Origin of the sequence: Streptomyces sp. NPDC014727, assembly GCF_043083485.1 — a bacterium.
Classification (GTDB): Bacteria; Actinomycetota; Actinomycetes; order Streptomycetales; family Streptomycetaceae; genus Streptomyces.
This window is the reverse complement of sequence record NZ_JBIBYR010000013.1, coordinates 55,980-113,650: the sequence shown is the minus strand read 5'-3', so window position 1 is coordinate 113,650 and position 57,671 is coordinate 55,980. Positions and strand designations below refer to the sequence as shown.

Genomic DNA, 57,671 nt, shown 5'->3' with positions numbered 1-57,671 from the left:
TCGAGGAACAGCAGGCCCACATCGCCCGTGGCCGAGCGGACATCGCCCGCGCCGCCTTCGACCGGGGCTGGTCGAGCTGGCGGGGCCGCGCCATCGAGCCACTCGTCCAGGAGGCGGTGTACCGGCTCAGCCCCGAGCTGCCGGGACTGAAGGGCGCCGGGCAGGTGGGAAGCTGGTGGAACCGCGACAACAGCCAGGAGTACGACATCGTCGTCCCCGCCACCTCGGGAAAGCGCACGCTCCTCCTCGGCTCGGTCAAGTGGCGCGAGACCAAGCGCTTCAGCGACAGTGAGCTCTCCCACCTCGCCGAGGCCCGGTTCGCCGTACCGGGCGCGTCGGCGGCCCCCCTGCTGGCGGTGTGCCCGGCAGGGGTCGAGAACGGCGTACGCCCGGACCTGACACTCACCCCGGCGGATCTGCTGGCCGCCTGGCGCACATGAGGTGTTCTTCTCGGAGATGTTGCTCCATGGTGCATGCAATGCCGCCCAATCCCACGCCCGTCACGCAGGTCGCGTTCCTCACGATCCCAGGATCGCCGCGAGGAACTCCCCTCGCTGACGGGCCGCCCTTCGCGCCTGCGAGTCCTGCCGACGAGTGACCGGCCCAGGGTGGCGAGTATGGGCAATTCCTGAACATCCGCCCACGGCAGAAGGCCAACGACCGGCAGCAACTCTCTGACCTCCCTGCATGCCGGACCAGCCATCGAGGGACACAAGAAGGGCGACGGCATCGCGCCCATCGGCCGGCCTCACCTGGCGACATGCAGCTTGGCATCCCGTCACAGCTCGGCAGGGATCGGGCTCCTTCCCTGTACCAGGACAACGGTCGACCTCGCCGCCGACTCCGACGCCACCTCTTGGTCCACAGTGGCCCCGGACGCATGGGCCAACCGTGCCTGCTCTCACTCGCACTCGGCCGCGAACTCGTACTGCAGCTCGTACAGATGGCCCGCCTTGACCATGACGGTCGCCTCGATGGGCCGCTGTTCGTCGCTGAAGACCACACGCAGCGTCCGGAGCACCGGCAATCCACCGGGCAGTCGCAGCGCCTGGCACTGCTCCTGCGTCGGAACCCGTGCGGAGACCCGGTCGACACTGAGCCGTGGCGGGTAGCCCAGTTCCGCAAGCAGGGTCGGCGTGCCGCCGGAGATCTTTCGACGTTCCGCCATCGCCGTGCCACGGACGATCTCCAGCGGGTAGTACGACGCGACGAGCTCGGCGGGTTCGTCGTCGACCATGAGGAGTTGTCGTCGCAGAAGTGCGGTGCTGTGCTCCGGGAGCCCGAGCGCCTCAGCGACTTCCGCGGGCAGCTCGCTCTCCATGACCTCAAGGAGTGTGCTGTGGGCGCGCGAGCCGTTCTTCGCGTTCTCCGTCAGCCAGCGGTACGGCTCGCCCGAACGCGCCGGAGCCATGTACGAGGCCGGGCGGACGGTTTGCTGCCGGTGTTCGCGGACCGTCACCGCAGCACCCGCCCTGCCGATCACCAGTTGTTCGTCCTTGAGTAGTTGCAGCGCCTTCTGCACGGTCGCGTTGGAGGCGCTGAACCGTTCCTTGAGATGCACGGTGGAGGGCAGACGGGCGCCGGGCGCGAGGTTCCCGCCCATGATCTGGTCCCTGAGGTCGGCCGCGATCCGCTCGTGCAGCGAACGGCGGTCGACGGCATCCGCTTCAGGTCTGAGCACAGTCATCGGATCCTGATCTCATACCGCAACTTCTGGCGCCGCGGCGGCATGGCCATGACGTCGACCTGAATGGGCCGGTCCGCGTCGTCCAGCGTGAGCCGGGTCAGTTGCAGTACGGGCTCCCCGGCCGCCAGTCGCAACTCTTCCCGCTCGTGGTCGGTCGCCGGCCTCGCGGTCACGTCCTCGCGCACGCGCACACCAACGTGGCCCAACTCCGCCAGGAGCCTGATCGCTCCGCCTGGAATCTTGGCCGTCCCGGCAAGACCGGTGCCGCCCGCGATGCCTACGGGGTAGTACGTGTCCGTCAACTCGCACGGCTCGCCGTCGAGATACATGATCCTACGCCTGGCCACGACGCTCTGCCCGGCGGGTGCCCCCAGCAACTCCGCGACCGGCCCCGGCGCCTCCACCTCGCCCGCCGCCACAATGCGCTGACTGCCCCGGTGCCCCTCTGCGGCGGCCTCCGCGGCCCACACGTCACCTCGGGTTCCGGAAGCTGCCGCGAGATACGGCACCGAGGTACTGACCCATTCACTGCCGCCCATGTCGATACTCCCTCCGCAGCCAACTCCCGTATCAGCCTGCCGCATCACACGGTAGGCGACTCGGCGCCTCCCCACAGAGTAAACCTTGCCGCTTTTCGCGAATAGCAGTACAGCCATCGCCACATTACGGCCCGCGAGCAAGGCGGTGAACCACCGTGTCCCTGTCGCAGCAACGACGCTTTCCCCGCAGGCGCACCTCCGTTGGTGCCTCACGCGACTTCGTCACCGGCGTCCTCGTCGAGTGGGAGCTCCGCCCTCTGATCGAGGACATAGAGCTGTGCGTCTCGGAACTCGCCACCAATGCCTTGCTGCACGGCGTGCCGCCCGGTCGCGAGTTCTGCGTCGGTCTCCACCGGGGCGAGGAACTGGTGCGGCTGGAAGTCCGCGACAGCGGGCCCGGTCAGCCCATGGTCCAGCACCCCGACGACGACGCCTGCTCAGGGCGCGGGTTACGCATCGTGAACGAGCTCGCCGACGACTTCGGGGTCGATGATCACGTCGTCGGCAAGACCGTGTGGCTGGTGTTCAAGACCGCGCCCGCGTCCGCCCTCCTCACGACCCCAGAATCGTCGTGAGGAACTCCCCCGTCCACGCGAGCAGTTCGCGGCCCACGACCGGCTTGCCGCCGATCCTGCCGGTGGTGGGGCGGGGGACCAGGATCTGGTGGGCGGCGGGCTTGATGACCGTCTTCGGGTAGAGGCGCTTGAGACGCAGCTCCTGCGATTCGCGCAGCTCGACCGGGGCGAACCGGATGTTCGAGCCCTGGAGCACGATCTCGCCGACGCCGCAGGCGCGGGCCAGCATGCGCAGGCCCGCGACCAGGAGCAGGTTCTCGACCGGTTCGGGGAGCTTGCCGTAGCGGTCGGTGAGCTCCTCGCGCACCGCCCTGATGTCGTCCTCCGTGTTGGCGGAGGCGATGGCGCGGTACGCCTGGAGGCGCAGCCGCTCGCCCGGGGCGTAGTCGTGCGGGACGTGTGCGTCGACCGGGAGCTCGATCTTGACCTCCAGCGGCGGCTCCTCCTCCACACCGCCTTCGAGGGAGGCCCGGTAGTCGGCCACCGCCTCGCCGACCATGCGGACGTACAGGTCGAAGCCGACGCCCGCGATGTGACCGGACTGTTCGCCGCCCAGGAGGTTTCCGGCACCGCGGATTTCGAGGTCCTTCATCGCCACGTACATGCCCGCGCCCATCTCGGTGTGCTGGGCGATCGTGGCGAGGCGCTCGTGGGCCGTCTCGGTGAGGGGCTTCTCCGGCGGGTAGAGGAAGTACGCGTAACCGCGCTCGCGGCCACGGCCCACCCGGCCGCGCAGCTGGTGGAGCTGGGAGAGGCCGAAGTTGTCGCCGCGTTCCACGATCAGGGTGTTGGCGTTGGAGATGTCGATGCCGGACTCGACGATCGTGGTGGAGACCAGGACGTCGAACTTCTTCTCCCAGAAGTCCACCACCACCTGTTCCAGGGCCTGTTCGGACATCTGACCGTGGGCGGTCGCGATCCTCGCCTCGGGGATGATCTCGCGCAGCCGGGCGGCGGCCCGGTCGATGGACTCGACGCGGTTGTGGATGTAGAACGCCTGGCCTTCGCGGAGCAGTTCACGGCGGATGGCCGCGCCGATCTGCTTCTCCTCGTACGGTCCGACGAAGGTGAGGACCGGGTGGCGCTCCTCGGGGGGCGTGGTGATCGTCGACATCTCGCGGATGCCCGTCACGGCCATTTCGAGCGTACGGGGGATCGGCGTCGCGGACATGGTGAGGACGTCCACGTTGGCGCGGAGCTTCTTCAGCTGCTCCTTGTGCTCGACGCCGAAGCGCTGTTCCTCGTCGACGATGACCAGGCCCAGGTCCTTGAACCTCGTCTCGGAGGAGAAGAGGCGGTGGGTGCCGATGACCAGGTCGACGGAGCCGTCACGCAGCCCTTCCAGGGTCGACTTGGACTCCGACTCGGACTGGAAGCGGCTCAGCGCCCGTACGTTGACGGGGAATTGGGAGTAGCGCTCGGTGAACGTGCCGTGGTGCTGCTGGACCAGGAGGGTCGTGGGGACGAGGACGGCTACCTGCTTGCCGTCCTGGACCGCCTTGAAGGCCGCCCGTACCGCGATCTCCGTCTTGCCGTAGCCGACGTCGCCGCAGATCAGCCGGTCCATCGGGACCGACTTCTCCATGTCCTCCTTGACCTCGGCGATGGTGGAGAGCTGGTCGGGCGTCTCCGCGTACGGGAAGGCGTCCTCCAGTTCGCGTTGCCAGGGGGTGTCGGGGCCGAAGACATGGCCGGGCGCCGCCATCCGGGCCGAGTACAGCTTGATCAGGTCGGCGGCGATCTCCTTGACGGCCTTCTTGGCGCGCGCCTTCGTCTTCGTCCAGTCGGCGCCGCCGAGCCGGTGCAGGGTGGGCGCCTCGCCGCCGACGTACTTCGTGACCTGTTCCAGCTGGTCGGTCGGAATGTAGAGGCGGTCGCCGGGCTGGCCCCGCTTGGCGGGGGCGTACTCGACGAGGAGGTACTCGCGGGTGGCGCCCTGCACCGTGCGCTGCACCATTTCGATGTAGCGGCCCACACCGTGCTGCTCGTGGACGATGTAGTCGCCGGTCTCCAGCGTCAGCGGGTCGATCGTCTTGCGCCGGCGGGCCGGCATCCGGCCCAGGTCCTTGGTGGCGGTGCGCTGACCCGTGAGGTCCGTCTCGGTCAGGACGGCGAGCTTGAGCGCCGGGTCGACGAAGCCCTGGTCGATGGCGCCGCAGGAGACGTGGACCAGGGACGGGGAGATCTCCGCCAGATCAGGGTCCAGGCGGGCCGCGATGCCCTCGCCGCCGAGCACCTCGACCGTGCGGGAGGCGAGCCCCTGGCCCTCGGTGACGTACACCGTGCGCCAGCCGTCGGCGAGCCTGCCCTTGGTGTCGGCGAACGCGCGGGCGGTGTCGCCGCGGTACGACTCCGGGGCGTGCATCGCGAGCTTGAGGGTGTCCTCGTCGAGCGCGTCGTCCGCGGCGAACGGGGAGACCGACCACCACATCATCCCCAGCTCGCGGGCCCGGTCACGGATGTCCGCGATGCCCCACAGGGAGGCCGCGCCGACGTCGATCGGGGCCTGGCCTCCGCCCGCGGTCGCGGCCCAGGAGGCATGGAGGAACTCCTGGCTGGTGGCGACGAGGTCGGCCGCCCTGGTGCGGACCCGCTCCGGGTCGCAGACCACCGCCATCGAGCCCTTCGGCAGTACGTCGAGCAGCAGCTCCATGTCGTCGACGAGGACCGGGGCGAGGGACTCCATGCCCTCCACCGCGATCCCCTCGGCGATCTTGCCGAGCAGTTCGCCCAGCTCCGGGTGGTTCTCGGCGAGGGCGGCGGCCCGCTCGCGCACCTCGTCGGTCAGCAGCAGCTCACGACAGGGCGGTGCCCACAGCCCGTGCTCGGCGATCTCCAGCGACCGCTGGTCGGCGATCTTGAAGTAGCGGATCTCCTCGACGTCGTCGCCCCAGAATTCCACCCGAAGGGGGTGCTCCTCGGTCGGCGGGAAGACGTCCAGGATGCCGCCGCGCACGGCGAATTCGCCGCGCTTCTCGACCAGTTCGACCCGGGAGTACGCGGCTGCCGCGAGCGCGTCGACCGTCTTGCCGAGGTCGGCGCTCTGCCCGATCCGCAGCGCCACGGGCTCCAGGTCGCCGAGCCCCTTGACCTGCGGCTGGAGCACGGAACGGACCGGTGCGACGACGACCTTGACCGGGCCGGTCTCCGGGTCGTCCTCCCTCGGGTGCGCCAGGCGCCGCAGCACGGCGAGGCGGCGGCCCACGGTGTCGGAGCGGGGCGAGAGGCGCTCGTGCGGCAGGGTCTCCCACGACGGGAACTCGGCGATCGTGTCCGGTGGCAGCAGGGTGCGCAGGGCCGCCGCCAGGTCCTCCGCCTCCCGGCCGGTCGCGGTGACGGCGAGCACGGTGCGCCCGGTCTCCCGGGCCAGCGCGGCCACGGCGAACGGCCGGGCGGCGGGCGGGCCGACGAGGTCGACATGCATCCGGTGGCCGTCGCCGGCGGCCTTCACCGCTTCGGAGAGTGCCGGGTCACGTACGACGACATCCAGCAGACCGTGCAGGCTCATGAAGGGCTTCCGTCCGGGTAACGAGGGCGAGGTCTGACAGCCGGCTGCTGCCAGGGGGCAACGCGAAGGACCCGACACGTCTCACGGGCCGGGGTGTTCCAAGCCTACGACTCCCCTGTGACAGCCGCGTGCGCAATCCTCCCGGGGCGGGGGGTGTGCGGCCTGATCACGGCGAGTGGCGAAGCGGGATGCCGTCGCCGGGCAGGGGCGGGAACCGGACACCGTGAAGGCGCGGAAACCCGACGCCGGGCAGCCGCCGGTCCCGTTCCGCTCGGTGCCGTCCGTCGTGCGTCCGGCACCGCTCGTCGCGGGCCACGCACCGTTCATCTCCGCATTCCACACAGTTGTGTCCGGGCTCCTCACAGAAATGATCCCAGCGTCTACGCTTTGGCCGAAGATTTCACAAACAGTTGCACGGGCAGTGAGTACGGCAGCCGTCGACCAGCACTCACGGGCGATCCCCGCAAGTGCGCGGCCGCGCATGGACCAGGCAGCGGGGGCACACGTGGGCGAGAACGAGATGTCCATATTCGGGATCTCGGAGGCCGAGGAAGAGGTCTATCGGCACTTCCTGCGCAATCCCGGCACCGCCACCGACGGTCTGCACCTTCGGCTGCGCACCGACCCCCGGGCCGCCCGCTCGTGCGTCGACCGGCTCCAGGAACTCGGGCTGCTCCATCCCGAGGGCCCCGACCTGCGTATCTTCCCGACCGATCCGGAGGTCGCGCTGGCCCGGCTGATCGACTTACGTCTGCACGCGCTCCACCAGGAGCTGCAGCGCGTCACCCGGTCCCGCCATGTCATCGACGGTCTACGCGCGGAGCAGGGTGCGCGAAGACCCCCTCCTCCGGGCATCGAGCAGCTGGAGGGGCTCGCCCAGATCCGCGACCGGATCGACGACCTTGCCTTCTTCGCCCGGGACGAGATCCTCTCCGTCGAGCCGTACACCAAGCTGTCGCCCGAGAACATCGCCCGCTCGCGCCCGCTGGACCTGCGATGTCTGCGGCGCGGCGTGCGGATCAGGAATGTCGTCGCACGGGCCGCGCTGCACGATCCGGCGACCGCCGCCTATCTGCGGGAGCTGGCCGGTCACGGGGCGGCGATCCGCGTGACGGCGCACACCGCGGAACGACTGCTGGTGTACGACCGCAGAGCCGCGCTCGTCCCGCTGGATCCGCGCGACACCTCGCGCGGCGCGCTGCTCGCCCATCGCAGCGGGCTGGTCTCCAACATCATCGCCCTCTTCGAGAAGATCTGGGACCAGGCCGACGATCTCTCCGAGGCGTTCGGCGAGGACACCGGGGCACCGGGCACCGGCCTGTCGGAGACCGAGCGGCGGGTGCTGGTGTCGATGTGCACCGTGGGCAAGGACGAGGCGGGCGCCCGGGAGCTCGGCGTCTCGGTGCGGACCTACCGGCGGTATGTCGCCGATCTGATGCAGAAGCTCGGCGCGGCGAGCCGCGCCCAGGCGGCGCTGCTGGCACGGGAGCGCGGCTGGATCTGAAAGGTGCGGGTCCCGGGCCGGTCCCGGGCCTCGCGCGCGGGCCCGGGACCGGCCCGCGTGCGGGTCCGGAGCCAGGTGAGGCGCCCGCGACCGCGCCGCCGCCGTGCCCTCATCGCTCCTCCGCCCAGCCCTCCAGTGCCCGGTCGGCGAGGGCACTGGAGAGGGCACGCCGAACCGTCTGCCGGTCGACGGCGGGGGCCAGGGCGATGCGCAGGGCGATCCGGTCCGGGCCCACGAACCTCGGCGTGCAGCTCCAGTGGGCGGGGAGCAGGCTCAGCAGACGTACGACGGTGGTCTCACCGGTCGGGGCGGCGGCGTCCCGGCGGACGGTGACCATGTCCACATGGTCCGGGGCGTGGACGGCCCCGCTGTCGGCGCCGGTCATGGCGTGCCTCCTTCCGGGGCCAGCACATGTCGGGCGGCCGACGCCATCGCCGCGATCCCGGCCGGCAGAGCGGTGCGGACGTCCGGCGCGAACTCCGGCGCGTGGTTGGGCGGTACGCGCGGTCCGCCGTCCCGGGCGGCGCGCCACTGCCGTACCCCGGTCACGCCGAGCAGCCAGTACACCGTCGCCACCCCGGGGGCGCCGAACCACGAGAAGTCCTCGGTGGCGGTGAGGGGGCCGCAGTCCGCCACCCGCTCCGGCCCGAACAGCGCCTCGTGCGCCCCGCGTACGGACGCGGTGGCGGCGGCGTCCGTCAGCAGGGCGGGCGAACGCGCGGTGACGGTGAAGTCCGGCGCCTTCTGGCAGCCGGAGGCCGCGCATTCGGCAGCGATGATCCGGCGCGCGGCAGCCGTCATCCGGTCGAGCACCGGCTCGGACAACGCCCGGAAGCACAGGGCGAGTTCGGCCGTCTCCGGGATCACGTTGCCGCGCTCCCCGGCCCGCAGCATGCCGACGCTCAGCACCGCCTGCTCGGCCGGTGCGGTCTCCCGCGAGACGACGGACTGGAGCCGCATGACGACGGCAGCCGCCGCGAGGACCGGGTCGATGGTGAGGTGCGGGGTGCCGGCGTGGCCGCCGCGCCCGTGCAGGGTGACGTCCACCGCCGCGCTGGCCGCCGTCAGCGGGGTCCGGAAGTCCGCGGCGTGCGCGAGGGTGCCGGCGGGGGCCGGTGAGGTGTGCTGGGCGAGGACCACGTCCGGGGTGCCGAACCGTTCGTACAGCCCGTCCGCGAGCATCTCGCGCGCCCCGGTCAGGGTCTCCTCGGCAGGCTGGCCCACCACCAGGACGGTGCCGCTCCATCCGGAGCGCGTCCGGGAGAGTTCGGCCACCGCTCCGGCGACCGCGGCGAGATGGAGGTCGTGTCCGCAGGCGTGCATCACTCCGGGCACGGTGCTGGCGTAGGCGAGACCGGTGCGCTCGGTGACCGGGAGGGCGTCCAGTTCGGTGCGGAGCATGACGGTCGGTCCGGTCCCGTTGCGCAGGACACCCACGAGCCCGTGGCCACCGCCGATCTTCCGGGTGACCGCGCAGCCGCTCGCCTCCAGCCGCGCGGCGAGCCGGTCGGCGGTGTCCCGCTCCGCCCCGGAGAGCTCCGGATGGGCATGGACGTCGAGGTAGAGCTCGATCGCGGAGCGCAGCACCTCCCGCGGCACGACCGGCGGCGAGGGCGGCGGCGAGGCCGAGGACGAGGCCGGATTCGGGGGCGGATTCGGGGGCGGGGGTTCGGGTGGGGCGGGGTTCTCCTTCACGTCATCTCACCTCGTTCCGCTGGGCGGGTTGGGTCCTCGTCCGTGAGCCTGCGCCGCCCCGGCTTCAGGAATTCGGCGTTCCGCTGTCATGGGGTGCCAGCGGTCTGACAGCGAAAGCGCGGCCGATCTGACAGCGGCCCCCGCTGCAATGGCATCAGCTCAGGGGAACAGCGCCGGACCCGCCGGCCGGTCCCCGTGACCCAAGGGAGAACACCATGGCCCCGAAGACCGAGCTCGCCACCCTCGCCGACGAGATCCTGGAGCTGGAGTCGGAGACCTTCGAGATCTCGGACTACTCGGACGCCGCGGAGGTCGTGCTCGCCGGCTCGACGTCCTGCTCCTCGACGTCGACCTGCTCCAGCACCACCAGCACCACCTCCTGCTGCGCCTGACCCGGTCGCACGGCACGCACGTCCACAAGCCCTCTTCGCGGAGCGCACGCGAAGGGGGCTTGCGGACGTCGTGCCCGCGCCGGTGAGGTCCGCACGGGTCACGTTCCCGCCGGTCGTCCCGGCACGGGTCACGTCCGCGCCGGTCGTCTCGGCCCCGGTCACGGGAAGGGGTGCGGAACGCGCTTGACCGCGGACTCCGGGAGGTCGTCGGCTCTCCGTCCCGCCGCCCGCAGCGCGGTCCGCAGCCTGGGCATCAGCAGGGCGCGCTGCCGTGCCCAGCCGAAGTCCAGCGGCAGGAAGCCGGGCACGAGGGTGGCGACGGTGTGCAGGCCCATCCGGCGCTGCTCGGGCGTGGTCTGGTCGACCACGACGACGTCGTGCCCGACGGCGGCGATCCGGTCGCGCAGCAGGTTCAGATCGTCCAGCAGGTCTCCGGTGCGGGGCCGGTGCGGCTCCCAGTCGCCGAAGACGTCCGCCGGAGGGCGTACGGCGACGGGGTCCAGGTACTCCTTCGCGTGCTCGGCCATCGCGGGCAGCCCGTAGAGCTGGGCGTGGTCCTTCAGCTGGCGCACACGGGAGAAGTCCTGTGCCATGGCGGTGAGTTCGCCGTGGCGCTCGGCGACCTGGTAGGGCAGGTGCGGAATGTAGGTGAGGACTTCGGACAGGGCCGACTCGATGGTGCTCTCCGGGTCGAATCCGGCGGCGGCGGCGAACGACAGCGTCCCGTACCCGCCGTCCCTGCGCACCGCGAGAGCCGTGACGACGGGGACGGCCAGGTCCATCCGGGTGTCGAAGGCATGGACGTCGTAGCCGTGCAGCGCGGCCCGGTCGGCCATCGTGCGGACGGCCGGGGAGCGGCACGACCCGAGGTCGATCGCGGTGAGGGGGGCCCGGCCGTACCAGGCCAGGAGGAAGGCGTCCCGCTCGATGATCTCAAGGAGCCCGAAGAGGATCGCCTCCTCCAGACTCCCGCCGGTGGCACAGCCGTTGGAGCATTCGAAGACGAAGTTGTCGGCCTCGACCCCGGCGCTGTAGTGGGCGAGCCGGGCAGGCACGAGGACGGGGCGGTCGTCGCGCAGGGAGTGCCCCCACACCCAGGGGATGGGCCGGTCGGGGTCGAACGGGGAGACCATGGGGTCGTTCGCGTAGGTCTCGGGGGCGTAGAGACCGCATGCGGCGGGGTCGAGGGCCCGGTCGGACAGCCGGTTGTAGGAGCCGACCACGGGAGAGGTGCCGCGTCTGCGCGTGGTGCCCGCGTACCGCTCCAGGCCCTCCAGGTGGGCGAGGGTGCGGCTGGTGTCGTAGCTGTTGGCCTGGCCGCTCCAGGTGACGTCGTTGAGGCCGGCGTAGCCGCGTACGAAATGGGTGCCCGCGACCGGTGCCGTGGTGGTGGACGTCGGGTTGATCCAGATGTCGGAGCCGAGGGTGCCGCACACCGGGTTGGCGAGCGCCGCGGTCGGCAGGGGGTAGGAGGCGAGGGAGCGCAGCCGGTAGCCGTCCGGGTCGGGTTTGCGGGCAGGACGCAGGACCATGCGGGCCGAGGCGGCGGTGTCCGGGACCTCCTGGACGCAGGAGGGGCAGAGGGGTTCGGGCAGGAGCGGGAACGTCGCGGTGGCGAGGGTCACCAGGTCGATCCGGGTGACCCGGGGCAGCTCGCGGTCGGCGGGGGTCGCGTCGGGGATGCCGTGGCCGCCACCGAGGACGGCGCGGTAGACGGCCCAGACGGCGTCGACCGCGTAGTAGGTGAGGACCGGCCAGTGGACGGCGCCGTGCGGTGCGCCGCCGAGTTCCAGTGCCTCGCGCTCCGAGCGGCTGCGCAGCCGCTGCCAGCGCATCGCCAGGCACTGTCCGCAGGCCGTGGTGCCCGGCTCGCCGCCCCAGGGCCCGATCAGCACGGCGCGTGAGGTGAGCTGGACACCGGCGGCGGGGCGGGCGTCCGCGTACGGGTCGGGGCGGCCGAAGCCGAGGGTGTCGGCCGCGCCCAGCGGGACGACGAGGGGGGCCGGCAGCGCCGACGGGTCGGGCAGCCGCGCGTGCCGGGCGGTCAGTTCGTCCTGGAGCGCGGCGCGGGCCGCTTCCAGCGGGCTCCCGGTGCGCCCGGGTGCGGCGGTGGGCGTCGTCATGACTTGTCGCTCCAGCGGAAGGTCCTGAGCGCGATCGCGCTCAGGACGAGGGCGAAGCCGGCGAGCACCGCGCAGGACAGGCCGATGTCCGAGGCGGGTCCGTCGCCGGTCAGGGCTCCGGAGATCCCGTCGTTGAGGTAGCGCAACGGCAGTACGCGGGAGAGGTTCTGCATCCAGGACGGCATGGCGTCCAGCGGGAAGAACGAACCGGACAGGAACGCCATGGGGATCATCAGGCAGTTGGCGACGGCGGCGACGGCCTCGGGGGTCTTCGCGTAACTGCCGACGATGACGCCCATCGCGAGGAACGCGGTGATGCCGATGACCAGCACCGGCAGGGCGAGCGGCCAGCGGCCGTCCAGCCGGAGCCCGAACGAGGGCAGCAGGGCGACGGAGACGAAGAGCACGGCCTGCACCGCACCGATGCCCAGCGCCAGGACGTACCGGGAGGCGAGGACGGCGGACACCGGTGTCGGGGTCATCCGGATGAGGCGCAGGATGTCGTCGCGCCGCCACTGCATGAGGACGAACCCGACACCGAACACGGCCGCGTTGCCGACGCCCCAGGACAGGACGCCGGGGGCGATGTAGTTGATGTACGGCTTGCCGCTCTCCTCGACCGTCTGCCCGTGGAAGATCAGTCCGAAGACCACCAGGAAGATGAGCGGGAAGGCGAAGGTGAAGAACAGGGTGGTCTTGTCGCGCGTGTAGGCCCGGTATCCGGCCTGGCTCAGCGCCGCGTATGCGCTCATCGGGGGTCTCCGTATCGCTGGGTGCGAGGGTGGTGGGGGGCCTGGGGGTGGCGGCGGGCCGGTCCGTCACGGCCGGGGGGCTCCGGTCCGTCACGGCCGGGGTGCTCCGGTCCGCGCCCCGGTGAGCGTCAGATACACGTCTTCGAGGCTCGCGGTGCGTGTCCGGACGCCCTGGAGACCGGCCAGGGCGTCGATCGCGGCCAGGACCCTGCCCGATTCGAGGGTCTCCAGGACGAGTGCGTCCGGCTCCTCGGTGACGGTGTCGACGCCTTCGATGGCCCGCGCCTGTTCGGGGGTCATGCGCCCCGCGGGGACCAGCAGCCGGGTGGTGGGGCCGGCCGCGGCGATCAGGCGGGCGGGGCTGTCGAGGGCGGCGACGGAGCCGTCGACCATGATGGCGACGCGGTCGCAGAGCGCCTCGGCCTCGTCGAGGTGGTGGGTGGTGTAGATGATCGTGCGGCCCGCGCCCTTGAGGTCGCGCAGCACCTGCCACAGATCGCGCCGCGCCTGCGGGTCGAGGGCCGCGGTCGGCTCGTCCAGGAAGATCAGCTCGGGTTCGTGGACGAGCGCGGAGGCGATGGCGAGCCGCTGGCGCTGGCCGCCGGAGAGGTCGTCCACGCGGGTGTCGCCCTGCTCGGTGAGGCCGACGGAGGCCAGTGCCCGTTCGGCCGCCGCACGGTCCACCCGGTAGAGCGCGGCCATGGTGCGCAGATGTTCACGGGCGGTGAGACGGACGAAGAACGCCGAGGTCTGGGTCTGTACGCCGAGCCTGGGCAGCAGGGACGTGTCGCGCGGCCAGGGGCTGGTGCCGAGGACGGTCACGGTCCCGGAGTCGGCCCTGCGCTGCCCCTCCATGATCTCCACGAGGGTGGTCTTGCCCGCCCCGTTGGGGCCGAGCAGCCCGAAGAACTCGCCGCGCGGCACGGTGAGGGACACCCCGTCGACGGCCCGCGTACCGCCGTACCGCTTGTGTACGTCGTCGAGGACGACGGCCGCCGGGAGGGGGCCGCCCTCCGGGCCGGCCTGGTTGCCCGGGGAGGTGGACGGGGCGGTGGGGCTCATGGACTTCTCCTTGTCCGCCGCCGGGGGCGGCTCGGACCTTCGGGGCGGCGGATCGGCACGCGGTGGGTGGTCAGACGGTGAGCAGATGGTGGGCGGCCGCCACGACGGCGGCGAGGATCAGTACGAGCACGAGCACCGAGCCCAGCCCGTAGCCGAGGTACGCGGTCCGGGCGCGGCGTGGGTAGTCGGCCGCCGCCGGGTCGCGGCGGGCGACCAGGCGCAGATACGTGCCGGTCGACGCGGCGAGTCCGGTGGCCCCGCACAACTGGCTCACGATCCGGTAGCCGTCGAGCGGCGGGAACGGGACCAGCATGGCGATCGCCTGTGCGCTGCCGAGGAGCAGCAGGGCGCCGAGCGCGTCGTGCGTGGCCGTGTCGAGCGGGGCGAACATCCACAGGGCGCAGAACGGGAGCAGGAACAGCAGGTTCATCACCGCGCCCGCCAGCGCGGTGTGGATGCGTTGCCAACGGGAGCCCAGATAGAGGTAGTTGCCGACCGTGCAGTACATGATGACCACGGGCAGCCGCCAGCGCAGACCGATTTCGGCCACCGTGCCGCCGTGGTGCCGGGCGACGACACCATGGGCGAGTTCATGCAGGGCGGTACTGAACCAGAGCAGCGTGGCGGCGCCCGTCAGCAGTACGGGATTGGTGAACAACTCCCGTGCGTCGACAAGGAGTTCACCCACGTGCAGGGCGACCACCACCTCCATCGCCACCACCAGCACGAGCAGGGGCACCAGCCACCCCGGAGCCAGCAGGAAGCCGACCGCCCGGTGCAGCCGGGCGGTGGTCGCGTCGGCGTCGGCGACCAGCCGGACACTGCCGCTCAGCACCCCGCGCGCGGGCTCGGCGGGCCGGGCGGGCAGGGTGGCGGGGGCAGCGGATCCCGCGGGTGCGGCCGGTCCGGCGGGGGTAGGGGCGTCGGCCCCGGCCAGCAGTCCACGGGTACCGAGCATCCGCAGGATCTGCTGCCAGCGGGCCCCGTCCAGTCGGCGCCCGTACTCGCGGGCGTACTCCTCACCGATCTCCCGCAGGCTACGCTCGCCGTCCATCCGGGCGATGAGGAAGTGCTCCTTGGGGCCGACTCGGAAGGAGCTTCCGCTGTCGGTGTCCTTGATCAGGTGCACCGTCGCGGCGCCGTCCAGCAGCGCGTCGCTGAGCAGGACCCGGGGCCGCAGCGCGGGCCGGTACTCGGCGAGGGCGTCGGCGGCGGCGCTCATCCCGGCTCCCGCAGGGCCCGGCCGAGCACGTGCGAGAGGTACGCCTCGTCCCTGATCGTCACGTGCAGCCGGTTGTTGGTCATATGCATGTACGGGGAGAGGAGCAGCGGCAGGGAGGCCGCCGGATCGGTGACCAGTTCGTCGCGCTCGCCGTCCCAGGAGCGGAACGTCAGATCGCCGTCGAGGGTCAGCGCGACGGCCCTGTCGCGGAGTTCGGCGCAGTGCTCGGCCCAGCCGGCGAGGAATCCGGGCAACCGCGCCGCGCCGTCCTCGTCCGCCACGGCGGCCCGGACCGCGGCGAAGCGGGCGGCCAGCCCGGCCGCCATCGAGGCGTAGTTGCGGTCGTACTCGTCGCTGCCGATGAACCCCGTGCCGGGGAAGGCGCGGTGCCAGAACTCGTAGTAGCTGTCGAGGTAGTCGGCGAGCTCCTGCCGGTCCGGCAGGAAGGCCGCGGACATCACCATCATCAGCTGGGCGGAAGTGCCGAGCAGCACGGTCCGCAGATGGAGGTTCTTCGTCCGAAAGGCGTCGATGACCAGGTCGCTGGAGCGCCTGAAATGCCATTCGGCGAGCTCGATCCCGGCCGGGCCGCCGTACTTGCCGTACTCGGGCTCGTAGCGCTCGTCGCTGCGCGAGTTGTTGGGGCGCAGGTTCATCCGGCCCTGGTCGTCCATGTAGTGGCCGCGTTCGGCGCCGGGGAACTCGATGTCGAACAGGGTGTTGTAGAAGTCGTTGAGGAACCCGGAGTCCACCTCGTACAGCGCGGGCCGTTCCGCCAGGAACGCGTCCACGGCCGCCTCGGTACGGCGTCGCACCTCGGACTCGGCGTCCGGGGACGAGGGCCGGATCCGCAGCCTCACATGAGGCCCCTCCAGCCAGTAGTTGATGAAGAAATAGCCGGCGAGCAGACCGTCCGCCTCCAGCTCCGCCACCAGCGGACGGATGCAATGGGTCAGCATGGGCCGGGGGTTGGCGGCATAGAAGATGTGGGTGGCCTGCCAGGCTCCGGCCCGGCGGGTCTGTGTGGCGGCCGGGGTGGGCGGGGCTGGACTCATGAGTGGTCCCTCCTTCGGGCGGGGGTGACGGTCTCCACCGCGAGCTCGGCGACATGGCGGCCCCGGCCGGAGAAGGTGTGCAGCCCGTCCTCGTCGGGCAGCATCTCCCGGAACACGACCCGGGCCCCGTCGCTCCTGATCAGTGCCTCGAACGCGGACAGGGAGAGCGGGCTGTCGAAGTCGACGTAGCTCGGCTTGCCGCCGGTCGCCCCGCGTGCGCCGCTGTCGGCGACGGTGGCGAAGACCCGGTCCGGCAGGCCGTGGGCGCGGCGGAACGCGTGCCAGCCCAGGAACCAGGCGTCCTCCCCGGCCCCCGGCCCCCGCAGCGGCAGCACGGTCGCGGGCGCGCTCCAGCTGCGCCGGCTGAGCACCACACTGCCGTGCCGGACCCTCGGCCTGCGAGTGACTCCGCCGTCCGAGGCGCCCTCGGGGACGCCGCCCCACACATTGAGCGGGGACATGGAGGTGGGCGAGAGGAGGAGCAGAGTGCGGGGCAGTTCGGGCAGCGCCAACGGGACGAGGTAGCCCAGATAGACGGGCACCACCTCCTTGCCCAGCCGGGTGGAGCGCAGGACGAGCCGGTCCGCGGCCCGGTCGTGGACGAGGTACAGGTCGTCCAGGTGGATGCGGTGGGAGGCGGGCAGGGTGCCGCGCTCGCCGGGGCAGACGATCTCGTACTCGGTGAGCCTGCCGTGCAGATTGAGATTGCTGGTGACGGGCCCGCCGGTGACCTCGGCGAGGACGGCGCCCTCGGGCACGAGACCGGCGGTGGCGGCGAGCAGTTGTTCGTCGAGGCCGTCGAAGAGATGTGTGAACCTGCTGAACGGGAAGGAGACACCCCCGTACGAACGGTTGAGGACGACCAGCGGGTCGGCGGGGCGGTCGACGATCTGCACATGGTGCGCGAGCGGACTGAACTCCGTCTCCAAGGAAGCCAGTTCACCGGCCACCTCGTCGAGGACGTCCGCGTCGACATGGATCTCGCCGCTGCCGTCGCCCGTCTTCTCCCAGGCCGACCACAGGGCGTGCATCCGTTCCACGAAGGCCTGCCGGGCCGTGTCGAGGGCCTTGAGCTGCGGCAGGGAGAGCCAGTTCTCCTCGGGTACGTAGTTCCCGTCCGGGTCGAACGCGGTGCGCTTCGCGGTGAACGACATGTACTGGTCGAAGAAGTCCTCGTGGAAGTCGTGCACGAGCTTCAGCAGATCGTCGCAGCGTCCGCCCTGCCCGTACCGGGCGAGGAAGAACCCCTTGAACGTGACGCGCTGCGGCAGGGTCAGGTCGAAGGCGGGCAGCACCCGCTCCACCGCGCCGAGCGGCCCGGCCGCCAGCCCCTCCCAGGCGGCTGCGGAGAGTTCGGCGCGCCGTCCGGCCGCCACGTCCTCGTACAGCAGGGTCTGCGGGATCCGCGCCCGGTCCATGCCGAGCTCCGTCACCTGGACGGCGCTCAGCTCGGCGCGCAACTCGGCCATCAGGGCGCGTCGTTCGGCCGGGCCCGCGTCCGCGAACCGTTCGACGCGGGAGGCGGGGGCGTCGAGCCGGGCGGCGAGCCGGTCCGCCCAGGGGCGGTCCAGTCCACGCAGCGAGTTCTGGAAGGCGCGCAGCGGATCGGTGTCGTGGACCTCGGTCCGCAGGCAGGGGACCTGCACCATCCCCAGGTCGAGGAGCGCCTGGAGGTAGTGCGCGCACTCGGCCTCCCCGGCGTCCTGGTCCTCGGCCAGCCAGTCGGCCAGTTCCCCGTAACGAAGGGTGCCGCGCTCCTCGAACAGGCCGAGGAGGCGCTCCAGGGTGCCGCTGCGGCGGAGGAAGAACAGCCGGTCCTTCACCGCGTCGAAGGTGACGGCGGTGTCCTCGTCGCCCTGCGTGGTCCAGCGGCGCACATAGCGGACCCGGTCGTCGTCGCGGCCCCAGCCGGAGGCCGGGGCGACCGGCAGATCGGCGCGGCGGACCGGGTCCGCGATCACGGCCTGGGCGAGCCTGCCGACGGCGACGACATTGAGCCGCAGCAGCCCGGCCCATTCCTCGTCGATCCGGACCGCGAGGCCCCGGTCCTCGGCGGACTCGTCGAAGGTCCCGAGGGCGACACCGGTGAACGTGGAGAACGGGCTGGTCTTGCAGGCCGTCCGGTAGAGGTACGAGAGCAGTGAGCGCTCGATCTTGCGCCGCTTCTTGTCCGGCACCGCCCGGGCGTCGCTCCTCGTGTACGCGTCGAGCTGCGCGTCCAGCGCCGGGGAGGCCAGCGGCAGCCCCTTGCGCAGCCGTTCCTCCCCCGCCAGCCGGCGCAGTGCCTCGCGGGCGAGCCCGGTCTCCTCGGCGAGCAGGGCGCGGCCCGCCGCCCGCTGCTCGTCCAGCCGGCGCCGGCCGGTCAGCCAGGCCGCCAGCGCCGTGCCGGTATCCGCGTCGAGTCCCCGTACCAGCGCCAGCGCGTGGTCGGCGGCCTCGGTCCCCGGCAGCCGGTTGTTGAAGACGTCGCGGCGCAGTCGCAGCAGCGCGCGGCGCAGCGCCTCGTCCTCGCTGCCGCCGATGAGACGGTGAAGCAGGTCGCCGAGCCGCTCGCCGTCGGCGCGCGACCGCTCGGTGGCGTGCAGGACCTCGTCGGCCCAGCGGCGGCTGCGCGGGCAGCGCAGCGCCCGTACGCTCTCGACCGGCAGCCCGGCGACCCGCAGCATGAAGCGGGGTCGGGTGACGGTGGCGGTGGATGGGTGGTCCGGCGTCATGGCGGGTGGTCTCCCCTTCTCGTTCCGGTGGTCGTCCAAGGTGGTCGCGCTCAGAGGCCGCCCGACAGGCGCTCAGGCGATCTCGTACCGGAAGTCGGCCGGGGCGGGCCGCTCGTTGCCGATCATCATGATCAGCAACGGCGCCTCCCCCGTCCCGGCGAGGGAGAGTTCCTCGATGTACGAGATGTTGTCGAAGCCGAGCGCCACCCCGCAGCCGATGCCCACGGCGGACGCGGCGGTGTAGGCGGTCTGCGCGATCGCCCCGACGGTGGCGTTGACCAGCCGGTATCCGCGGTCCCCGACGGCGTCGAGGACGGCTTCGGTGCGCACGGTGGGCACCAGGACCGCGCCCGCCTGCTCCAGGTTGTAGTTCGACAGGAAGTAGTTCTTCTGCAGGAACTCCCCCGGCCTGCCCGCCTTCACCAGCCGCAGAACGTGCGCGTCGGGGTCGTACTCGTACGCGCCGGGCTCGATCCCCTCGACATGGCCGACGAACGCGTAGAGCTTCGCCAGCCGCTGCCCTCCGGTGTCCCCGCCGATCCGCGAGCCGGCCACGGAGGCCGCCAGGCAGGCGGCCAGTTGCTCGGCTCCGATCGGGCGCTGTGCGTCGAAGCGGCCGAAGCTGCTGCGGCGGGCGCGCAGGGCGGTGCGTACGTCCGTGCCGAGCGGCGGGGCCGGCGGCAGCGCCACCTCCGGGCGGGCCGGATCGGCGGGGTGCGCGGCCGCGGGGGCGAGCACCGCCGGGTCGGGGCGGTCGGTGGCGCGGGCGGCGGTGACGTCCTGCATCCGCCGGAGCGCGTCGAAGGTGAGGACGGTGCGCGAACGCTCACGGTCCCGGTGGCGCACGGAGACCGGGGCGGCCAGGGGTGTACGGGCGGCGGCCCCGGCCCAGTTGAGCGGTACGACGGCGAAGACGCCCTCCGCCGCCGTGTCGACACCGAGCAGCCGGGCGAGCCGTTCCTCGTCGAACCAGAGCGCGGGCTGTACGGACAGTCCGCGCGCGCCGGCCCACATCCGCCAGGTCTGCACACACGCGCCGAGGTCCATGGACACGGCGTGGAAGGAGAAGTTGTTGTACTTGAAGGCGTTCTGCCAGTACTTGATGCCGAGGACCAGATACTGATCGGTGTCCGGCCCCGGAGCCCCGTCCCCGAGCGCCGCCCGCACCTCGCCGGAGACGTCCCCGGTCAGCAGCCGCTGCATCGCGTGGTGCCGCGTGGAGTAGTAGTGCACCCCCGGCGGTACGGGACCGCTCGGCCCGGACACCCAGTAGACGCTGACCGGGTAGAGCCCGCCGCCGGACGCCGAGCCCCGCGACCAGTTGGCGAGCGGGTAGTGCGGCAGGGCACCGAGGTCGGTGTTGGTCTGGATGCCCAGGCGGCGGCCGGTCAGCCCGTAGGAGTCGCGGAGCATCCCGGACAGCAGCGCGAGGTCGAACTCCCCGTCCCCGTAGGTCTCCTGGGCGAGCCCGCGGTCGAGCGCGGCGTCGGCCGGGTAGTCGCAGTCGGGCAGCGGGAGGCTGTCGACGCCGGGGTAGAACTTGGCCTTGCGCGGGCCGTCCGACCAGTTCGGCACGAAGTCGGCGGGGTCCATCGGGACCCGGCCGCGCTGAAGGATCGCGGCGGCGTATTCATGGGCGTACCCCATGGCGGGCTCCTCGGTCACGGGAAGGGGTGCGGGGCGGGGTTGAGGTCGGCGTCGGTGAGATCGCTCCCGCGCAGCCCTGCCTCGCGCAGGGCGGTGCGCAGCCGGTCCATGCCGAGGGCGCGCTGCCGGGTCCAGCCGAAGTCGATCGGCAGCAGTCCGGGCACGATCACGCCGACCGTGGTCAGACCCAGCTCACGCTGTTCCGGCATGGTCTGGTCGACGACGACCACGTCGAATCCGGCGGCGGTGACGGCGTCCACGCACCGGGTCAGGTCGGTGCGCAGATCGTCGGAGACGGGCAGCGCCGAGCCGTCCCCGTACAGCTGGTCGAAGGACCGCAGGGGCGGGCGCGGCGCTCCCGGTTCGCCGATCAGGAAGTGCGCGTGGCGGCCCATCTCCGGGACGCCGTAAGCCAGGGGGTGGTCGTGCAGCGCCTCGACCCGGTGGAAGTCGTCCGCCATGGCGCGCAGCCGCTCCTGGTCGCGTTCGGTGCGCCGGCGGAGGTTCACCGCGTCGGTGGCGATCTCGCAGAGCGCGCCGGCCAGGGCCGCCTCCGGGTCCAGTCCGGCACCCGCGCCGAAGCACATCAGGCCCAGGCCGCCGTCCCTCCGCACGGCGACCCCCGTGACGACCGGGACCGGGAAGGAGATCCGGGTGTCGAAGAAGCGGGCCTCGTAGCCGTACATCTCCAGCCGGTCGACCATCTGACGGGTGGCCGGGCGGCGGCTGGTGCGCGGGTCGATCTCCGGCAGGGACGCCTTCCCGTACCAGGCGAGCAGGAACGCGTCGCGCTCGACGACCTCCATCAGCCCGAAGTAGACGGCCTCTTCGAGGCAGCCTCCCGAGGCGCAGCCGTTGGAGCTCTCCTGGACGAAGCGGTTCTCCAGACCGGGGGCGTGGTAGTACGTGAGGACCTCGGGCACCAGAACCGTGCGCCGGTCGCGCAGGGACCACCCGTGGACCCAGGGGATCGCGCGGTCCGGGGTGAACGGGGTGACGCGCGGATTGGCCCGGTGGAAGGCGTCGGAGTACAGCCCGCACACCCGCGGGTCGAGCGCGTGCTCGCCACGGGCGCGCAGGGCGTTCAGGGAGTCCCGGGTCCGCACCGCCCTGGACCGGGAGCGCATGCCCGCGTACCGCTCAAGTCCTTCGAGCACACCGATCCGCATGCTCTCGGCGAAGGTGTCGGCGTGGCCGCCCCAGAAGGTCTCGCGCAGATACTCCCCCGAGCGCATGGAGAAGCAGCCGATGGTGGCGGAGGTGGAGGTGGAGGAGACGTCCTGGACGACGGACGGACCGAGCGAACCGCACACCGGGTTGGCGTACGGCTCGACGGGCAGCGCGTACTCCTCGATGTCCCGGACCCGGAAGCTGCCGGGCCGGTGCTTGGGCGCCGGGCGCAGGGTGAGCGTGGCCGCCCCGGCGGTGTCCGGCTCCCGCACCCCGCAGCGCGGGCACTCGGGGTCGGGGACGAGCGGGTAGTGGCGGACCGTCAGCGTCCGCAGGTCCACCAGGTGCACGGCGGGCAGGGCGCCGGTCTCCGGTCCCCTGCCGCCGAGCCGGGCGGCGACGACCCCCGCGAGCGCGTGCGCGGCGAACGGTGTGAGGTACGGGGACTCCCCGGCCGCCCGGGTGCCCGAGCCGAGCTCCAGCGCCTCGCGCAGCGCGACGGAACGCACCGCCTGCCAGCGCCGTTCGAGGCAGTGGGCGCAGATCCGCCGGCCGGTGCGTCCGGGCGGCGCGAAGGGGCCGACGACGACGTGCGGACCGTAGAACCGGACGGGCACGGCGGCCTCCACCACCGGGGTGCCGGTGACCGCCGCCCCGTCCGCGAAGGCGTCGCGCACGCCGAGCGGCGCCACGTCCAGCGGCGGCGGGGTGCCGTGGTGGGTCAGGGCCAGCGCCTCGTGCAGGAGCGCCGCGAGCGTGCGTGCGGACTCCGCCGCCGGGGCACGCTCGCCGCGGACGGGGGTCTCAACGGGCATCGGGTCCGCCCCCGCCGTCCACCGTGAGCAGCACCCGGGCGGTACTGATGCCGCCGGTGGCGAGATCGGCCGGGGTGGTGGGCACGTACAGCGCGTCGCGTCCGGCGAGCCGGAGCCGGTCGAGCACCCCGGTGAACGTGGCCGTGAGCCCGGCCGCCGTGACGGGGGCGCCGGTGACCGCGATGCTCCCGGCGGCGAGGTCCCTCACCAGCGGGTCGCCGAGGTCGACGTCCGCGTCCGGGTCCTCGGCGGCGAGTTGTGCCCGGCCGAGCAGATCCCGCAGCGCGGCGCAGGCCGCAGCCCGGCGCGAGAGCCCCGCGCCGACCGCCCAACGCCCCGGCGTCCGCTCCCCGTCGGGCTCCCGGGCCAGCACCACCTGGGCCGAGGTGCGCTCCTCCTCCCCCAGGTCCAGCAGCTCCACGGCGAGATCCAGGTTGGCCGCGGACTTCAGCAGGAACACCAGTTCCGGGTCGTCGCCGTCGGCGGAGACCGGGCTCACCACCGCCGCACCCCGGACCGCCCGCAGCAGTGCGTCGTGCGCCAGCGCCGACAACAGGCCGACCCCCGCGGCCTCCCGCGCGTCCGCACCCGCGCCCGCACCCGCGGCCGTGGCGAGATGGAGCCGGTCCCGGTTGTGCGCTCCGAAGGTGCGTACGGCCGCGGCCGGCACCCGGACCGGTTCCTTGCCGATCAGCGAGGTCGCGACGGTCCAGGCGTCCGGCAGGGCGCCGGTCCCGCCGCCGGTGGTCAGCGTGTCGGGGCCCAGGATCCGGTCGGCCGGCACCGCCGCGGCCCGGTCCAGGGGCACCACGTGCTCCACGTACGCCGCAGCGGCCGCGTACAGCGCCCGCATCCGCGCGCCCGCCAGATGGTGCACGTCGAAGGCGGCGATCCTGCGCCGCGCCCCGGTGCCGAGCGCCACCTCGACCCGGCTGAGCTTCAGCGGGGTCTGGGTCAGCCCCTCGTCGTCGTAGCGGGTGAAGATCCCGGTGTGCGGGCGCACCAGCGCCCCGCTGATCCGGTTCAGGTCCTCGACCATGGCCTCCGCGTCACGGGCGGTCTCCACGGTCGGGGTGACGGGCAGGGCCAGGCCCTCCGGCAGCGCGGGCGCCGGTTCGCGCGCGTCCAGGGCGGCGCAGCGACCGCAGCGGGGGTGCGGCCGCACCGGTTCGGACATCACGTCCAGCGAGGCCAGGTCCTGGACGAGGACCTGCCCCGCGGTCTCGGCGGGCAGCGCACCGGTGGTGAGGCGGAAGATCTCGTAGCCGAGGAGGTTGCCCACCATCGCGGCGACCGGGCCGGACAGTTCGTCCCCGGACACCGGGGTGGCACCCGCGGCCTCGCTCCAGAGCGCGGCGGCCTCCCCGGCCGACACATTGCCGCCCAGCCGCAGCAGGGCGCAGGACCAGCAGCCGGTGGCGGTCGCGGTGGAGAGCGGGCCGACGACGAGCCGCTCGCCGAACAGCCAGGCGGGGATCAGGGTCCGGCCCTCGGGCACGCCGGCGGCGAGCAGCCGGTGGGTGCGCGCCCCGGCCCCGGCCCCGGTCACCACGACGACGTCGTAGCCGTCGAGGGCCGCCCAGTCGGCCTCGGGACCGGCGGCGATCCGGTCCGCCCGTGCGGCGCCCCGGACCGCCTCGGCCGTGACCTCGCCGAACTCCGTGGTCGTGCCGATCCGCACGCACCCGTTCCGCAGCAGGCTCAGCGCGCACCACCGGGCGATCTCGTCGTCGCCGAGCACCGCGACGCGGGTGGCGCGGAAGCGGGCGAAGCGCTCCGGCGCACCGTCGGCGTAGTGGTCGACATAGGCGATCTGGGCCGCGAACCGCTGCGCCACGTCGTCCGGTACCGGCCCGGCCCCGGTGCCGGACTCGGGCACGTCGCGGGCGAACCCCCGCTCGTAGAGCGTCCTGACCAGCTCCGCCGCCATCGCCCGCTGCCCCGGACCGAAGCCCGCGCAGACGTCGGCGAGCCGGTGGTGGCCGGCCAGGTGCGGGACGACGAGGGAGGCGAAGCGGTAGGCGGTGCGTCCGGCCAGGTGGAACCCGCCGTCGGCGTTGTGGAAGAGCACCCCGCCGGGGGTCTCGGTGAACAGCACGTCCCGGCGGATGCGCGGCCGGGTCGCGGCGAGCGCCTCGAACGTCCCGGTCGCTGCGGTTTCGGCACTCTCGGCACTCTCGGCGCTCTCGGCCATGGGGTCACACCTTCTCTGTGCGGCGGATGCGTTCCTGGTCGGTTCTTCGTACGTAGGTGCGGAGCAGTTCGTGGATGCGGTACGGGCCCGGCGGGCCGTCCTCCAGCAGTCCGGCGTCGGCCAGCCGCTCCAGGGCCGCCTCGGTGACGGCCGGGACGTCCTCGGCCGTGAAGGCGGCCCCGGGTGCTGCCGCGACCCGCAGGAACGCCTCGGACAGCCGCGGGTCGAGCCGGTTCAGCGCGCCGTCCAGGAGGGCCGTCACGGACAGGCCCGGGGAGTCGGTGAGGGTGAGCCGGGCGAGCGGGTCCTGGCCCAGCCAGCCGACGGCATCGCCGAGCCGTAGTGCCGGGCGGGTCAGCAGGCGGGCCGTCAGGATGCGCAGGGCGAGCGGGAAGTGCCCGCACAGCGCCGTGAGCCGGTGCGCGGCGTCCGGCTCCGCCTCGACCCGTTCGGCGCCGAGTACGGACAGCAGCAGCGCGTACGACTCCGCCCCGGTGAACGCGGAGAGCCGGTGCACCCACCCGCCGTGCGTGGCGACGAGCCCGGCGAGCCCCATCCGGCTGGTGACGATCACGGCTCCCCGCGCCTGTGCGACGAGGGGCAGCAGCGGGCGCACCTGGTCGGCGTCGCGCACGTCGTCGAGCACGAACAGGGTCCGCCCGTCCGCCTGTCCGGGGCGCAGGGCCGCCGAGACCTCCGCCGCGACCTCGGCGGCGCCACGGGGTTCGCCGTCCGGCCGGGTCGTACGGATGAGCAGCCGGCCCCCCGGGAAACCGTCCCTGACCAGGTGCGCGACGTGATGGGCGAGTGCCGATTTACCGATGCCCGGTGCCCCCGACACCAGCACGGTGAGCGGGTGCCGGCCGTCCTCGCCGGATGCGGCGGGGGCGGTGAGACGGGCCACCATGGCGGCGGTCTCGGCGGCCCGCCCGGTGAAGTTCACCACCGCGGGGACCTCCGGCGCCACGGGTGGCGCGCCCGCCCCCGGCACGGCTGTGACGGCGGACGCTCCGGCGGCCACGGCCACGGGCGGGGCCCAGGGCACCGCCGCCCGCCCCGTCGGCGCCGGGGCGGAGCCGTCGGCCACGACCAACTCGCCTTCGACGACCCGCGTGAGGGCACCGGGCGGCCGCAGGGGACGGCTGTCCTCGGCCCCCGGGTCCTCGCCGCGCAGAATCGCGAGCTCCAACTGCTGGAGGGCGGGAGAGGGGTCGACGCCCAGTTCGTCCAGCAGGAACCCCTTGACCCTCCGGTACTCCGCGAGGGCCTGGGTCTGCCGTCCGGTCCGGTAGAGCGCCTCGATCAGCTGCTCGTGGAGCCGCTCATGACCCGGGTATACGCGCGTAGCCGTCCACAGTTCGACGAGAGCCTCCCCGTAGCGCCCCAGGCCCAGCAGCAGATCGCAGACCCGTTCCACACTGCGCAGCCGCTCCTCCGCGAGCCGCGGCACCTCGTCCCGGTGCAGCACGTCGGAACGCACATTGGCCAGCAGTGAGCCCTGCCAGAGGGACAGCGCGTCCTTGAGCGCGCACAGTTCGGCCTCCGGGTCCTCGGACATGGCCACCGCGCGGCGCACCTGGTCCCGGAAGCCGAGCAGATCCAGCGAGTGCGGTTCGGCGGTGATCCGGTAGCCGCCGGGCACCGCCTCGATGGAGGTCTCCGTCACCCCGTGTTTGGTGAACAGCCGGCGCAGCCGCAGTACGCAGGTCTGGAGGGCGGCCTTGGCGGTGGCCGGCTGTTCCTCCCCCCACACGGCCCGCTGGAGGTAGTCGGCGGACACCACGGCGTTGGCGTGCAGGAGAAGTGCGGCCAGCAGGATCGTCGGCTTCGACGGCTGGAGCACGACGGCCTCGGGACCGTCCGTGATGGTCAGCGGCCCTAGCAGCTGAAACCGCATCACGGCGGTCTAGTCCCAGCCGTTGACCAGCTTGCACACCTGAACGGGTGCGGCGGGCAGGGGGAGCCGGTCCAGTACCGTCTCCAGGTGCGTACAGGCCGTCTGATCGGCCTGTACGGGGCCGTGTTGCCCGGCCGGGGGACCGAAGGAGGCCGTCCCCGAAGCGGAGGCGGCACCGGCGGAGAGCGCGAGCGAGACCAGGGCGAGACCGGTGACGGCGGCAGTGCGTGCGGCGCCGGCCGGCCGGCGCGAGAGCGAAGAGCTGAACACGATTCCCCTTCGGCTGTTGCGTCCTGCCGGGGGTTCCCGGCAGGACGACGATGCCAGCGAGGAGGGCGCACGGGCGCGCCCGGACGTGTCAGCTTGCTGCACGGACCACGGCAGCTTCGTGCAAGCGGCCCCGGTCGCGGGAGGTCCCGGGGGACGCCCGGCACCGGGGCCGCACGCGTTCGGCCCCGGAGTGTTTGGAGGAACACCCCGGGGCCGGATCAGTCATCCTACGTGGACCGTGGCCGCGGCTATTCCGTGGCGATCGCGTTCAGCACGTTCATCCTGCCCGCCCGGAACGCCGGGACCAGGGCCGCGAACAGGCCGACGAAGGCCGAGGCGACGAAGACCGTGAGGATCGTCGGCCACGGGATCTCCAGGACGTTGAGCCCTTCCAGGGCCAGCAGCTTCTGGGCCGCCGTGCCCCAGCCCATGCCGAGGCCGAGGCCGAGCAGGGCGCCGAAGACCGCGATGACCACCGACTCCAGACGGATCATCCGGCGCAGCTGGCGGCGGGAGAGGCCGATGGCGCGCATCAGTCCGATCTCGCGGGTCCGCTCGACCACCGACAGCGCCAGGGTGTTCACCACTCCGAGCACCGCGACGATGATCGCGAGGGCCAGCAGGCCGTAGACGATGTTCAGCAGCTGGCCGATCTGGTCCTTCAGCTGCTCCTTGAAGTCGGCCTGGTTCTTCACCTCGTACTGCGGGTACTTGGCGAGGGCGTCCTTGAGGGCGGCGTACGCCTCCTTCTCCTTTCCGTCCTCGGCCTTCGCGAACATGATCATGTTCTTCGGCAGGGTGTCGGCGGGGACGTACCGCGCGGCGGTCGTGATGTCGGTGTACATCGCGCCCTTGTCGATGTTCACGTCGTCCGAGGTGATCGCCGCGACCTTCAGCCTGGCGGTCTCGCCGCCCTTGAACGCGATGGTGAGCCGGTCGCCGACCTTGACGTGGTGCTCGGTGGCGTACGTCTCGCCGACCGACATGGCGTCCTTGCCGTAGGCGTCGGCCAGCTTGCCGGAGACGGTCTCGCGGCGCACGTCGTCCCGGTACGTGGGGTCGACGGCGGCCAGGGCCTTGTCCTCGGTGCTGCCGTCGGGCGCGGTGATCTCGGCGCTGACGACCTTGTACGAGGTGAGGTGCTCGATGCCCGGCACGGCCTCCAGGGCCTTCTCGGCCTGCGGCACGATCAGCTGGAAGTTGCTGCCGGACGACTGGACGATGAAGTCCGCGCCCACCGACTTGTCGAGTTCCTCGGTGGCCGAGGCGACCATGGAGGAGCCGACGACCGAGAGGCAGGCCACCAGGGCCAGGCCGATCATCAGGGCGGCGCCGGTCGCTCCGGTGCGGCGCGGGTTGCGCAGGGCGTTGCGCTCCGCGAGCCGTCCGACGGGGCCGAACATCCGCAGCATGACGGCGCTCAGCACCCGGACCACGAAGCCGGCCAGCAGCGGGCCGATCACGATGAAGCCGATCAGGGTGAGGACCACGCCCGCACCGAGGAGGAGCGAGCCTTCGCTCGACTTGTCGGCGCGCGTCGCGGCGAGCAGCGCGGCGCCTCCGGCGAGGGTGAGGACGAGGCCGATCGCGGCCCGGACCCGGCCCGCGCGGCCGTCCGCCGGGGTTCCGGCGTCGCGCAGGGCGGCCATCGGGGAGATCTTCCCGGCGCGGCGGGCCGGGATATAGGCGGCGACGACGGTGACGAGGATGCCGAGAGCGAGGCCGACGACCGGGGTCGTCCAGGCGATCGTGAGGTCCTTGGTGGACAGTTCCATGCCCATGGCGCCCATGAGCTTCATCAGGCCGACGGCGAGGCCGATCCCGGCGCCGACGCCGAGGACGGAGCCGACGATGCCGAGGAACAGCGCCTCGATCAGTACGGACCGGTTGACCTGCTTGCGGCTGGAGCCGATGGCCCGCATCAGGCCGATCTCGCGGGTGCGCTGGGCGACCAGCATCGAGAAGGTGTTGACGATCAGGAAGATGCCGACGAGGAAGGCGATCCCGGCGAAGCCCAGCATCGCGTACTTCATGACGTCGAGGAAGGAGCCCATCGAGTCCCTGCTGGCGTCCGCGGCCTCCTTCTGGGTCTGGAGCTCGTACCCGGAGGTGTCGCCGAGCGCGGTGGCGACGTTCTTCTTCAACTCGGTGTGGGAGACACCGGACTGGGCGGACACGAAGACGACGCTGAACACGTCCGGCGCGCCGAGCAGCTTCGTCTGCGCGGTGGCGGTGTCGAAGTAGACGACGGCAGCACCGGGGTTGGTGACCTTGAACGTGACGATGCCGCTGATCTTCGCGTCGATGTCACCGTTGGGGGTGATGGTGCGCAGCGAGTCGCCGATCTTCAGATGGTGCTTGTCGGCGGTGTCGGCGTCGAGCATCGCCTCGGTCGGACCGCGCGGCACGCGACCGGAGGTGATCTCCATCGAACGCAGGTCGTTCTTCGTCCAGTTGCGCGCGATCGTCGGGGCGCCCGACGTCGAGCCGATGTTCTTGTCGCGGCTGTCGACGACGGTGACGGACGTGCTGACGGCCGCGCCCTCGGCGTCCTTCACCCCGGTGGCCCCGGCGGCCTTCTCGACGGTGGCGGCGGGCACGGTGACGGGCTTGCCGTTCTCCGGCAGCCGGTCGTTCTCGTCGGGGCCCTTGGGCCGGACGGTGACGTCGGCCGCCGTCGCGGCGAAGAGCTTGTCGAACGTGGTGTTCATGGTGTCGGTGAAGACGAGCGTGCCGCACACGAACGCCACCGACAGCAGGACCGCGACGGCGGAGAGCGCCATGCGTCCCTTGTGCGCGAAGAAGTTGCGCCTCGATGTCTTCCAGACGGTCATGAGGTCCGCCCGCGGGAGTCGAAGTCCTTCATGCGATCGAGGACCTGGTCGGCCGTCGGGCTGTGCATCTCGTCGACGATGCGCCCGTCGGCGAGGTAGAGCACCCGGTCCGCGTAGGAGGCGGCGACCGGGTCGTGGGTGACCATGACGATGGTCTGGCCCAGCTCGTCGACCGACCTGCGCAGGAAGCTCAGCACCTCGGCGCCGGCCCGCGAGTCCAGGTTCCCGGTGGGCTCGTCACCGAAGATGATCTCCGGCCGGGCGGCGAGCGCCCGGGCCACCGCGACGCGCTGCTGCTGGCCGCCGGAGAGCTCGGTGGGGCGGTGCTTGAGCCGCTCGGCGAGACCGACGGTCTCCACGACCTGCCGCAGCCAGGCCGCGTCGGGCTTACGGCCCGCGATGTCCATCGGCAGCGTGATGTTCTCCAGCGCGTCGAGAGTAGGGAGCAGGTTGAACGCCTGGAAGATGAAGCCGATCCGGTCCCGGCGCAGCTGGGTGAGCTTCTTGTCCTTGAGCCCGGTGATCTCGGTCTCGTCCAGGAAGATCTGACCGGAGGTCACGGTGTCCAGTCCGGCCAGGCAGTGCATCAGCGTCGACTTTCCGGAGCCGGACGGACCCATGATCGCCGTGAACTGACCGCGGGCGATGTCCACATCGACATGGTCGAGCGCGACGACACGGGTCTCCCCCGCCCCATAGGCCTTGACGACCTGCCGCGCCCGCGCAGCCACGGCCGTACTCCCACCCGTCACCCGACCACCGCCCCTCATCGAGGCGCCGCGCGCCGCACCTTCCCCTTCGCCCCCGTGCCCGGGAATGGTTACAGCCGTTGTCACGGTTTTTCTCCTATGTCCGTCAGTGTTCAGGATGTCGCGGTGTATGGATGAAGTCTGGTGTCCCGAGAGGGGCCGGCGCTCTGGTGCGCAGCGCAGTCTTCGGGTGGGGTTTCCCCCACCCCACGCCCTGTGGCCAGCCGCATTCGCGGCGGGAATCAGCCGTTTCTCGCGGTGTAGGAACACGATAAGGAGCGGGCCCGTGCCGCCACGTCCTCCGCCGGGAGGAAGCGCCCCTGGGCAAAAGTGGGGAGCGCCCCCTAGGGGTATCGACCCCCAGGTGGAGACGGGCCTCAGGGGCTGGACTCATGGGTGCACCCACCGAGGCCGTCGGGCCCGTCCCCCGGCAGCACCCTCCCTGCCGGGAGCCACGGGTGAGACAGTGTCACGAGAAAATACGTGCATGGGGAAGGAATCTTGGTGAGCGGCGCGGGCGGCAGTACCGAAGCGATGTCCGGGTCCGGGGTGGACCCGGCCCCGTCCCCCGCCGCACCGCGCGGACGCGGTCCGGTGGTCGCCGCCCTGATGCTCGGCATGGCCCTGGCGGCCATCGACGGCACCATCGTCTCCACCGCCGTCCCGCAGATCGTCGGCGATCTCGGCGGTTTCTCCGTCTTCTCATGGCTGTTCTCCGGCTATCTGCTGGCCGTGACGGTCACTCTGCCGGTGTACGGGAAGCTCTCCGACACCTTCGGCCGCAAGCCGGTCCTGATCGCCGGCATCGTTCTGTTCCTGTTCGGTTCGGTGCTCTGCGCCGCCGCCTGGAACATGGCCGCGCTGATCGCCTTCCGGGTCGTCCAGGGCCTGGGCGGCGGCGCCCTCCAGGGCACCGTGCAGACCATCGCCGCCGACCTCTATCCACTCAGGGAACGCCCGAAGATCCAGGCCAAGCTCTCGACCGTATGGGCCACGTCGGCGGTCGCGGGGCCGGTGATCGGCGGACTCTTCGCGGTGTACGCGGACTGGCGCTGGATCTTTCTGATCAATCTGCCGATCGGGGCCGTCGCGCTCTGGCTCGTCGTACGCCACCTGCACGAGCCGTCCCGCATCCGCCGGGCGGCCGGCGCGCCCCGCCCCCGTATCGACTGGGCGGGCGCCCTCGCCGTCTTCGCCACCGGCACGCTGCTGCTGACGGCGCTCGTCCAGGGCGGGGTCGCCTGGCCCTGGCTCTCCGCCCCGTCCCTCGGGCTGCTGGCCGGCAGCGTCGCGCTCGGCGCGCTGACGGTCGTCATCGAACGGCGGGCCGCCGAGCCGATCATTCCCGGCTGGGTCTGGCGGCGGCGGACCATCGCCTCGGTCAATCTCGCGCTGGGCGCGATGGGACTGCTGATGGTCGCCCCCACCGTCTTCCTGCCGACGTACGCCCAGTCGGTGCTCGGCCTCGGCCCCGTCGCCGCCGGTTTCGTCCTGTCCGTGATGACTCTGAGCTGGCCGGTCTCTGCGGCGTTCTCCAACCGCGTCTACAACCGCATCGGCTTCCGCCTCACCGCGATCATCGGCATGGGCTGCGCCCTGCTGATACTGCTCGCCTTCCCGCTGCTGCCGTATCCGGGCGAGCCCTGGCAGCCCGCCCTGATCATGCTGCTGCTCGGCGCGGCGCTCGGGCTGTTCCAGCTGCCGCTGATCGTCGGGGTCCAGTCGACGGTCGGCTGGGCCGAGCGGGGGACGACGACCGCGTCGGTGCTCTTCTGCCGACAGGTCGGCCAGAGCGTCGGTGCCGCGCTCTTCGGCGCCGTCGCCAACGGGGTCCTCACCTCCCGGCTGGCCGCCGCCCCGGTACCCGGACTGCCGGGCGACCTGGACGCGGTCTCGCGCGCCCTGGACGACCCGGGCAGCCTCTCGGCCGCCGCGACCGACCAGTTGCGGCGGGCCGTCGACGCCGCCGTCGACCATGTCTATCTGGGCGCCGCCGCGGCCGCGGCGCTCGCCCTGCTGGTGCTGGTCCTGCTGGCCCCGCGCCGCTTCCCGGTCCTCACCGAGGAGCCCGGCGGCGACACCCCCACGCCGTAGTGCGGGACCTCCTTTTCGTCGAAAGTTCACGCAACTGAGCCATTACCGTGGGCAGTTCCAGCCATACTCTCCTCAACTGCCGTACCCACGAGTAATGTTCGCGCTTCCTACAGCACACCCGCACTCCTGCCTTGCCGTCCGGACCAGGACCCGAGCCTTGCAAGGAGCAGCCCCCAGATGTCGTACGGAAACCCGCCCCCGCCCCCGTATCCCTCCCGGCCCGAACGGCTGCCGAAGCCGTCCCGGCGGCATCGGCCCCCGCCTCCGTACCACCCCGACTACCTGCTCCCCTGGCAGAGTTCGCAGCCCTCGCCGCCCGCGGAGGGACCGGACGCACCCGCCGCGCCCGCGTCCTGCGCCACCCGCCACGGCGATCTGCGCCGACTGCGCACCGCGTACCGGCTGCTGCGGCGCATCACGACGCTGACCGCACTCGGCTACTTCATCGCCTTCCTGCTGCTCTCCGGCTTCGCCAAGGACCTGATGGACCGGCCCGTGTTCGGCGGTCTCAACCTCGGCCTGGCGCTCGGCCTCTGCCAGCTCCCGGTGACGCTGCTCGCCGTCGTCCTGTACGAGCGGACCGCCCGGCAGACCGTCGATCCCCTCGCCGCCCGGATCCGAAGAGCGGGAGCGGCCCGGTGAACGGATTCGACAACTCCGCGCAGACCATGTCCCTGGTGGCCTTCCTCGCCGTGGCCACCGTGGCGCTGCTGCTCTGTGTGATGACCGGTCCGGACCGCGACGACCTCGACGAGTTCTACACCGGCTCCCGCTCGCGCTCCCCCCTGCGCAGCGGCCTCGCCCTGGCGGGCGACTACCTCTCCGCCGCCACGGTCCTCGGCACCACCGGCATCATCGCCCTCACCGGCTACGACGGGATGATCCTTGCCCTGAGCATCACCCTCTCGCTCGTGCTGCTGATGTTCCTGCTGGCCGAACCGCTGCGCAACGCGGGCGGGTTCACCATGGGCGACCTGCTCGAACGCCGTGCCCCCGGCCGCGCGGTCCGCATCGCCGCCTGCGCGGCCGCTCTCGCCGCACTGGTGCCGATGATGGTCGTCCAGCTCGCGAGCAGCGGCGATCTCCTCGCCTTCATCCTGGGGTTCGACAGCTCGGGATTCCGCACCGGCGCCATCATGGGGCTCGGCATGCTGATGATCGGCTACGCGGCGATCGGCGGCATGAAGGGCACCTCGCTGATCCAGGTCGTGAAGACCGTGGTCCTCTTCGTCGCCGCCCTCACCATCGCCGTACTGATCATGAACCGGTTCGGCTGGGACACCGGCGCCCTGCTCTCGGCCGCCCAGCAGGGCAGCGGGGCGGGGGGCGCCTATCTGCGCTCGGGGCTCCAGTTCAAGGGCAGCGGGCTCGACATGGTCAGCTCCGAACTGACCGTGGTGCTCGGCGCCGCCTGCCTGCCGCACGTCACCCTGCGCATGACGAACGCCCCGTCCACCCAGGCCGTCCGCCGCTCCCTGTCCTGGGCGGTCTGTGTGGTCGCCGGGATCTGTCTGCTGCTCGTCGTGATCGGCTTCGGCGCCGGCGCGCTCGTCGGGCATGACGGCATCACCGCCGCCGGGGCATCCGGGAACAGCTCGATCCTGCAGGTCAGCGGAGCCGTCGCGGGCGGCGGCCAGATGGGCGCGCTGATCGTCACGACGATGACGACGGCGATCTTCCTGACACTGCTCGCCTCGGTCGCCGGAATGATCCTGGCCTGTGCCAACGCCCTCGCCCACGACCTCTTCGCGCACGGCCTGCACGGAGTACGCCGCCAGAACAGGCAGCCGGTGGCGGGCCTGTCCGAGATGCGCACGGCACAGGTCTCGGCGGTCGCCGTCGGGCTGCTCGCCATCACGCTCGCCGTCGTGGCCAGGCACTGGAACGTGCAGGCGCTGGCGACCCTCTCCTTCTGCGTCGGCGCGTCGGCGCTCGCCCCGGCGCTCGTCTACAGCATGTTCTGGCGGCGCTTCACCCGTACCGGACTGCTCTGCACCCTGATCGTCGGCACCGTCACCGTCATGGTGCTGATCACGGGCACCAATCTGGTCTCGGGCTCCCCCTCCTCGGTCTTCCCCGACCACGACTTCAACTGGTTCCCGTTCACCACGACCGGGCTCGTCTCCATCCCGGCCGGATTCCTGGCGGGCTGGCTGGGAACCGTCCTGCCCCGCTACACGGCGGCCGAGGCCCGCCGCGGGTACGACAGGGAGGAGCCCCGCATCCTGGCGGGAGTGCCACCGGCACCCCGGCCCTGAACCACCCCGGGCCACAAGGCCCCGGTCCGTACCGGCGAGTCCTCAGTCCTCCGTCGGATCCGGAACCACCCGCCCGGTGAGCGCCGCGAGCGAGTTCCGCACATGCGCCATGTGCGCCCGCACCTCCTCGCGGCCCTCCTCGTGCTCCCGCAGAATCCGCTCCGTCTCCCGGACCACCCGCTCCTCGCGGACCCGCGCCGCCGCGATCAGCTCCGCGCCCCGCGCCTCGGCGTCCTCCTGGCCGTGCCGGGCCGCCTCCTCGGTCTCCGCCAGCGCCCGCCGCACCTCGGCCAGGCGGGCCTCCGCCCGCTCGATCTGCTCGTCGTGACGCGCCGCCTGCACGGCCTCGGCCTCGGCCAGCTCGCGTTCGGCCGTCTTCCACCGCTCGGTGTGCTCCTGCTCCTGGTGCGCGAGAACGCTCGCCGTACGGCGACGCGTCTCGGCCATCGCCGACTCCGCCTGCTCCCGGACCTCCGCGGCCTCCCGGCGGGCCTCGGCAACGGTCTCCTCGGCGGTGCCCCGGGCCGTGGCCAGCGTCTCCTCGGCGTACTTCCCGGCCGCCGTCCGCATCGCCTCGGAGTCCGCGCCCGCCGACGCGCGGAGCCCGCGGCCCGCGTCCTCCGCCGCGTCCCGCAGCGCCTGCGCATCCTCCTGGGCGGCGCCCCGGACGTCCTCGGCCTCGCTCTCGGCGAGCCCCAGGATCCGCTGGGCCCGCTCACCGAGCGATGCGTAGTTCTGCGGGGCGAGCGCGGCGACGGCCTCGCCGAGCCGCGCCGACTCGGCCGACAGCTCATCGACCAGCGCGGTCAGCCGGGACACCTGCTCCAGCGCCTCGTCCCGCTCCGCCGACAGATCGGCAGCTTTGTCGTCCACCTGCTCCGGGCGGTAGCCGCGCCCTCGCACCACGACGAAGCCGTGCGGGGACACCGGTGCAGAACTCATCCTTGAAGCCTCTTTCCGACTCTCCGATCACCAATACGTCAAGGATGCGGTAATTGGCACAGAAGTCGGAATCGATGAGCCGCGTTCCGGACGGAAGCGACAGGCATCACAGACCGTGCGAGGACGCCCGGCCCCGGTCGGGGTCCGGGCGCCCTCGCACGGCTGCCGGGTCAGATCAGCCCGTCCCACATCTGCTCAAGGAGTACGGACCACCAGCTCTCCGGCGACGCCAGCGCCGCCGCGTCCAGCGCCACCAGCTGGGCCTGGAAGTCGACCGTCCAACGGCCCGCCTGCTCCGGGTTGAGCCCGAAGCGCAGCCGCCACATCCGGCCGAGCAGCGCCATCGAGCGCTGGAACTCCGGCAGCCCGGTGTTCACGAACTGCGGCGCCACCGACTGGCCGTGCCCGCCCGCGGGGGAACCCGCCTCGACCGGCACGGCCACGATGTTCGCCGTGCCGTACTGGACACAGATCGCCCGACCGAAATCGGTCCCCATGACAAGGTACGACCCGGCGTCCGGGGCGGCCTGAACCTGCCGCTGCGCGGCGAGCTCGGCCAGCGTCGGCACCACCGGCCGGCCCGGCTGTGCCCAGAAGAACGGCCCGAAGTCGGCGGGCAGCCCCGCCCACACCAGGGTCTGTGCCACGGTCTCGGGCACACCCTGACGGGACACCGCGCGCTGGTCGAAGCGGAGGATGCCCTGCGGGCCGAAGCTCTGCAGCAGTTCCTGCGCGACGACCTCCGGCGGCACCTGCGGCGCGGCCGGCATCTGCGGCAGCGGCGCACGCACCGGCGCCGGGCGCGCCGGCCCGTCCGCCACCTGGTGCAGCTCGCCCTGATGCGTGAGCAGATGCTGCATGCCCTGCTGGCGGCTGGCGTGATCGGTGCCGTACGGGGCGACGCTGGTGATCCGCACCTGCGGCCAGGTCTCACGGATCATCCGCGCGCAGTAACCACCGGGCAGCTCGCACGACTCCAGCTCGGTATGCAGCTCGATGACCTGCTGCGGCGGCACGTTCATGGCCCGCAGCTCGTGCAGCATCTGCCACTCGGGATGCGGGGTGCCGGGCGCCGAGCGGCGGATCAGCTGCTGCTCACTGCCGTCGGGCGCGCGGTAGCGCAGCACGGCCTGATAGCCGGGGCCGACGGTCGGCTGACCGCTCGGCGCCTGCGGATAGCCGTACGCCGGAGGCGGCGGGCCGTGCGGATTCGGCGGCACGGGGCCGGGGCCGCCGCCCTGCGGCATTCCGGGCGGACCGGGCGGACCCGGAGGCTGCGGCGCACCAGGACCACCCATGCTCGGGTCGGCCAGCATCGTCGCAGCATGATGCACACCCCCACCCGACGGCGGAGGCGTCGAACCAGGAGGCACCGGCGGACCGGGCGGACCGGGAGGCTGCGGCGCACCAGGAACCCCTGGCGGCCCCGGAGGACCAGGAGGCTGCGGCGCACCAGGACCACCCATGCTCGGGTCGGCCAGCATCGTCGCAGCATGATGCACACCCCCACCCGACGGCGGAGGCATCGAACCAGGAGGCACCGGCGGACCGGGCGGACCCGGAGGCTGCGGCGCACCAGGAACCCCTGGCGGCCCCGGAGGACCAGGAGGCTGCGGCGCACCGGGCGGACCTTGCTGGGAGACGAGCCCGCCCGGCAGATACCCACCTGCCGGAGCGCCGGGCGCACCCGGTCCCGAGGGCGGCGGCACGGGAGCGCCGGGCCGGGCGCCCGGCACACCGGGGGCACCGGGCGGCGGCGGGGTCGTCGAACCGCCCCCGCGCGGACCGCGCGGCGGCACGGCGGCCTTGCTGGTGGTCGCGTCCGCGATGTCACCGGCGCCGGGAGCACCCGGGGCGCCCGGGGCGGGTCCTCCGGGAGCGGAGCCGTCGACACCCTGCGGTTCCAGGCCCGGGACGATCGCCGTCCTGGGCAGCCGGCTGCCGCCGGACATCAGAGCGGTCGGCGCGTCGGCGGGCACGACCGGCGGCGGGGTGCCGTCGTCGTCGGAGCCCGAGAGCGGCGGCGCGAACACCGTGGCGGGCAGCGGCACCGCACCGTCGTCGGAGCCCGCGTTGGTGTCGGTCCCGGCCCAGGGCGTGGCACCGGCGGGCACGCTCGGCGGGGATGCCGGAACGCCGTCGTTGGCAGTGGGCTCGTACTCTGCCTGCCCGCCCCGCGCCGCTGCGGGCACGGGCGCGGCAGGGGCGACGGGGGGCTGCGGGGCCGAAGGGGACGGAGCGGCCGGAGCGGGCGCGTCCCCGCCCCGGTCCGCTCGGTGGTCCGGGATGCCCAGCTTGTCGGCCGCCTCCTGGAGCCACTCCGGGGGGCTCAACAGGAAGGACGTCTGATTCAGATCGATGCGCTGCGGTGGCTCCGGAGCGGCCGGTGCCGCGCCCTGCGCGCCGTACTCCTCCTCGTAGCGCCGTATCACCTCGCCCACCGGCAGCCCCGGCCACAAAGAGGCCTCACCGCTGTCCCGGGCGATCACGAGCCGCTGCCGGCCGCCGTCCGAGACCGGGCCCTCGGCGCGGTCCTCGCCCCACGCCACGAAGCCCAGCTCGAACTCCCGCACCCGCACCTCACGGTGCTGGTACGCGGGCACATCGCCGTTGATCCACTCGTCCGCGCGCTCCTGCGCCTGCGCAAAGGTCACCATCGCGCTCACCCCTCCACCGGGACGGCCCGCGCGAAGCCGCCGTCCACCATCAGGTTCGCCACGGTCTCCAGCTCCGGCGGATTACCCGCCAGACGCTGCAGGAAGGCATCGAAGTCGCCGCCGCACGGCAGCAGCAGCCGGTCCACCCGCTGCTGCACGTTCCAGCCGTCCTGGTCCCTGGCGTCGTCGTACGCGCAGAACCAGACCGAGCCGACACCGTTGCCCTTCACCTTCACCGCGAGGATGCCGCCCTGGACGAAGGCGACGCCCAGGTAGTCCTTGGTGAGGTGGTCCCGCAGGCACTTGTTGACGTACACCAGATCGTTCACGGCGGCCTCCTCGCGCACCGTGAAGAACGGCTGGTCGACCAGGAGACCGAGCTCCGCGTCGAGCGCCGCGCCGACCGGGGCCGAGCCGCCCGCCGCCTTGAGGAAGGAGCGGTAGGCGCCGGGCAGCCGGTACCCGAGGTCCTCCTCGACGCCCAGGATCTGCTGCTCGCTCACCGCGACGGCCCCCTTGGGCAGCCGGAAGTGCGCGGGCCGCGTCTCCTGCAGCGGGCGGGTGCCGCGCTTGTTCTGGTCGACCGCGGTGGCGGCCAGGCCGCCGTGGTGCCGGAGCAGCGCCTTGACCTCGACCGGGATCAGTTCCATACGACGCCCACCGGGCGCGTGGTGCCAGGTCCAGCCGTGCGGGGTGGCGACCGCGGGGATCGTGTCCCACAATTCGTGGCCGGACGCCGCCAGCGCCGCGTTGGCCGAGACGTAGTCGGTCAGCCGCAGTTCATCCACACCGAAGCCCTGCGGGGGCTCGGCGATCTCGGCGGCGGCGCGCGCGTACGGCGCGAAATCCGGGCTGCCGTTCTCGTCCATGCGCACACCACCGGGGTGGCGGGACGCCCGGACCGGGTCCGGGAAATGCACGAGCTGCCCGGCGTAGGCCGCGTTCGGTGGCGCGGCTTGCTGCCCGAGCCGACCTGTCGTCATGGCGGTTGCCCCCTGCTGCGTCTGACTGGTGAGGACCGACCTGCCCAAGCGGCGGTCCGGGCACAGCCTATGCGGTGGCGCAAGAGCGGGTCTCGCCCCGGGCCCGCCGTCACGAACCGTCACAGGGGCGTGACGGACGAGCGACGCCGCTGCCACCGAAGGACGACACGGACGTGTGTATCCCCGCCCCAGCTTTCCGACCAGCCGGGACATTTGGCAGGCTGTCACCGCAACTCGGGGGCGTGCACATCGCGCAGCTACCGCTGCGGGCACGGGAGGGAAACGCACCATGCACACTTCACAACCAGTCACATCCGGGGACCCGCGCCTCAGCTGGAGCAGCACCGGGACCAGCCCCACGCCCCGCCTGCACCACCGCCGCGACGGCATCCTGCCCGCGGTGGCGGCAGCGCTGTCCGTACGTGGCGAGACACTCACCTGCACCGCGGGCAAGGGCGACCTGCCACCCGTACTGCACCCGCTGGTCCAGGACTTCCTCGACACCCTCACCAGCGGCCAGCGCGAACGCTTCACCGGCCGCTGCCCCGAGGCGATACTGCTGTCCCGGCAGCTCACCGCAGCCGACGCCGGCCGTTCCAAGCGGGCCCAGCGCAAGCCGCTGACCAACGGCGAGGCCCGCCGCGCCCTCAAGCACTCGCGACTCACCGCACGGCGCATCCGTGAGGACGGCGACCCGATGCACGGCACCTACGCACCGCCGTGCCGCTCCTGCGCGGCGATGCTCGCCCATTTCGGCGTACGTCCCGTCGACCTCACGACCACCGGGGCGGCGACCACCGCCGAGAAGGGCTGACCGCGCGCCGATGCACGACCGAACCGACCTACCCGAACAGGCGGGCCCCACGGGCCGCGACCGCCATTCCTCGACCCGCTTCCCCGTCGCCGTCGACGCCGCCCTGCGTGCCGCGGGCTGGCAACCCGGCCGCTGGGACATCCGGCAGGCCGAGGAGTGGGCCGACGCGCTGCGCTCGCACACGTCGCCCGCCGGCCACCAGCACGCGATCTTCCCCGCCGCCGTGGAGGCGTGGGCGGAATTCGGCGGGCTGCACATCACGGCGTCCGCGCCGGGCCGGCAGATCGCACCCGCCCCGGTGCGCATCGACCCGATGCGCGGACTGCACCTCGCCCGCACGCTCGGTGACCTCGGCCGGGCGCTGGAGACCGAGGTCAGCCCGCTGGGCGAGGAAGGGGACGGGCAGGCGGTCCTCGCCATCGACAACGAAGGACGCGTGTACAGCATCGACCACACCGGCGACTGGTACCTGGGCCCGGACATCGACCAGGCGCTGGCCACCCTGGTCGGCGGCATCCAGCCGGAACGCCTCGTCTCGGACTGACCGGCCCGAACCTCCGGCCCGCCGGCACATTCCGGCCCTCAGAGCCTGTCGGGCGGCCTTCGATCGGACAGCGGACGCGGTCTGGTGCGTGCGATTCCAAGGCGCCGGGATGTCCTTGAATGGGGTCTCCCCTGCTCCTTGAGAGCTTGGGGAAGGAGCTACCAGGGCATTTCGGCAACGCGGGAAGCGTGCGTGCCAGGGCGTGGCCGCCCGATCAGAGGCCGCCCGACAGGCTCTCAGACCGCCCCCGGGTCCGGCAGCACCGCCGACACCCGGAAACCCCCCGCGTCCGTCGGGCCGGAGACGAAGACACCGCCGAGCCCCAGCACCCGCTCCCGCATACCGACGAGCCCATTGCCCCCGCTCGGCAGCCCCGCGTCCGCCGTGGCCGCGTCCGACGGGCCGTTCTCCACCTGCATCGCGAATTCCGAACCGCGGTGCGCGAGCCGCACCCACGTCTTCGCGCCCGCCGCGTGCTTGTGCACGTTCGTCAGCGCCTCCTGCACCACCCGGTACGCGGTCTGCTCCACCTCGGGTGCGTAGGGGCGGGCCTCGCCGTCCACCGACAGCTCCACAGTCATGCCGGCCGCCCTGGACTCCCCGACCAGGGTCTCCACCTCATGCAGCCGGGGCCCGTCCTCCGCCGCCGCGGCAGCCGCGGCAGCGGCCGCCTTCCCGACCGAGGCGAGCGGCACCTGAGCCGACCGGGGCGTCACCGGATCCCCCGCCCGCAACACCCCCAGCATCTCGCGCAACTCGGTCAGCGCCTGGCGGCCCATGTCACCGACCAGCGCGGCATTCCGCACCGCCTTCGCCGGATCCTTCGGCGCAACGGCCTGAAGCGCGGCGGCATGCACGACCATCAGGCTGACCCGGTGGGCGACCACGTCGTGCATCTCCCGGGCGATCCTGGTGCGCTCCTCCGTACGCGCCCATTCGGCCCGCTCCTCGGCGCGGTCGGCGAGCAGCGACAGTTCCCGCTCCAACGAGTCCGCCCGCTCCCGCAGGCTCTCCATCAGCCGGCGCCGCGCCCCTATGTAGAGGCCGAACAGCACGGGCGGCGCGGTGAGCCCGAGGGACATGAAGAGGGACATCAGCGGCACGTACCAGTCGCCGGGCCCGAAATCGGCCTGCTCGGAGACGCTCTGCCGCAGCCGTACGTACGTGACGATGAACGTCCCCGCGAAGGACATCCCCATCAGCACCGTGGTGATTCTCCGCGGCACCTCGGAGGCGGCCAGCGTGTAGAGGCCGACCAGGCCCATCAGGAAGCCCATGTCGGCGGGCGTGGTCGCGATCGACACCAGCACCACGGCGATCGGCCAGCGCCGCCGCACCACCAGTACGGACCCCGCGAGCAGCCCGAACACCACGCCGATCGGCACCGGCAGCCCGGTGTTCCGGGCGAACTCCACCCCTTCGAGTGCGCACTCCGACGCCGACAGGAGCGCGAGCCCCACGTCCAGAGCGACGCCTCGCCGTCGATCCCACCACCAATAGCCGCGGGTCGTCGTACCCCCGGCTTCCCGGTATGCCCCCGTTGCGGTCATGGCGTCCAGCCTACGGGCGGGCGCACCTCGTTTTCGGGTGACCCGGACAGCACGCGCGTCCGTCGAACAGAGACGGAACAGCCAGGTATCGCTTGAAATAGTGATTCGAGCAGGCTTTCGCACCGGACGTCCGCATTCCGGACGACGCTCGGCACATGACGGAAATCACGCGCAAGTACGCCGACTTCGAAGGGCTGCGGGAGAAAGCCGTCGCCCTGCGCCGGGAGGGCCTCAGCCTCCGACAGATCCGGGACCGGCTACACATCCACAACAACGACATCCTGGGCCGCCTCGTCAGAGACGAACCCGCTCCCGAATGGACGAAACGACCTCGCGCCAAGGACGACCTGCGTGAACGGGCACGGAAGCTGCGACAGCAGGGCATGACCTACGACCAGATCCAGGTGGAGCTGGGCTGCTCGAAGAGCTCTATCTCACTGTGGGTGCGAGATCTGCCGAAACCGGAGCCGCGATACACGGACGAGGAACGCCGCGCACTCATGAACGCGGGCCTCTCGCGCCTGCGCGCCACCCAGGACGAAGAACGACGGGAGGCCAAGGCTCGCGCACGCGACGCGGTCGGCCAGTTGTCGGACCGGGAACTATTCCTCGCCGGAGTAACGCTCTACTGGCCCGAAGGCGCCAAAGACAAGACGTACAGCCGCCGAGAAAGCCTCCAGTTCATCAACAGCGACCCCAACGTGATCACGCTGTACCTGCACTGGCTCGAACTGCTTGGGGTCTCACGCGAGCGCATGCACTTTCGGGTCAGCATCCACGAATCGGGGGACGTCGCCAAGGCCGAGCGGTTCTGGGCCGAGCTAGCAGGCGTTCCCGCCTCCACATTCCAGAGGGCGACCCTGAAAAAGCACAACCCCAAGACCATCCGCAAGAACACCACCGAGGCGTACCACGGCTGTCTGGTCATCTACGTCACCAAGAGCGCCGGCCTCTACCGTCGCGTAGAAGGCGCTTGGTACGGCATAGTGTTGGGTGCTGGCCCAGCAACCTGACGCAATGTCCGGTTCGATCTGGTTCCATCCCCCATGGTGTAATCAGGCAGCACTACGGTTTTTGGTACCGTCTGTTCAGGTTCAAATCCTGATGGGGGAGCTTTCGTCCACGGGCCCCGACCGCACCGGTCGGGGCCCGCACTCGTGCCCGCCCATCGGCCCCCCGGTATCCTTCGGATGTCCCCCACCCGAAGCCGAAGGACATACCCGTGAGCGCCAACCGCCCGGCAGCCGTCGTCGTCCTCGCAGCGGGTGAGGGCACCCGCATGAAGTCGAAGACCCCCAAGGTCCTGCACGAGATCTCCGGACGCTCGCTCGTCGGACATGTCGTCGCCGCCTCCCGAGAACTGGACCCCGAGCACCTCGTCGTGGTCGTCGGCCACGAGAGCGAGCGGGTCAGCGCGCATCTCACCGCCGTCGACGACCGGCTGCGGACCGCCCACCAGGCCGAGCAGCGGGGCACCGGCAACGCCGTGCGCGTCGGTCTCGACGAGCTCGGCGGGGCCGTCGAGGGCACCGTGATCGTCGTCTGCGGCGACACCCCGCTGCTCTCCGGCGAGACCCTCACCGCGCTCGCCGCCACCCACACGGCCGACTCCAACGCCGTCACCGTGCTGACCGCCGAGGTCCCGGACTCCACCGGCTACGGCCGGATCGTCCGCGACCCGGCCACCGGCGCGGTCACCGAGATCGTCGAGCACAAGGACGCCACCGAGGCCCAGCGCGCGATCCGGGAGATCAACTCCGGGGTCTTCGCCTTCGACGGCCGGCTGCTCGCGGACGCCCTCGGCAAGGTCCGCACCGACAACAGCCAGGGCGAGGAGTACCTCACCGATGTGCTCTCGATCCTGCGCGAGGCCGGGCACCGGGTCGGCGCCTCGGTCGCCGGCGACCACCGCGAGATCCTCGGTATCAACAACCGGGTGCAGCTGGCCGAGGCGCGGCGGCTGCTGAACCAGCGGCTGCTGGAGCGCGCCATGCTGGCCGGTGTGACCGTCGTGGACCCCGCGTCCACGCTGATCGACGCCACCGTCACCTACGAGCGGGACGTGATCGTGCACCCGGGCACCCAGCTGCTCGGCACCACGCATCTGGCGGAGGACGCCGAGGTCGGTCCCCACACCCGGCTCACGGACACCGTCGTGGGCGCGGGCGCGCGTGTGAACAACACGGTCGCGGACCGGGCGGAGATCGGCGAGAGCGCGTCGGTGGGCCCGTACGCCTATCTGCGTCCCGGTACGAAGCTCGGGCCGAAGGCCAAGGCCGGTACGTATGTGGAGATGAAGAACGCCACGGTCGGCGAGGGCACCAAGGTCCCGCACCTGAGCTACGTGGGTGACGCGACGATCGGTGATCACACCAACATCGGTGCCGCCAGCGTCTTCGTGAACTACGACGGCGAGGCCAAGCACCACGCCACGATCGGCTCCCACTGCCGTACGGGAGCGGACAATATGTTTGTGGCGCCCGTCACGGTCGGGGACGGCGTGTACACCGCGGCCGGCTCGGTCATCACCAAGGACGTGCCGTCCGGTTCACTGGCCGTCGCCCGCGGCCAGCAAAGGAATATCGAGGGTTGGGTGGCCCGCAAGCGTCCGGGAAGCGCCGCCGCGCAGGCTGCTCAGGCCGCCGTTACGGAGTCCGACGGCGAAAGCTGACCGGAAACAGGTGCGCCGAGCACGGCGTACCGTGATAGATGCTCACCCCATTTCGGCTGGCTCGTCGCACATCGGGACACATGCGCGCGGCGCCAGGAACACGTCTGAGGAGACTGTGCTGTGACCGGGATCAAGACGACCGGCGAGAAGAAACTGATGCTCTTCTCCGGCCGCGCCCACCCCGAGCTGGCCGAGGAGGTTGCGCACCAACTGGGTGTCGGCCTCGTGCCGACGAAGGCCTTCGATTTCGCCAACGGTGAGATCTACGTCCGCTTCCAGGAGTCCGCCCGTGGCGCCGACTGCTTCCTGATCCAGAGCCACACTGCTCCGATCAACAAGTGGATCATGGAGCAGCTCATCATGCTGGACGCGCTGAAGCGCGCTTCGGCCCGTTCCATCACGGTGATCGTGCCGTTCTACGGCTATGCCCGCCAGGACAAGAAGCACCGTGGCCGTGAGCCGATCTCGGCCCGTCTGGTCGCGGATCTGATGAAGGCGGCGGGTGCCGACCGCATTCTCACCGTCGATCTGCACACCGACCAGATCCAGGGCTTCTTCGACGGCCCGGTCGACCACCTCTTCGCGCTGCCGATCCTCGCCGACTACGTCGGTGCCAAGGTCGACCGCACGAAGCTGACGATCGTCTCCCCGGACGCCGGTCGTGTGCGCGTGGCCGACCGCTGGTGCGACCGCCTGGACGCCCCGCTGGCGATCGTCCACAAGCGCCGTGACAAGGACGTCGCCAACCAGGTGACCGTCCACGAGGTCGTCGGCAACGTCAAGGGCCGGGTCTGTGTGCTGGTCGACGACATGATCGACACCGGTGGCACGATCTGCGCCGCCGCCGACGCCCTGTTCGCGCACGGTGCCGAGGACGTCATAGTGACGGCCACCCACGGTGTGCTCTCCGGTCCTGCCGCGGACCGTCTGAAGAACTCCAAGGTCAGCGAGTTCGTCTTCACGGACACCCTGCCGACCCCGGGCGAGCTGGAGCTCGACAAGATCACGGTGCTCTCGATCGCCCCGACGATCGCCCGCGCGGTGCGCGAGGTCTTCGAGGACGGGTCGGTCACCAGCCTCTTCGAGGAGCAGTAGGAACAGCGCTGCCGTAGATCCACTTTGGGTGCGGCCTCCCCGCCGGGTAGACTCAGCGAGTTGCTCGGCGAGGGAGGCCGTACTCATGTGTACGGCGGTCCGTTATCGACGCGCTCTTCGTAGCAGGCCTGTCGTGGGCCGGGTGACCGTCCAAGTTTCGTCACCCTACGAGGAGTGCAGTCATGGCTGAGGTCAAGCTCGACGCCCAGATCCGTACCGAGTTCGGCAAGGGCGCCGCCCGTCGCACGCGCCGCGCCAACCTGGTTCCCGCGGTCGTCTACGGCCACGGTGCCGAGCCGGTTCACATCAACCTGCCGGGTCACGACCTGATGATGGCGCTCAAGACCGCCAACGTCCTGATCGGTCTGGAGATCGAGGGCAAGGACGCCCTGGTCATCCCCAAGGCCGTGCAGCGCAACGCGCTCAAGGGCAACATCGAGCACGTCGACCTGCTGACGGTCAAGCGCGGCGAGAAGGTCAACGTCGAGATCGCCGTGCACGTCGAGGGCGACCTGGCCCCGGGCGGCAACCTCCTGGAGTACGTGCAGAACACCCTGCTCGTCGAGGCCGAGGCCACCCACATCCCCGAGTCCGTCACGGTCTCCGTCGCGGGCCTGGACGCCGGCGCCTCGATCCTCGCCAAGGACGTCCCGCTGCCCAAGGGCTCCGTGCTGGCCGGTGACGAGGAGGCCATCGTCCTGCAGGTCGTCTCCGCGCAGGCCGAGGAGCCGTCCGCCGAGGCCGCCGAAGAGGGCGCCGAGGCCTGAGCCTCGCCCGCACTGCTTCACTGACGGGGCGGCGGTTCCCCCTCGCGGGGCCCGCCGCCCCGTTTCCCTGTTTCCCGGTGATCCGGCCATCCGGCCATCCGGAAACCCGTACGCGAAGGAGACCGAGCGCAGATGTCCGACGCCACCGAACCCTGGCTCATCGTGGGCCTCGGCAACCCCGGTCCCGAGTACGCGGCGAACCGGCACAACGTCGGTTTCCTGGTCGTCGACCTGCTCGCCGAGCGGATCGGCGGGAAGTTCAAGCGGGCCCAGAAGGCCCAGGCACAGGTCGTGGAGGGCCGCATGGGCCCGCCGGGGCCGGAGAACCGCCGGGTGATCCTGGCCAAGCCGATGTCGTACATGAACCTCTCCGGCGGTCCCGTCACGGCGCTGCGCGACTTCTACAAGGTGCCGACCGATCACGTCGTGGCGATCCACGACGAGCTGGACATCGACTACGGGACGCTCCGGCTGAAGCTGGGCGGCGGCGACAACGGGCACAACGGGCTCAAGTCGATGACCAAGGCGATGGGTGCCGACTACCACCGGATCCGGTTCGGGATCGGCCGGCCGCCGGGCCGGATGCAGGTCGCGGACTTCGTGCTGAAGGACTTCTCGTCCACCGAGCGCAAGGAGCTCGGCTACTTCGTGGACCGGGCCGCGGACTCGGTGGAGTGCCTGCTCGCGGAGGGTTTGGAGCGCGCGCAGAGCGCGTACAACTCCTGATGCCCGCAGCGCGCGACCCTGGCGGGGCGCGGCTCGTACAACTGCTGACATTCCCGCCGGTACCCCGTCGATTTTCGGCCACAAGTTGACCGGGCGCGCCGCTCTGCCCAAGGATCGCTCCCCATGAAGCGGAGCTCCTCCCACCGCGCCCTGGTCTACGCCCGCAGCGCCGCCATGGGCTGTGTCGTCCTGCTGCTGCTCGTCGCGGGCGTGTACTCCTCGTGGGGTTCGGCGCACCACATCGTTCTGGCCAAGGGCCGCGAACACGGCACGATGACCGTCACGGGCTGCGGCGCCGACGTCTGCACCGGGCCGTTCGCCCCGTCCGGACAGGGCGCCGCGCGTTCCCGGGTGACGATCGACAAGTCCGTCGCGGTACGCAGGGGCGACCGTTTCCCGGTCGTCGTGAAGCCGGGCACGAACGATGTCGTACGCACCGGCACCCCCGGCTTCCTGCACGCCTGGGTGCCGCTGGGCGGTGCGCTGGTGCTGGCCGCCCTGATCATCGGCGGCGGTCTGCGGATGCCCCGGACCGCCTGGGGCACGGGGATCGCGGGCGCGGCCTTGCTGGTGGCGACGTTCTTCGCCCTGTGAGCAGGGCCGCACCCGCGCCCCGGTGGCTCAGCCGGTGTTGCGCAGCCCCGCGGCGACACCGTTCACGGTGAGCAGCAGGGCCCTGGCGAGCAGCGGGTCGGCTTCCTCGCCGCGTGCCGCCGCCTCGCGCTGGCGGGCCAGCAGCGAGACCTGGAGGTAGGAGATCGGGTCCAGGTAGGCGTCCCGGATGGCGAAGGTCTGCTGGAGCACCGGGCTGGTGCTGAGCAGTTCGGAGCCGCCGGTGACCCTGAGTACTTCCTGGACGGTGAGCGCGTGCTCGGCCTCGATGTCGGCGAAGACGTGCTTCAGCTCGTCCGGGACGAGCGTGTCGACGTAGTGGCGGGCGATCCGCAGATCGGTCTTGGCGAGCGTCATCTCGACGTTGGAGATGAAGTTCCGGAAGAAGTGCCACTGCTCGTGCATCTCGTCCAGCACGGTGTCCGGACCGGCCTCGCGCAGTGCCTTGAGCCCGGAGCCGACGCCGTACCAGCCGGGCACGATCTGCCGCGACTGGGTCCAGCCGAAGACCCATGGAATGGCCCGCAGCCCGTCCAGTCCTGCGCCGGAGTCCGGGCGCCGCGACGGGCGGGAGCCGAGGTGCAGCTCGGCGAGCTGGTCGACCGGGGTGGAGGCGAAGAAGTACGCCGGCAGGTCCGGGTCCTCGACCAGTCGGCGGTATGCGGCGTGTGCGGCGTCGGAGACGGTGTCCATGGCCGCGTCCCAGCGGGCGAGGGCCTCGTCGGACTGGCGGGGCGCGGTGTGCAGCGCGGAGGCCTGGAGGGTGGCCGCGACGGTCAGTTCCAGGTTCTCCCGGGCGAGCGCCGGGATGAGGTACTTGTCGGAGATGACCTCGCCCTGCTCGGTCACCTTGATCTCGCCTTCGAGGGTGCCCCAGGGCTGCGCGAGGATCGCGTCGTGCGAGGGGCCGCCGCCGCGGCCGACCGTGCCGCCGCGGCCGTGGAAGAGCCGCAGTCGTACGCCGTAGCGGTGCGCGACGTCGCGCAGTCGGCGCTGGGCGCGGTGGATCTCCCACTGCGAGGTGGTGATGCCGCCGAACTTGGAGGAGTCGGAGTACCCGAGCATGACCTCCTGCACATCGCCGCGCAGCGAGACGAGCCGGCGGTACGACGGGTCGGCGAGCATCTCGTCGAGGATGACGTCGGCGGCGCGCAGCTCGTCGGTGGTCTCCAGCAGCGGCACGATGCCGATCTTGGCCCAGCCGGCGTGCAGATCGATCAGTCCGGCCTCACGGGCCAGGACGGCGGCTGCGAAGACGTCGTCGGCGCCCTGGCACATCGAGATGATGTACGACTCGATGACCTCGGGGCCGAATCGCTCGAAGGCTTCCTTGACGGTGTGGAAGACGCCGAGGGTCTTCTCGCCCGCGGGGTCCAGCGGGGCCGGGGTCGGGGCGAGCGGGCGGCGTGAGCGCAGCTCCTTGGCGAGCAGCTTCTGCCGGTAGTCGCGCGGCATGTCGGCGTAGCGCCAGGATTCCTCGCCGAGCCGGTCGAAGAGCTGGCCGAGGGCGTGGTGGTGGGCATCCGCGTGCTCGCGCACGTCCATGGTGGCGAGCTGCAGGCCGAACGCGGCGAGTGTGCGGATCGTGCGGTCCATCCGCCCGTCGGCGAACAGTCCGCCGCGGTGCTCGCGCAGCGAGGTCTGGATCAGCTCCAGGTCGGTGATGAGTTCGGCGGTGCCGAGGTAGTCGCAGCCGGGGCGGTGCGGGGTGCCGCCGGCCAGGCGCTCTCGGGTGTTGACGAGCTTCTGCCGGATGCAGGTGGCCTTGAGGCGGTACGGCTCCTCGGCGTTCAGCCGCTTGTAGCGCGGGCTGATCTCGGGGAGGCGCTCGAGATCGGCCTGGAGCGAGGTCAGCAGCTCGTCGGTGGCGCCGGTGTAGCGGATGGAGTTGGAGAGCTGGCCGCGCAGGTGGTCGACGAGCTCCAACGCGTCGGTGATGCCGTGCTCGTGCTGGAGGATCAGCACTTCCCGGGTGACGGCGGGCGTCACATTGGGGTTGCCGTCGCGGTCGCCGCCGATCCAGGTGCCGAAGGTGAGGGGCCGGGTGCCTGCGGGCAGCTCGACGCCGACCCGTTCCAGTTCGGCCGCCAGGTCCTCCAGGACGTCCCCGACGGCGTTGGCGTGCAGTTCGTCGAGGTAGTAGATGGCGTTGCGGGCCTCGTCGGCGGGTTCGGGCCGGACCACGCGCAGCTCGTCGGTCTGCCAGATGAGGTCGATGTTCTCGGCGAGTCGCAGATCCTGGCGGCGCCGGTCGGCGTCGATGACGGGCGTCTCCAGCAGCTCGGCGATGCGGCGGAGCTTGTTCAGCACGGAGCGGCGCGCGGCCTCGGTCGGGTGCGCGGTGAAGACGGGCCGTACGTTGAGGTTCTTGACGGTCTCGCGAAGGTGCTCCGGGTCCGCGTCCTTCAGCCGGTCGGCGGTACGCGCGAGGAGACCGCCCTCGGCGGCGCGCCGGTCACGCATCTCGTGGGCGCGGTGGACCTGCTCGGTGACGTTGGCGAGATGGAAGTAGGTGGAGAAGGCGCGCACGAGCCGTGCGGCGGTCTCCAGGTCGGTGTCGCCGAGGAGTTCGGCCGCGGCCTCGCCGTCGGTGCGGGTCAGGGCGCGGACCCGCTCGACGAGGTCGAGGAGTTCCTGCCCCTCCTGACGTACGAGGGTCTCGCCCAGCAGGTCGCCGAGGCGGCGGATGTCGGCGCGCAGCTCGGGGCTGGCGGCGGGGGTCTGGTCGGCACTGCTCACAGTGTGCGGCTCCTTGCAGTGAATGAGGAGGTGTGTCGCGAAGCGAATCCCAACAAGGGTGGTGGTGGGAGACGGGCGGGCACGGGTGTCTCCCAGGCCGCGGTCGGCAGCGGTGCTGACGCCACCCCGGGAAAGCAGAGTGCGGACCGCGCTGTCCGACCCCACCAGGATAGGTGTCCACGCCATCGGTGACGCTCGCGCCCCGTTCGGGTTTCCCTTCGGCGGGCGGTCCGTCGCGCTCTCGTGCCACAGGCCCCCGCGCTGCCATACTTACGTAGCCGTAGGTTACGGATGCGTAGCCAGAGCTGTCCGTCGTACTCCTCATCCCCAGGGGACTCCCCATGAACACCAGCCCCTCCGTGATCGACGACGCCCAGCCATCGGCGGCCGACGGTCAGCCCGTTCCCTCCGCCACGCTCGGCGGGGACAGCAAACGGTCGATCGAGCAGATCGCCCTTCTGCTGTTCATCGTGGTGCCGTTCGTGGCGCTGGTCGCCGCGGTGCCGCTGGCCTGGGGCCGGGGCGTGAGCTGGCTCGATCTGGGCCTGCTCGTGGCGATGTACTTCATCGGCTGCCACGGCATCACGATCGGCTTCCACCGCTACTTCACCCATGGTTCCTTCAAGGCCAAGCGTCCGCTGCGGATCGCCCTGGCCGTCGCGGGTTCGCTGGCCGTGGAGGGGCCGGTGGTGCGCTGGGTGGCCGACCACCGCAAGCACCACCGCTTCTCCGACGCGGAGGGCGACCCGCACTCGCCGTGGCGTTTCGGCGAGACGCTCCCCGCCCTGCTGAAGGGTCTGTGGTGGGCCCACATCGGCTGGATGTTCGACGAGGAGCAGACCTCGCAGCAGAAGTACGCGCCCGACCTGATCAAGGACCCGGCGATCCGCGCCGTCTCCCGTCACTTCCTCACCTTCACGATCGTGTCGCTGGCGCTCCCGCCGCTGGTCGGCGGGCTGGTGACGATGTCGTGGTGGGGCGCGGCGACCGCCTTCTTCTGGGGCTCTCTCGTCCGGGTGGCGCTGCTGCACCACGTCACCTGGTCGATCAACTCCATCTGCCACGCGGTCGGCAAGCGCCCCTTCAAGTCCCGTGACCGGTCCGGCAACGTGTGGTGGCTCGCGGTCCTGTCCTGCGGCGAGTCCTGGCACAACCTGCACCACGCGGACCCGACGAGCGCCCGGCACGGGGTGATGAGGGGGCAGATCGATTCGAGCGCCCGGCTGATCCGCTGGTTCGAGAAGCTGGGCTGGGCCTCCGACGCGCGCTGGCCCGACTCCGCCCGGATCGCCTCCCGCCGTATCGATGCCCGGCGCGACCCCGCACGCGCCGACGCGGCATGATTGACGACGTGGCGACCGACGGCAGCACAAGCAGCGAGAAGAACCGTCCCTCCCCCACCCGGCGTACCCGCCGCGTGAGGATGACCGGCAAGGAACGCCGCGAGCAACTGCTGGACATCGGCCGCACCCTCTTCGCCGACAAGGGCTTCGAGGGCACCTCGGTGGAGGAGATCGCGGCCCGCGCCGGTGTCTCCAAGCCGGTCGTCTACGAGCACTTCGGCGGCAAGGAGGGCCTGTACGCCGTCGTGGTCGACCGCGAGATGCGCCAGCTCCTCGACATGGTCACCGGCGCCCTGACCGCCGGCCACCCGCGCGAACTCCTGGAGCAGGCCGCGTTCGCCCTGCTCGACTACATCGAGACGTACACGGACGGTTTCCGCATCCTGGTCCGCGACTCCCCCGTCGCCCAGTCGACCGGCACCTTCGCCTCCCTGATCAGCGACATCGCCACCCAGGTGGAGGACATCCTGGGCCTGGAGTTCAAGGCCCGCGGCTTCGACCCGAAGCTGGCCCCGCTCTACGCCCAGGCACTGGTCGGCATGGTGGCCCTGACCGGCCAGTGGTGGGTCAACGCCCGCAAGCCGAAGAAGTCGGAGGTCGCCGCCCATCTGGTGAACCTGGCCTGGCACGGCCTGGAGAACCTGGAGGCGAAGCCGCGGCTGATCGGGCACCGCAAGAGCTGAGCGAGGGGTGGTCACCCGTTCAGCCGGATCACCCCGAATGGGGCAAGTGGAGCGCCGTTCCCGGGTCCAGATCCTCAGGAACGACAGCTCGGCATGGGAATCGCTAACCGCTTTCCCGGGAACATCCGCGGCATGCCTGCGTCCCGGTGCCGGTCTCCGGACGAAGACCGAACGGCTCGCAGGCAAACGCCGCTCGCAGAGTTGACCACCGGCCCGGCTCCGGCCCAGGGCTTCGGCGTAGTCGGCGGGCGTCCGTTTCATGACCACTTGAGATGAAGAGAGGGAGAGCGGGCGGTTCCTGCTCACGTCCGTTGTGCCCCGGAGCCCTGGGGACTTTCGTTCGGATCAGGCCGGATCAGGGAGCGGGACCTGGTGCGTGCGATCGCAAGGCGGAGGAGGGAGTCAGGGCGGAGCCCTGGCGAGTGACGACAACGCGGCGAGCGTGCGTGCCAGGCCCCGCGAGCCCGGCATGATCCAAACGAGAGGCCCTGGCGTCTCCCCTGCACCGTCGGGTAGAGCGAGCCGACTGGACAACCCAGCGGTGAACACCGAGGCCGGAGCCATGCGGGACTCCGCGGCGGGCGATCACCGGTTTGACGCCCGCGGCCCGGGCCGGACAGCGTTACTTGTCGTGGTCGTAGCCGCGGTCGCCGAGCAGGATGTCAGGCCGTCGGCGTGGTCGTCCCACGAGTCCCGGGACTGGTGGGATCTTCGCGAGCAAGGGCATCAGCCGGGTGACGTCGTTGCGGTTTCCGCCGGTCAGCGACAGAGCGGGATGCCCTGTCCCTCGACGAGTAAATGATGCTTGCCGCCCGGCCGTGCTCGGTCAACCGGGCTGGGGCCGCTTTTGGGCCCCGCCGAGCGGCCCTGACGTGGGAGGAGTCGATCACCGCCCGCGACCAGTCGAGCTGTTTCGCCGCCCGAAGCCTGGCCGGCAGCACGACGTGGAGCCGGTGCCAGACGCCGGCCTCGTTCCATGCGGCAGGCCGCCGCCAGCACGTCATCCCTGAACCAAAGCCCAGCTCCTGCGGCACGTACTCCCACTGGATCCCCGTAGGCAGAAACATCGCCGCCGCCCTCCGTCGCAACGCACGCGACGCCCGCCGCCCCCCTCGCACTCCTCGGCCTCGCCTGATCACAAAACGGGCGCCCTCCAATTACGCCGAAGCCCTGGTACTCGTCCTGGCAACCGCGCCATTCGCCCGACGGCACCTGCGCCCGGCAGTCGCTGTTCTTCCGGCGGAAACACCGCCGCCCCCGAACCGGCCGGCGTAACCACGATCGTCTCGACCGGGCACCCCTCGGCCGTGGCAGGAAACTGCTTGACTACCTCAGTCTCCGAATTCGATGGGCGCACTGACAGACAGAGCCCAGTGCGATTCAGCGCCGAAGGAATTCACACTTCACCCTGGCAGGTATCCGGCTAGCCGGATACCTGCCAGGGTGAATCCGACTATACCGAGGCATCCCCAGAGGAACCGCACCACATTGGGAGTGAATCTCGGATCCGGCGGACCCCCCGGAGTGAAGGATGAAATCAAATCATATATTCGAATTCCAAGCCCTCGGATATCTAGGGCGACAGCCATTCCAAAAGCACCCAGAAGGAGCCCCCATGCGACATGTACCATAATCCACTCCCGCCCAATGGAAAGACATGGAGGAACAGGTCGCGAGGACCGTGAACCTCACGAGCCCGCCCGCAGAAGCCCGCAAGCAAGTAAATTGGAATTCTCTGCAGACGGCCCGGAATTCATTCACCGAGGTGACCTTGCACACCGCCGCAAGCATTCCAACCCCGAGTCCACAATTACAATACCGCAAAGAATGGCCCAGGAAAGCCAACCGAGCACATCTTACCTCACTGCAGATATCATTATTTTCCCGTTCCCGGGTTATCAAGTCACCCTCAGCACCGCCCTACAGAGTTCCCTGGGCCCACAACGCCCGCCTCGGAAAATGTTCCAAGATTTGCGACATTGAGGCTTATGTTCGCTTGGGTAGCGCCCCAGTCAATGGCCTTTCGGTATCCGTAGATGGTGGAGTTCTCCATCTCGGACACAGTCTTGACTCGTATGCGGCTCACGAAAGCCGCCCGCACCAACTCCCCGTGAGGCCTCTTGCCGCATGCCCTCCCGCGAGGGCCCACGTCAAACTCTTGCCAGCAGCGGCGCTCCCGGATCCGCCCAGCCCAAAAAGTCCAGATCCTCCAGGGCAGTTCGGCGAAGCCCAGCGGCAGCCGCAGTCGCGCCACCCCACCCTTGGTGCAGTTCACGAAGGATGAGCAGATCTGTTTCCTACTGAGCGGTTCCACGGGCGTCGACACAGGTCAGTCCCGAATGGCCCAAATCCGAAGCGCCACGTGAACTTCCCTGTGCATGGTGTGGTCCGGTGGATTCCATTCGGCGCGGCGAACCGAAAAGACCTTCCCTCGCCGCGGGCGAGGGAAGCGCCGCGGGGTCTCTCAGGACCTCTTTCCGCATGTCAGCTGGTCATTCACCCACTGCCGGCTGACGATTTCCCCACCCGACGTCAGATACTCCCCCGGCTTCAGGGTGCGTGACGGCTGGACGGACAGGTCTATCCAGTCGTCTCTGCCGGAATTCGGCTCACCGTCACGTGATGATTCCTTGACCCCGACGTAGAACCCCTTGGGAAGTGCCCCTGCGAGGGGTGTGCCTTCCTGGCGGAAGCTGCCTGGTGTCCCCACGGTGAACACGCCTTGCTTCACCTCGTCGGAAGCGGCCCCCACGGCCCCCCACAACTCCTTGAAACTGCTCGTGTTTCCATGCTGAACACGGACGGTGACTTCGACTCCGGAAACCGTATGTGCCGGGCAGAGAGGGTAGGCGATCACCACGTTCCCCCGATCGTCCGACCGGAACCCGAATCTCACGGAACTCGGACGCGGTTCTGTGCAGGAGGTAAGAGCGACAGCGAGAAGCGCCGTGGCGATCAGCGCCCTTCCTCGGCTTCCGCTCAGCACGGATACCTGCCCTTTACGAGATCGGCCGCGATCTCGTACCTGTTGTGGCAGGGATCGAGTCCGGCCATGAAGTACTTGGGTATGAAAGTGAGCCCGGCCTTGTCCCACTGCTCGGTGTGTACCCTCTCATGCTCCAGTCGCATCGGACTGACATACTCGCTGTTCAGTCCCGTGACGTAGGTCCCGCCGACGTTCGTTCCCCCTCGGCCGTACCACATTCGGCTCCGGAGACCCTTGCGAGACTTTCGTACGCGGCACCGGTAAATTGTATTTCTCTATGACGCTTTTCATAGTCGGCTGGGACATGCTCCACGCTGCTTCATAGTTCCCTTTGAGGATCCTGCCGAGGATCCCGTCCTTCTTGCGTCGCTCGGCGTCTGCCTTGGCCCGCGCTGCCGCCTGAGCCTTTGCCTTCGCTGCGGCCACCGCCTTCGCATCGTAGTGGTGGACCTTGTACGTAGTGGGGTTCGCCCGGTACGCGCGGTAGCGCTTCTGGGACTCCGGGTCCTTCTTGGGTGTCTGGTGCCAGACCCACTTGCTGCCCTTCAGGGTGTAGCCGGCGTTCATCCCACGGTCCCGTGCCCAGGCGTCGTCGTTGTATGAAGCGCCGCCGGCCGGGCCGTCCGGGCGGAGGCTGTCGGGGTCGGATTTGGTGAGGGGGTTGTTGTGGGCGTAGCTGTACGCATTCATCTGCGCCGGGTCGTTGACGTCGATGACGGGGTCGACGGAGAGGAAGCGGCCGAGGTTGGGGTCGTATTCGCGGGCGCCCAGGTGCGTGAGACCGGTGGGATCGTTGGTGCCGCCGACGAAGCCTCGGGTTCCGAACGCTGTCGACTGAGTGGTGCGGAGCAGTCCGAAGGGGAGTTGCTTGCGGCGGGTGAGGGCGAGCGTTCCGACCGTGATGGCGGTCATCGCCGTGCCCTGGTGGTCGCTGATGAGGTACGAGGTGGTCGCACCCGTGCGGACGGCCACGGTTTCGCCGTTGTGGGTGTAGTAGCGGGTGCCGGTCTTGGTGCCGTTGGCGGCGACGGTGAGTTCGTTGCCCTGGGGCAGGGTGAGGGTGCTGGAGCCGTCGGAGTTCTTGGCGATGAGTCGGTTGCCGTCGGCGTCGTAGACGTAGCTGCTGGTCTTGCCGGCCTCGGTGAGGGTCGCGCGGTGGCCCTCGGCATCCCACTTCAGGTCCTGGACGCTTGAGCCGGTGGTGCGCTTGGTGGTGTTGCCGTTGTTGTCGTACTCGAAGCTGGTGGTCCGGCCGTTGTCGGGGCCGCCGGTGACCTCGGTCTGCCGGACCGGACAACGAGGTGGGCTGCCAAGGCCGGAGCAGCCCACCTCGTCTCCGTTGCTGTAGACGTCTACGTCAGACGATCCGGTCCAGTCCGCTGCCTTGGACTCCGTCGAGGAACGCTGCGAACGCATCGACGCTCAGGGCAAGTTCGGGCCCCTGCGTCACTTTCGAGTCCCGGACCCCGACCAACGGCCGGGCGAGTGCGACCTCGACACACTCGTTGTCGGCCGCGCTGTAACTGCTTTTTATCCAGTCCGTAGCTGCGAACTGGGCATCGAGTGGTGTGTTGTTCATCGGGTGAGCTCCTGTCGTGCCTCGGCCAGTAGTTCGACGCTGCACGAAGTATCTGCCGCTTGGGATCGCAAGTAGTCAAACATGAGCTTGTAGCTCTGCACCTCGGTGGGAGCGTCGAGATACAGGCCACGCTTGTGCAGTTCGAGATAGACCACGTTCATGCTGTTGAGCGGGTGCTCCTCGTCGTCCCGCCCAAGGATCAGAAAGTGTCCGCCGGATCCTGC

The 57,671-nt window shown here is 71.1% G+C and carries 44 protein-coding genes and 2 pseudogenes (2 of these 46 cut by a window edge); 17 read left to right on the top strand and 29 right to left on the bottom strand.

Features of this window, described 5'->3' with window-relative positions; all coding sequences use genetic code 11:
- Window positions 1–440: the 3' portion of an ATP-binding protein gene (locus ACF1B9_RS21610; protein ID WP_391743054.1), read on the top strand. It extends 1,000 nt beyond the left edge of the window; only the last 440 of its 1,440 coding nucleotides appear in the window; the start codon falls outside the window, past its left edge; its stop codon occupies window positions 438–440.
- Window positions 441–901: 461 nt separating this feature from the next.
- On the opposite strand, the gene ACF1B9_RS21605 is transcribed toward ACF1B9_RS21610, so the two are convergent.
- Window positions 902–1,687, bottom strand: coding sequence for a GntR family transcriptional regulator (locus tag ACF1B9_RS21605; protein WP_391743055.1), 786 nt, complete (start codon window positions 1,685–1,687; stop codon window positions 902–904).
- Window positions 1,684–2,226 (bottom strand): GntR family transcriptional regulator, encoded by a 543-nt coding sequence (locus ACF1B9_RS21600; RefSeq protein WP_391743057.1) that lies wholly within the window; start codon window positions 2,224–2,226, stop codon window positions 1,684–1,686. Before ACF1B9_RS21600 ends, ACF1B9_RS21605 begins: the two co-directional genes overlap by 4 nt.
- A 155-nt stretch (window positions 2,227–2,381) precedes the next feature.
- Between ACF1B9_RS21600 and ACF1B9_RS21595 the strand changes: the two genes are divergently transcribed.
- Entirely contained in the window at window positions 2,382–2,801 is a 420-nt protein-coding gene (locus ACF1B9_RS21595; RefSeq protein WP_391743058.1) for an ATP-binding protein, read from the top strand.
- Here ACF1B9_RS21595 and mfd read toward each other — a convergent pair.
- Window positions 2,779–6,309, bottom strand: a complete 3,531-nt coding sequence (mfd, locus tag ACF1B9_RS21590; RefSeq protein WP_391743060.1) for a transcription-repair coupling factor — start codon at window positions 6,307–6,309, stop codon at window positions 2,779–2,781. The two genes, ACF1B9_RS21595 and mfd, sit on opposite strands and share 23 nt — an antisense overlap.
- A 505-nt stretch (window positions 6,310–6,814) precedes the next feature.
- On the opposite strand from mfd, the gene ACF1B9_RS21585 reads away from it, so the two are divergent.
- A complete protein-coding gene (locus ACF1B9_RS21585) occupies window positions 6,815–7,813 on the top strand; it encodes a LuxR C-terminal-related transcriptional regulator (protein WP_391743177.1) in 999 nt (332 codons plus the stop codon).
- A 109-nt stretch (window positions 7,814–7,922) separates the two neighbouring features.
- Here ACF1B9_RS21585 and ACF1B9_RS21580 read toward each other — a convergent pair whose 3' ends face one another.
- Window positions 7,923–8,198, bottom strand: a complete 276-nt coding sequence (locus tag ACF1B9_RS21580) for a hypothetical protein (RefSeq protein ID WP_391743062.1) — start codon at window positions 8,196–8,198, stop codon at window positions 7,923–7,925.
- Complete coding sequence (locus ACF1B9_RS21575) at window positions 8,195–9,412, bottom strand: amidohydrolase (RefSeq protein WP_391743178.1); 1,218 nt, start codon at window positions 9,410–9,412, stop codon at window positions 8,195–8,197. Before ACF1B9_RS21575 ends, ACF1B9_RS21580 begins: the two co-directional genes overlap by 4 nt.
- A 311-nt stretch (window positions 9,413–9,723) precedes the next feature.
- Here ACF1B9_RS21575 and ACF1B9_RS21570 point away from each other — a divergent pair, with 311 nt between their 5' ends.
- On the top strand, window positions 9,724–9,900 hold the full coding sequence (locus tag ACF1B9_RS21570; RefSeq protein ID WP_073790073.1) for a thiazolylpeptide-type bacteriocin: 177 nt from the start codon (window positions 9,724–9,726) through the stop codon (window positions 9,898–9,900).
- 158 nt (window positions 9,901–10,058) lie between these two features.
- Here ACF1B9_RS21570 and ACF1B9_RS21565 read toward each other — a convergent pair whose 3' ends face one another.
- The 13 genes from ACF1B9_RS21565 to ACF1B9_RS21505 all read right to left on the bottom strand — a co-directional run bounded on the left by ACF1B9_RS21565 (window position 10,059) and on the right by ACF1B9_RS21505 (window position 30,491).
- Window positions 10,059–12,023 (bottom strand): TOMM precursor leader peptide-binding protein, encoded by a 1,965-nt coding sequence (locus ACF1B9_RS21565; RefSeq protein WP_391743064.1) that lies wholly within the window; start codon window positions 12,021–12,023, stop codon window positions 10,059–10,061.
- A complete protein-coding gene (locus ACF1B9_RS21560; RefSeq protein WP_391743066.1) occupies window positions 12,020–12,775 on the bottom strand; it encodes an ABC transporter permease in 756 nt (251 codons plus the stop codon). The genes ACF1B9_RS21565 and ACF1B9_RS21560 overlap by 4 nt, the downstream gene beginning before the upstream one ends.
- Window positions 12,776–12,865: 90 nt before the next feature.
- Window positions 12,866–13,837: an ABC transporter ATP-binding protein gene (locus ACF1B9_RS21555; RefSeq protein WP_391743068.1), complete on the bottom strand. Its 972-nt coding sequence runs from the start codon at window positions 13,835–13,837 to the stop codon at window positions 12,866–12,868.
- 70 nt (window positions 13,838–13,907) lie between these two features.
- Window positions 13,908–15,059 (bottom strand): M50 family metallopeptidase, encoded by a 1,152-nt coding sequence (locus ACF1B9_RS21550; protein WP_391743069.1) that lies wholly within the window; start codon window positions 15,057–15,059, stop codon window positions 13,908–13,910.
- Window positions 15,056–16,114 (bottom strand): lantibiotic dehydratase C-terminal domain-containing protein, encoded by a 1,059-nt coding sequence (locus tag ACF1B9_RS21545; RefSeq protein ID WP_391743071.1) that lies wholly within the window; start codon window positions 16,112–16,114, stop codon window positions 15,056–15,058. Before ACF1B9_RS21545 ends, ACF1B9_RS21550 begins: the two co-directional genes overlap by 4 nt.
- Window positions 16,111–18,828, bottom strand: coding sequence for a lantibiotic dehydratase (locus ACF1B9_RS21540; RefSeq protein WP_391743073.1), 2,718 nt, complete (start codon window positions 18,826–18,828; stop codon window positions 16,111–16,113). The genes ACF1B9_RS21545 and ACF1B9_RS21540 overlap by 4 nt, the downstream gene beginning before the upstream one ends.
- A gap of 72 nt (window positions 18,829–18,900) precedes the next feature.
- Entirely contained in the window at window positions 18,901–20,475 is a 1,575-nt protein-coding gene (locus tag ACF1B9_RS21535) for a nitroreductase family protein (protein ID WP_391743074.1), read from the bottom strand.
- Window positions 20,476–20,489: 14 nt separating this feature from the next.
- A complete protein-coding gene (locus ACF1B9_RS21530) occupies window positions 20,490–22,460 on the bottom strand; it encodes a TOMM precursor leader peptide-binding protein (protein WP_391743076.1) in 1,971 nt (656 codons plus the stop codon).
- The gene (locus ACF1B9_RS21525; protein ID WP_391743077.1) at window positions 22,450–24,654 is read right to left on the bottom strand and encodes a TOMM precursor leader peptide-binding protein; all 2,205 of its coding nucleotides are present in this window, start codon (window positions 24,652–24,654) and stop codon (window positions 22,450–22,452) included. The genes ACF1B9_RS21530 and ACF1B9_RS21525 overlap by 11 nt, the downstream gene beginning before the upstream one ends.
- A 4-nt stretch (window positions 24,655–24,658) precedes the next feature.
- The gene (locus tag ACF1B9_RS21520; RefSeq protein WP_391743078.1) at window positions 24,659–26,551 is read right to left on the bottom strand and encodes a BTAD domain-containing putative transcriptional regulator; all 1,893 of its coding nucleotides are present in this window, start codon (window positions 26,549–26,551) and stop codon (window positions 24,659–24,661) included.
- A 9-nt stretch (window positions 26,552–26,560) separates the two neighbouring features.
- Window positions 26,561–26,821 (bottom strand): hypothetical protein, encoded by a 261-nt coding sequence (locus tag ACF1B9_RS21515; RefSeq protein WP_391743079.1) that lies wholly within the window; start codon window positions 26,819–26,821, stop codon window positions 26,561–26,563.
- Between the two features lie 248 nt (window positions 26,822–27,069).
- Window positions 27,070–29,655: an ABC transporter permease gene (locus tag ACF1B9_RS21510; RefSeq protein WP_391743080.1), complete on the bottom strand. Its 2,586-nt coding sequence runs from the start codon at window positions 29,653–29,655 to the stop codon at window positions 27,070–27,072.
- Entirely contained in the window at window positions 29,652–30,491 is an 840-nt protein-coding gene (locus ACF1B9_RS21505; RefSeq protein WP_391743081.1) for an ABC transporter ATP-binding protein, read from the bottom strand. The genes ACF1B9_RS21510 and ACF1B9_RS21505 overlap by 4 nt, the downstream gene beginning before the upstream one ends.
- Before the next feature lie 447 nt (window positions 30,492–30,938).
- Between ACF1B9_RS21505 and ACF1B9_RS21500 the strand changes: the two genes are divergently transcribed.
- The 3 genes from ACF1B9_RS21500 to ACF1B9_RS21490 all read left to right on the top strand — a co-directional run bounded on the left by ACF1B9_RS21500 (window position 30,939) and on the right by ACF1B9_RS21490 (window position 34,756).
- Entirely contained in the window at window positions 30,939–32,498 is a 1,560-nt protein-coding gene (locus ACF1B9_RS21500; protein WP_391743179.1) for an MFS transporter, read from the top strand.
- Window positions 32,499–32,675: 177 nt separating this feature from the next.
- Entirely contained in the window at window positions 32,676–33,140 is a 465-nt protein-coding gene (locus ACF1B9_RS21495) for a DUF485 domain-containing protein (RefSeq protein ID WP_391743082.1), read from the top strand.
- Between the two features lie 26 nt (window positions 33,141–33,166).
- Window positions 33,167–34,756: a cation acetate symporter gene (locus ACF1B9_RS21490; protein WP_391743180.1), complete on the top strand. Its 1,590-nt coding sequence runs from the start codon at window positions 33,167–33,169 to the stop codon at window positions 34,754–34,756.
- A gap of 42 nt (window positions 34,757–34,798) precedes the next feature.
- Here the strand turns inward: ACF1B9_RS21490 and ACF1B9_RS21485 are convergent, their stop codons facing one another.
- From ACF1B9_RS21485 to ACF1B9_RS21475, 3 genes are all read right to left on the bottom strand, one after another.
- The gene (locus tag ACF1B9_RS21485) at window positions 34,799–35,698 is read right to left on the bottom strand and encodes a cellulose-binding protein (RefSeq protein ID WP_391743083.1); all 900 of its coding nucleotides are present in this window, start codon (window positions 35,696–35,698) and stop codon (window positions 34,799–34,801) included.
- A 170-nt stretch (window positions 35,699–35,868) separates the two neighbouring features.
- Entirely contained in the window at window positions 35,869–38,355 is a 2,487-nt protein-coding gene (locus ACF1B9_RS21480) for an SUKH-4 family immunity protein (protein ID WP_391743084.1), read from the bottom strand.
- Between the two features lie 5 nt (window positions 38,356–38,360).
- Window positions 38,361–39,338, bottom strand: coding sequence for an SMI1/KNR4 family protein (locus ACF1B9_RS21475; RefSeq protein WP_391743086.1), 978 nt, complete (start codon window positions 39,336–39,338; stop codon window positions 38,361–38,363).
- A 289-nt stretch (window positions 39,339–39,627) separates the two neighbouring features.
- On the opposite strand from ACF1B9_RS21475, the gene ACF1B9_RS21470 reads away from it, so the two are divergent.
- On the top strand, window positions 39,628–40,152 hold the full coding sequence (locus ACF1B9_RS21470; protein ID WP_391743088.1) for a YwqJ-related putative deaminase: 525 nt from the start codon (window positions 39,628–39,630) through the stop codon (window positions 40,150–40,152).
- A gap of 10 nt (window positions 40,153–40,162) precedes the next feature.
- Window positions 40,163–40,696 carry an SUKH-3 domain-containing protein gene (locus tag ACF1B9_RS21465; protein WP_351076602.1) on the top strand — a complete coding sequence of 178 codons (534 nt, stop codon included), beginning with the start codon at window positions 40,163–40,165 and terminating at the stop codon, window positions 40,694–40,696.
- A 236-nt stretch (window positions 40,697–40,932) separates the two neighbouring features.
- On the opposite strand, the gene ACF1B9_RS21460 is transcribed toward ACF1B9_RS21465, so the two are convergent.
- Window positions 40,933–42,246: a histidine kinase gene (locus ACF1B9_RS21460; protein WP_391743089.1), complete on the bottom strand. Its 1,314-nt coding sequence runs from the start codon at window positions 42,244–42,246 to the stop codon at window positions 40,933–40,935.
- A 155-nt stretch (window positions 42,247–42,401) separates the two neighbouring features.
- Between ACF1B9_RS21460 and ACF1B9_RS21455 the strand changes: the two genes are divergently transcribed.
- The 6 genes from ACF1B9_RS21455 to ACF1B9_RS21430 all read left to right on the top strand — a co-directional run bounded on the left by ACF1B9_RS21455 (window position 42,402) and on the right by ACF1B9_RS21430 (window position 48,099).
- Entirely contained in the window at window positions 42,402–43,259 is an 858-nt protein-coding gene (locus ACF1B9_RS21455; RefSeq protein ID WP_391743090.1) for a hypothetical protein, read from the top strand.
- Between the two features lie 209 nt (window positions 43,260–43,468).
- Window positions 43,469–44,917 carry a bifunctional UDP-N-acetylglucosamine diphosphorylase/glucosamine-1-phosphate N-acetyltransferase GlmU gene (glmU, locus tag ACF1B9_RS21450; protein WP_391743091.1) on the top strand — a complete coding sequence of 483 codons (1,449 nt, stop codon included), beginning with the start codon at window positions 43,469–43,471 and terminating at the stop codon, window positions 44,915–44,917.
- Between the two features lie 120 nt (window positions 44,918–45,037).
- Complete coding sequence (locus ACF1B9_RS21445; RefSeq protein ID WP_391743092.1) at window positions 45,038–46,012, top strand: ribose-phosphate diphosphokinase; 975 nt, start codon at window positions 45,038–45,040, stop codon at window positions 46,010–46,012.
- A gap of 182 nt (window positions 46,013–46,194) precedes the next feature.
- Window positions 46,195–46,779, top strand: a complete 585-nt coding sequence (locus ACF1B9_RS21440) for a 50S ribosomal protein L25/general stress protein Ctc (protein WP_391743094.1) — start codon at window positions 46,195–46,197, stop codon at window positions 46,777–46,779.
- A gap of 132 nt (window positions 46,780–46,911) precedes the next feature.
- A complete protein-coding gene (gene pth / locus ACF1B9_RS21435; protein ID WP_391743095.1) occupies window positions 46,912–47,505 on the top strand; it encodes an aminoacyl-tRNA hydrolase in 594 nt (197 codons plus the stop codon).
- Window positions 47,506–47,628: 123 nt separating this feature from the next.
- Window positions 47,629–48,099: a hypothetical protein gene (locus tag ACF1B9_RS21430; RefSeq protein WP_391743097.1), complete on the top strand. Its 471-nt coding sequence runs from the start codon at window positions 47,629–47,631 to the stop codon at window positions 48,097–48,099.
- Window positions 48,100–48,126: 27 nt separating this feature from the next.
- On the opposite strand, the gene ppc is transcribed toward ACF1B9_RS21430, so the two are convergent.
- On the bottom strand, window positions 48,127–50,856 hold the full coding sequence (gene ppc / locus ACF1B9_RS21425; RefSeq protein WP_391743099.1) for a phosphoenolpyruvate carboxylase: 2,730 nt from the start codon (window positions 50,854–50,856) through the stop codon (window positions 48,127–48,129).
- A 341-nt stretch (window positions 50,857–51,197) separates the two neighbouring features.
- Here ppc and ACF1B9_RS21420 point away from each other — a divergent pair, with 341 nt between their 5' ends.
- Both ACF1B9_RS21420 and ACF1B9_RS21415 read left to right on the top strand, forming a co-directional pair.
- Complete coding sequence (locus ACF1B9_RS21420; protein ID WP_391743100.1) at window positions 51,198–52,199, top strand: acyl-CoA desaturase; 1,002 nt, start codon at window positions 51,198–51,200, stop codon at window positions 52,197–52,199.
- Window positions 52,196–52,882 carry a TetR/AcrR family transcriptional regulator gene (locus ACF1B9_RS21415; RefSeq protein ID WP_391743101.1) on the top strand — a complete coding sequence of 229 codons (687 nt, stop codon included), beginning with the start codon at window positions 52,196–52,198 and terminating at the stop codon, window positions 52,880–52,882. The genes ACF1B9_RS21420 and ACF1B9_RS21415 overlap by 4 nt, the downstream gene beginning before the upstream one ends.
- A 526-nt stretch (window positions 52,883–53,408) precedes the next feature.
- Here the strand turns inward: ACF1B9_RS21415 and ACF1B9_RS21410 are convergent.
- From ACF1B9_RS21410 to ACF1B9_RS21385, 6 genes and pseudogenes are all read right to left on the bottom strand, one after another.
- Window positions 53,409–53,943 (bottom strand): annotated as a pseudogene (locus tag ACF1B9_RS21410) (transposase); the annotation flags it as partial.
- Window positions 53,944–55,035: 1,092 nt separating this feature from the next.
- Window positions 55,036–55,196: pseudogene (locus tag ACF1B9_RS21405) on the bottom strand (FBP domain-containing protein); the annotation flags it as partial.
- Between the two features lie 150 nt (window positions 55,197–55,346).
- Window positions 55,347–55,742: a hypothetical protein gene (locus ACF1B9_RS21400; RefSeq protein WP_391743102.1), complete on the bottom strand. Its 396-nt coding sequence runs from the start codon at window positions 55,740–55,742 to the stop codon at window positions 55,347–55,349.
- Between the two features lie 252 nt (window positions 55,743–55,994).
- Complete coding sequence (locus tag ACF1B9_RS21395; RefSeq protein ID WP_391743104.1) at window positions 55,995–57,284, bottom strand: RHS repeat-associated core domain-containing protein; 1,290 nt, start codon at window positions 57,282–57,284, stop codon at window positions 55,995–55,997.
- Window positions 57,226–57,447, bottom strand: a complete 222-nt coding sequence (locus ACF1B9_RS21390; protein ID WP_391743105.1) for a DUF397 domain-containing protein — start codon at window positions 57,445–57,447, stop codon at window positions 57,226–57,228. The genes ACF1B9_RS21395 and ACF1B9_RS21390 overlap by 59 nt, the downstream gene beginning before the upstream one ends.
- Window positions 57,444–57,671, bottom strand: partial view of a DUF5753 domain-containing protein gene (locus ACF1B9_RS21385; RefSeq protein ID WP_391743181.1) — the end only. The gene runs 420 nt beyond the window's last position; only the last 228 of its 648 coding nucleotides appear in the window; the start codon falls outside the window, past its right edge; it ends in the stop codon at window positions 57,444–57,446. The genes ACF1B9_RS21390 and ACF1B9_RS21385 overlap by 4 nt, the downstream gene beginning before the upstream one ends.

Bases quoted from the DNA above. Each gene is read 5' to 3' on its own strand.
- ACF1B9_RS21605 (WP_391743055.1), bottom strand. From the start codon at position 1,687: ATGACTGTGCTCAGACCTGAAGCGGATGCCGTCGACCGCCGTTCGCTG.
- ACF1B9_RS21600 (WP_391743057.1), bottom strand. From the start codon at position 2,226: ATGGGCGGCAGTGAATGGGTCAGTACCTCGGTGCCGTATCTCGCGGCA.
- mfd (WP_391743060.1), bottom strand. From the start codon at position 6,309: ATGAGCCTGCACGGTCTGCTGGATGTCGTCGTACGTGACCCGGCACTC.
- ACF1B9_RS21580 (WP_391743062.1), bottom strand. From the start codon at position 8,198: ATGACCGGCGCCGACAGCGGGGCCGTCCACGCCCCGGACCATGTGGAC.
- ACF1B9_RS21570 (WP_073790073.1), top strand. From the start codon at position 9,724: ATGGCCCCGAAGACCGAGCTCGCCACCCTCGCCGACGAGATCCTGGAG.
- ACF1B9_RS21565 (WP_391743064.1), bottom strand. From the start codon at position 12,023: ATGACGACGCCCACCGCCGCACCCGGGCGCACCGGGAGCCCGCTGGAA.
- ACF1B9_RS21560 (WP_391743066.1), bottom strand. From the start codon at position 12,775: ATGAGCGCATACGCGGCGCTGAGCCAGGCCGGATACCGGGCCTACACG.
- ACF1B9_RS21555 (WP_391743068.1), bottom strand. From the start codon at position 13,837: ATGAGCCCCACCGCCCCGTCCACCTCCCCGGGCAACCAGGCCGGCCCG.
- ACF1B9_RS21550 (WP_391743069.1), bottom strand. From the start codon at position 15,059: ATGAGCGCCGCCGCCGACGCCCTCGCCGAGTACCGGCCCGCGCTGCGG.
- ACF1B9_RS21545 (WP_391743071.1), bottom strand. From the start codon at position 16,114: ATGAGTCCAGCCCCGCCCACCCCGGCCGCCACACAGACCCGCCGGGCC.
- ACF1B9_RS21540 (WP_391743073.1), bottom strand. From the start codon at position 18,828: ATGACGCCGGACCACCCATCCACCGCCACCGTCACCCGACCCCGCTTC.
- ACF1B9_RS21535 (WP_391743074.1), bottom strand. From the start codon at position 20,475: ATGGGGTACGCCCATGAATACGCCGCCGCGATCCTTCAGCGCGGCCGG.
- ACF1B9_RS21530 (WP_391743076.1), bottom strand. From the start codon at position 22,460: ATGCCCGTTGAGACCCCCGTCCGCGGCGAGCGTGCCCCGGCGGCGGAG.
- ACF1B9_RS21525 (WP_391743077.1), bottom strand. From the start codon at position 24,654: ATGGCCGAGAGCGCCGAGAGTGCCGAGAGTGCCGAAACCGCAGCGACC.
- ACF1B9_RS21520 (WP_391743078.1), bottom strand. From the start codon at position 26,551: ATGCGGTTTCAGCTGCTAGGGCCGCTGACCATCACGGACGGTCCCGAG.
- ACF1B9_RS21510 (WP_391743080.1), bottom strand. From the start codon at position 29,655: ATGACCGTCTGGAAGACATCGAGGCGCAACTTCTTCGCGCACAAGGGA.
- ACF1B9_RS21500 (WP_391743179.1), top strand. From the start codon at position 30,939: ATGTCCGGGTCCGGGGTGGACCCGGCCCCGTCCCCCGCCGCACCGCGC.
- ACF1B9_RS21495 (WP_391743082.1), top strand. From the start codon at position 32,676: ATGTCGTACGGAAACCCGCCCCCGCCCCCGTATCCCTCCCGGCCCGAA.
- ACF1B9_RS21490 (WP_391743180.1), top strand. From the start codon at position 33,167: ATGTCCCTGGTGGCCTTCCTCGCCGTGGCCACCGTGGCGCTGCTGCTC.
- ACF1B9_RS21485 (WP_391743083.1), bottom strand. From the start codon at position 35,698: ATGAGTTCTGCACCGGTGTCCCCGCACGGCTTCGTCGTGGTGCGAGGG.
- ACF1B9_RS21480 (WP_391743084.1), bottom strand. From the start codon at position 38,355: ATGGTGACCTTTGCGCAGGCGCAGGAGCGCGCGGACGAGTGGATCAAC.
- ACF1B9_RS21475 (WP_391743086.1), bottom strand. From the start codon at position 39,338: ATGACGACAGGTCGGCTCGGGCAGCAAGCCGCGCCACCGAACGCGGCC.
- ACF1B9_RS21470 (WP_391743088.1), top strand. From the start codon at position 39,628: ATGCACACTTCACAACCAGTCACATCCGGGGACCCGCGCCTCAGCTGG.
- ACF1B9_RS21465 (WP_351076602.1), top strand. From the start codon at position 40,163: ATGCACGACCGAACCGACCTACCCGAACAGGCGGGCCCCACGGGCCGC.
- ACF1B9_RS21460 (WP_391743089.1), bottom strand. From the start codon at position 42,246: ATGACCGCAACGGGGGCATACCGGGAAGCCGGGGGTACGACGACCCGC.
- ACF1B9_RS21455 (WP_391743090.1), top strand. From the start codon at position 42,402: ATGACGGAAATCACGCGCAAGTACGCCGACTTCGAAGGGCTGCGGGAG.
- ACF1B9_RS21440 (WP_391743094.1), top strand. From the start codon at position 46,195: ATGGCTGAGGTCAAGCTCGACGCCCAGATCCGTACCGAGTTCGGCAAG.
- pth (WP_391743095.1), top strand. From the start codon at position 46,912: ATGTCCGACGCCACCGAACCCTGGCTCATCGTGGGCCTCGGCAACCCC.
- ACF1B9_RS21430 (WP_391743097.1), top strand. From the start codon at position 47,629: ATGAAGCGGAGCTCCTCCCACCGCGCCCTGGTCTACGCCCGCAGCGCC.
- ACF1B9_RS21420 (WP_391743100.1), top strand. From the start codon at position 51,198: ATGAACACCAGCCCCTCCGTGATCGACGACGCCCAGCCATCGGCGGCC.
- ACF1B9_RS21415 (WP_391743101.1), top strand. From the start codon at position 52,196: ATGATTGACGACGTGGCGACCGACGGCAGCACAAGCAGCGAGAAGAAC.
- ACF1B9_RS21395 (WP_391743104.1), bottom strand. From the start codon at position 57,284: ATGCGTTCGCAGCGTTCCTCGACGGAGTCCAAGGCAGCGGACTGGACC.
- ACF1B9_RS21390 (WP_391743105.1), bottom strand. From the start codon at position 57,447: ATGAACAACACACCACTCGATGCCCAGTTCGCAGCTACGGACTGGATA.